Here is a 57,671-nt window from a genome sequence, read left to right on the forward strand (position 1 = left end):
TGATGGCGGCCTCGGAGGCACGGTCCACCTCGGTGACGAAGTCGTTGCGGTCCTTGCGGGTGATCTGCACAGTCTCGATGTCGACACTGGCGCGCGTGATCAGCCGGCCCGCCTGCCGCGCAGCGCGCACGGCAACGTTGAGCATCGGATGCATGGGGTATTCTGTGAAAGAAAGAACGATCCCTGTATTCTACAACAAATGACCGAGCGTTCAGCACACCTTTCCGGTTCCTCGAGGGGCTCTTCGGGCAGTGTTTCGGGCGATTCTGCGGGCAGTTCCCCGGCGAGCTTCCCGGGCAGCGCTTCCGTGGCACCAGCCGCCGGGCACCGGCGCCTTGGGGGGCATCCGCAGCAGTGGCTCGATGCCTGCCGTTTCGTGCTGGTCTCGCCCAGCCTGAATGCCAACATCGGGGCGGCCGTACGCGCGATGACCACGATGGGGCTGTCCGATCTGGTGGTGGCCGCGCCACGGGATCCAGACTTTCATGCCGATCCGGCGGTGCATGCGCTGGCGGCGGGCGCCCAGGCCCGGGTGGCCCGGGTGGGGCGTCGTGACAGTCTGGAGGCGGCACTGGCCGATTGCCAGCTGGCCGTGGCCGTCAGTGCCGAGGGGCGGGAATTCGGCCCGCCTCCCGAATTTCCGGGGCCGCTGTGCGCGCAGGTACTGGATGAACTGGCGGCGGGCCGGCTGGCGCGCGTGGCCTTCGTGTTCGGCACCGAACGCACGGGGCTGAGCGTGGACGAGATGCGGCGCTGCCAGCGCTGGCTGACCATTCCGGCCGATGCGGCCTACAGTTCGCTGAATCTGGCGCAGGCCGTGCAGATCGTGGCCTTTTCGCTGCGGCAGGCGGTGCTGGCGCGGGAGCAGGCCGGCGCGGGAGAAAGGGCGGGTGAAGCAGGCGGCGAGCCGCTGGCCAGTCTGGGCGCCGTGGAAGGGCTGCTGCAGCATCTGGAGCGCAGCCTGACGGCGCTGGGCACGCTCGATCCGGCCCGGCCGCGCCGGCTGATGCCGCGGCTGCGGCAGCTGCTCGGTCGGGCACAGCCGACGGCACCCGAGGTGGACCTGCTGCGGGGCATCTGCCGCGATATCGACCGTGTCACAGCCCGCAGGGGTGACTGATACAAGCCTGGTGGCGAGGGCAGGGACGGCGTGCCGCAGGGACGAATGCGTCCATGACACGCTTCAATGCTGCATCGGGGGTCTGGTGCTGCACCAGCCCTCAGCCGGCTTCCTGGCTGCTCGTGGTGGCCGGCAGCGCCATCCCCTCGGCAAACGACATGACCGTGCCGCGCCCCTGGGGGGGCGCCTGTTCCGACCAGTCGCTCAGCACCCAACGGGTGCGTTCGGTGCCCTGGTGCAGCCAGCGGTGCAGCGCGGGGCGGTGGGTGTGGCCGTGTACCAGCAGTGCACAGTCGTGGGCATCCATCATGTCATCCACGGCCTGCGGGTTCACATCCACCAGCAGGGTGCCCTGCTGGGCCTCGTGGCTCTGGGTGCGCAGCGACTGGGCCAGTGCGATGCGCTCCGGCACCGTGCGGGCCAGCAGCTGCGCCTGCCAGGCGGGCTGGCGGCACTGCCGGCGCCACTGCTGGTAGGGCACGTCGTCGGTGCAGAGCAGGTCGCCATGCGACAGCAGCACCCGCTGGCCGCCGATTTCCACCACGGTGGGATCGGGCAGCAGGGTGGCGCCGCAGCGCTGGCTGTAGCGCGGGTGGTCCGGCTGGCCCGGCAGCGGGGCATCCAGCAGGAAGTCCCGGTTGCCGTGCATCAGGAAGGTGGTACCTCCGGCCTGGCCGAAGGCATGCAGCACCTCGGCCAGCTTCTGCGCCGAGGGACCCACGGCATCGTCGCCGATCCAGTATTCGAACAGGTCACCCAGCAGGAACAGCGTGGTTTCCGGTGCGGGCAGGCGCTGCAGGTGCGCCGACAGATCGGCCAGAAAACGGGTCGTCAGGGCCGGGTGGCGGTCATCCAGGTGCATGTCCGAGGCGAACAGCACCTGGCTGGGATCGGCCAGGCGCAGCACGGATCAGATCCGCTCGACCGATTCGATGATCACCGGCTCGACCGGCACATCGCCGTGCATGCCGGCACGGCCCGTCTTGACGCCGGCGATCTTGTCCACCGTGTCCAGACCTTCGATGACCTTGCCGAACACGGCATAACCGTTACCGTCCGGTTGCGGATAGTTCAGGCCGTTGTTGTTCACCGTGTTGATGAAGAACTGGGCCGTGGCCGAGTTGGGCACGCTGGTACGGGCCATGGCGATGGTGCCGCGGTCGTTCTTCAGGCCGTTGCGCGATTCCAGTTCGATGGGCTCGCGGGTTTTCTTCTGTGACATGTTCTTCTCGAAGCCGCCGCCCTGGATCATGAAGCCAGGGATCACGCGGTGGAAGATGGTGTCGCTGTAGAAGCCGTCATCCACGTACTTCAGGAAGTTGGCCACCGTCTTCGGGGCCTTCTCGGGGTACAGCTCGATCACCACATCGCCCAGCGAGGTCTTCATGCGGACCTTCGGGGCGGCGCCGGCGGCGCTGCCATCGGCGGGCGCAGACATCAGCAGGGCGCCCGTGAGCAGCGCAGCCAGCGGGGACAGCAGGGAGTGGGGACGGGAAAACAGGGACATCGAACAGCTCCTCAAAAAAGACGGATATTCAGAAAGGGGCGCGCATGACAGGAGGGGATGCGCATGACGAATGGTCGCGCGTGACTGTGCGGGCAGTGCCTTGAAACCATCGGGGATTCTGCAGTCCTGCCCTGCGCGCTCAGAAGAGTTTCGTACGAACGGGCAGCTTCATGACACGGCAGCTTCATGACACGCGCTCAGTGTGAGTCGCCACTGGTGGCCGTGGCCGGTTCCACCAGGGCATCCAGTGCCTTCAGGCGCACGGCACGGGCCGGGCTGGGGGCCAGCTTCTCGGCCTGGCGCCAGCGCTGGGCAGCCAGCTGCAGGTACAGATCACCGAGGTTCTGGTAGGCCACCACATAGTCGGGCACGGCGCGGATGGCTTCCTCCAGGGCATCGCGGGCGCCCTCCAGACGGCCCTGCGCGGCACGCACCACGGCCAGGTTGTTGTAGGGTTCGGGCAGCTCGGGGTATTCCTCGATCAGGCTGCTGAACTCGCGTTCGGCATCCGGCAGCCGCTTCAGCTGAAAGAGCGCCAGGCCCTTCAGGAAGCGCAGCCGGGCATCGCCGGGCGCCTGCTGCAGCGCCTGCTCGGCCATGGCCAGTGCACGTGCCGGATCCTTGCGGTTCAGTGCCGCCTGGGCCTGCCGGCGACGCTGCTCGAGGATGGTGCGTGCGTCCGGTGTCTGGCCGCCCTGGTTCAGCGGCGGGGGCTCGTCGGCCGCATCGCCAGCGTCGGTGCCGGCGGCAGAGAACGCGGCACGGGATGCGGACGTGCCGGCCGAGGCACGGGAGGCCTGTGCGCCGGAAGCCTCTCCCTGCAGCGACCGGGCGCCATCGGCGGCGTCATCGACCGTGGTGTGGGCGGCGCTGATGGCGCTGTCCACCTGCTGGGTGGTCGGGCCGGCTGCAGTGGCCATGCCAGCCACCAGCAGGGCTGGCAGCAGGAGCAGCCGGGGCAGGGCAGAGAACGGCAGGGAAGGTGAACGCATGAGAAAACCCAAAAATGGCAAGACCACCGGAACCGGCGCATCCGGCACGGTGCCGGCAGCGCATGCCCGCGCACTGCCGGGTGAACGGCCGCCGCGTTAAACTCTGCATTCTAGTATCTTCCGCCCGTCCGTTTCATCCGATTGTCCCTGCCGCCACCATGCCCGCGACACTGAAGCTCTACAACACCCTCACCCGACGCAAAGAAGCCTTCGAACCCCTGCACGCGGGCAAGGTGGGGCTGTATGTGTGTGGCATGACGGTGTATGACTACTGCCACATCGGTCATGCCCGCATGCTGGTGGCCTTCGATGTGGTGCAGCGCTGGCTGCGCGCACGTGGCTATGAGGTCACCTATGTGCGCAACATCACCGACATCGACGACAAGATCATCCGTCGTGCGGTGGAGAACGGCGAGACCATCGGCAGCCTGACTTCCCGCTTCATCGCCGCCATGCAGGAAGACGAGGCCGCACTCGGCATCCAGCGCCCGGACCTCGAACCGCGCGCCACCGACTACGTGTCGCAGATGCTCGACCTCGTCGGCCTGCTGGAGAAGCACGGCTATGCCTACCGCGCCGACAATGGCGACACCCTCTTTCGTGTGCGCCGCTTTGCCGGCTACGGACGCCTGGGCGGCAAGAGCCTCGACGACCTGCGGGCCGGCGAGCGCGTGGCCGTGGCCGCCGGCAAGGAGGATCCGTTCGATTTCGTGCTCTGGAAGGCGGCCAAGCCGGACGAACCGCCCGAAGCCTGCTGGCAGAGCGACTATGGCCGCGGTCGTCCCGGCTGGCACCTCGAATGCTCGGCCATGTCCACCCGCCTGCTGGGGCACCAGTTCGACATCCACGGTGGCGGTGCCGACCTGCAGTTCCCGCACCACGAAAACGAAATCGCCCAGAGCGACGCAGCGTACTTCCCCGAGGGCGGCAGGAGCTTCGTCCGCTACTGGCTGCACAACGGTTTCGTGCAGGTCGATGGCGAGAAGATGTCCAAGTCGCTGGGCAATTTCTTCACCATCCGTGACGTGCTGCAGAAGTTCGACGGCGAGGTCATCCGCTATTTCATCGTTCGCTCCCACTACCGCAGCCAGGTCAACTATTCCGATGCCGGCCTCGACGACGCGCGCGAATCGCTGCTGCGTCTCTACAACGCCCTGTCGCCGGACTGGAACGGGGCAGACCCGGCGGGCGCCGGTGCCGAAGCAGAGAAGGGGCAGCGGGCAGGTGGCACGGCGGCTGGCCAGCAGGCCGATGGCATGCAGACCGGCGAACGGCAGCCGGGGGCGTTGCGCACAGCGGGCGCTGTGGCCCCGGTCGACTGGTCGGAGCCCCGGGCTGCGCGCTTTGCCGAAGCGATGGACGACGACTTCAACACGCCGGTGGCCGTGTCCATCCTGTTCGAGCTGGCCACGGAACTGAACCGCACCCGCGACCCCGCCACCGAGCGCCAGCTGCGCGGCCTGGCGGCCGTGCTGGGCCTGCTGGGGCAGGATCCGGCCACCGTCCGCCGCAACGGCCTGCACGGCGCCGCGCCGCAGGAGGGGCAGCTCGACGATGCCGCCATCCAGCAGCTGGTCGATGCCCGGCTGGCCGCCCGCAAGGCCCGCCAGTTTGCCGAGGCCGATGCCATCCGCCAGCAGCTGGCCGAGGCCGGCATCGTGCTGGAGGATGGCCCCGGCGGCACCCAGTGGCGACGTGGCTGACCCCTGTTTTTTGTCCTGACATACCGCGTTTCCGTGTACGATAGCCCCCGCCAGCCAGTACGGGCCCGAAGCCGTGCCCCGACAGCCCTTCGGTGCTGCCGGGCTGCCAGGGGGGCTCTGCAAAAGTCCTGCGGCACTTTGGCTCCCCCTGCCCGGGCGATCCTGGGCCCAGGGCGCCGCAGGACTTTTGCAGAGGCTCTCCGGGCCGGGACACGAAGACGAAACGTTTCACGGCGCGATTTCACCGCAGCGCCCACCGACAAGCCGCCATGAAGACCACCTATCTGGATTTTGAACAACCGGTCGCCGAACTCGAGAGCAAGATCGAGCAGCTGCGCTTCGTGCAGGGCGACTCGGCCGTGGACATTGCCGAAGAAATCGACCGGCTGCGCACCAAGTGCGACAGCAAGCTGAAGGATCTCTACGAAAAGCTCTCCCCGTGGCAGACGGCCCTGGTGGCGCGCCATCCGCAGCGCCCCTACACGCTGGACTACATCCAGGCGCTGATGACCGACTTCCACGAGCTGCATGGCGACCGTGCCTTTGCCGACGACCCGGCCATCGTCGGTGGCCTGGCCCGCTTCGATGGCCAGAGCGTCATGGTCATCGGCCACCAGAAGGGGCGTGACGCCAAGGAGCGCACCTACCGCAACTTCGGCATGCCGCGCCCCGAGGGCTACCGCAAGGCCCTGCGCCTCATGAAGCTGGCCGAGAAGTTCGGCCTGCCCATCATCACCCTCATCGATACCCCGGGTGCCTATCCCGGGGTGGGCGCCGAGGAACGCGGCCAGTCCGAGGCCATTGGCCGCAATCTGCTCGAAATGGCCGCCATCGAGGTGCCCATCATCAGCATCGTCATCGGCGAGGGCGGCTCGGGCGGGGCGCTGGCGCTGGGCGTGTCCGATGTGCTGATGATGCTGCAGTACAGCGTCTATTCCGTCATCTCGCCCGAGGGCTGTGCGGCCATTCTCTGGAAAAGTGCCGACAAGGCCTCCGAGGCGGCCGAGATCATGGGCATCACGGCACCGCGCCTGAAGGCCCTGGGCCTGATCGACCAGATCATTGAAGAGCCCGTGGGCGGTGCCCACCGTGATCTGGTCAGCATGGTCTCCCGCATGCACCCGGCCATCACCGAGGCGCTGCGCCAGTTCTCCAGCATGCGTCCGGCCGAGCTGGTGCGTCAGCGCCAGAAGCGCATTGCCGACTACGGCAAGTTCCGCGAGGTGACGGCCTGAGCGGTTCACCGCCAGAAACGGGCCCTGCCCGTGACGGGGCGTCCGGTGCGGGCGCCCCGGCGCTCTCACAGTCTGCGGCCGCACATGACGCAGCGCCTTCATCCGGGCCGGCGTCTTCAGCTGAAACAGCGCCTTCGCCCGAAACGGTGCCTTCACCTGAAACGGCGTCTTCACCCGAAACGGCGTTTTCGCCCGAAAAGGCGCTGCTGGATGCCCTGACCCGTGCGGGGCTTGGCTCGGGCCAGCGTGTGCTGCTGGCCTGCTCCGGCGGCCGGGATTCCCAGGTGCTGATGCACGTGGCGGCGGTACTCCGGCCGGCCGTGCGGCCCGTGGTGGCGCACGTGCACCATGGTCTGCAGCCCCATGCCGACGACTGGCTGCAGTTCTGTGCCGATGAAGCTCGCGTACTGGGGTTGCGCTTCCTGGCCCGGCGGCTCGATCCGGCCACCCGTCCGCCTCTGCAGCGCCCCGGCAGCCTCAGCGGGCTGGAAGCCTGGGCACGCGAAGGGCGCTACCGGGCACTGGCCGACATGGCTGCGGCCGTGGGCGCCCGCGTGGTCATCACCGCCCATCATGCCAACGACCAGCTCGAGACCGTCGAGATGCGCCGGCGCCGCGGCAGCGGGGTGCTGGGGCTGGCCGGCATGCGCGAGCAGGCACCGCTGCCCCACGCCCCGGCCGGGTACCGGCTGCTGCGGCCCTTTCTGTCCCTGTCGCGGGCGCAGCTGGCGCACTGGGCCGAGACGCATGGACTGCAATGGGTGGAGGACCCGTCCAACCAGGATCTGCGCTTCACCCGCAACCGCATTCGCGATGCGCTGGACCGCCAGCTGCAGGATGAACCGCAAGCCCTGCCCGGCGGGCTGGCCGCCGTCGGCCTGTTCCAGCAGGCGGCGGACCGGCTGCTGGCGCAGGCGGCCGCGGATGTGGCCGCAGCCACGGTCCATGTCACGCCCCGGGCCGGGCGCCGCACCGGACTGCCGGCCGGCGTGCCCCAGGGACTGCTGGTGGCCGCAGCGCCGGTGCAGGCCACGCCGCCGGACAGTAGTCTCGACCTGACGATGCTGCTGGATGCGCCGTTGACGGTGGATTTAGCCTCTGCAGAGGCAGGGGCTGAGGCTGGGGCTGGGGCTGGGGCCGAATCAGGGACCAGTACAGGGGCAGGGGACGCGTTGCCGCTGGCCCGGCCATCGCTGGTGGACGGGTCCGTGCCGGGCGAGGGCCTGCCCCCGGCCATGGTCCTGATGCCTCCGCCGGCGGCTCCCCTGCTGCTGTCGCGGGCGGCGCTGATGCGCCTGGACAGTGCCCGCCGTGCCGAGGCGCTGCGCTACTGGCTGGCGGCGCTGGGCTGTCGCATGCCCAGCCGTCACAAGCTGGCAGAAATCGAGCGCCAGCTGCTGCTGGCCGCCTCCAGCCAGGCCATCGTCCATCACGACGGCATCGGGCTGCTGCGCTACCGGGACCATATCGGCCGCCTCCCCGAAGTGGCGCCCATCATGCCCACCCGTTTCCAGTGGCAGGGCGAGCGTTTCATCGACCTGCCGTCCGGCCGGCTGTACATCGATCCGGTCCCGCCGGGCGGGGAGGAGCGCTGGCGGGAAGTGCCGGAGGCGCTGGAGGCTGCCGGGCAGGAGGCTGCCATGCAGGAATCAGCCGTGCAGGGGTCAGCCGTGCAGGGGTCAGCCGTGCAGGGGTCAGCCGTGCAGGGGTCAGCCGTGCAGGGGTCAGCCGTGCAGGGGGCAGCCATGCAGGGGGCAGCCATGCAGGGGGCAGCCATGCAGGGATCTGCGAGGCAGGGGTCTGCGGGGCAGGGGTCTGCGGGGCAGGGATCCGCGAGGCGGGACCGGGCCGGGCATGCCGGCATTCTGGTGTCGGACGGAGGGCGTGTGGGCGTGCTGGGCAGCTGGCTGCGCCGCACGCCGCTGCTCATCGACCAGGGCCGCGGCGGTGACCGCCTGCGTGTGCATCCGCAGGGCCCCAGTCGCAGCTGGAAACACCTGATGCAGGCGCGTGGCATTCCCACCTGCCTGCGCCCCTGTCTGCCGGTGCTGCGGCTGCAGGAGGTGCCGCGGGGGGATGGGCAGCAGGGCAGGCTGCTGTTTGCCGCTCCCTTCGGGCTGCTGGCGCCGCTGGCGCAGCGGATGTCCGCGATGGCTCCATTTCCCGCTGGAAACACGCTGTCACATGATCGTTCTGCGGGCGTGGCGTCGGGCCATTGCGGGGATGTGCACCCGCCCGACCGTTACGGGGGCGGGCAACCACCTGGCCTTTACGGGGATACCCAGCCGTCTGAGTGTTCCGGGGATACCCAGTCGCCTGAGTGTTTCGGGGATACCCAGCCGCCCGATCATTCCGGGGACGCACGGCCGCCCGATCGTTCCGGGCACGCCCGGTCGACTGATCGCGCCGGGGACAGCATTCATCCGCCCGGTGAATCGGAACCATCACCTGCGATGCATCCGGACGCAGAAAGTGTTGGGAATGCCGGCGAGGACGCCGTATTTACCCTGAGCTGGCAGGCCGATGACGCTTTGCTGTCGTGGCTCTGACTTATAATCCGTGCTCTTTTTTACAAACCCGGGACATGCTGAACATCGGCGGCGGCGTACAGGCCTCTGAACGCTTGCAGCCGGGCATCGGTATCCCCCAGCTGGATCCACATCAATGGCGCTCATCGTACACAAATATGGCGGTACCTCGATGGGGTCGGTCGAACGCATTCAGAACGTGGCCCGGCGGGTTGCCAAGTGGCATCGCGCCGGACACCGGATGGTCGTCGTCCCCTCGGCCATGGCAGGTGAAACCAACCGGCTCATCGACCTGGCCAAAGCCATTCAGGCCGAGCCGGACCGCCGCGAACTCGACATGCTCGCCTCCACCGGCGAACAGGCTTCCGTGGCCCTGCTGGCCATGGCGCTGAAGGTCGAGGGCGTGGACGCCATCAGCTTCACCGGCTGGCAGGTGCCCATCGTCACCGACAGCGCCTTCACCAAGGCCCGCATCGAATCCATCGACGACCATCGTGTCCGCGAGCACCTCGACCAGAACCGCGTGGTCATCATCACCGGTTTTCAGGGCATCGACCACGCAGGCAACATCACTACCCTGGGCCGTGGCGGCTCCGACACTTCGGCCGTGGCCGTGGCGGCTGCCATCAAGGCGGATGAGTGCCTGATCTACACCGATGTCGACGGGGTCTACACCACCGACCCGCGCATCGTCTCCGATGCCCGCCGTCTCGACCGCATCACCTTCGAGGAGATGCTCGAAATGGCCAGCCTGGGCAGCAAGGTCTTGCAGACCCGCTCGGTCGAGTTCGCCGGCAAGTACAAGGTCAAGACCCGCGTGCTCTCCAGCCTCACCCCGCCCGACATCGCGCTCGACAAGGAAATGAACTCGGGCACGCTGATCACCTTTGAAGAAGAAATGGATGGAACCCACATGGAGCAAGCCGTCATCTCCGGCATCGCCTTCCAGCGCGATGAAGCCAAGATCACCCTGACCAAGGTCCCGGACGTGCCCGGCGTGGCCTCCCGCATCCTCGGTCCCGTGGCCCAGGCCAACATCGACGTGGACATGATCGTCCAGAACCAGGCGGTCAACGGCACCACCGACTTCTCCTTCACCGTCAACCAGAACGACTTCAAGCGCGCCCTGAAGGTGCTGGAAGAACAGGTCGTGCCCACGCTGGGGGGCGGGGAAGTGACGGGCGATCCGCTGATCGCCAAGGTCTCCATCGTCGGCCTGGGCATGAAGAGCCACGCCGGTATCGCCTCGCGCATGTTCGAATGCCTGGCAAAGGAGGGCATCAACATCCGCATGATCTCCACCAGCGAGATCAAGACCTCCGTGGTCATCGAGGACAAGTACCTCGAACTGGCCGTGCGTGCCCTGCACAAGGCCTTCGGCCTGGAAGGCGCGCCGGTGGAAGAGGGCGGGGCCTGATCCGGTCAGGACGCAGTTCCTGCCTGCGGGGGCTGTCGTCGCAGTGGATGTTGCAGGCCCGCAGTGGCGTTTCATGCTGGGCTGTTCCCGTTCCGATCCTGTTCCATGGGGCGGTACATCTCTGGGCTGGCCGGCCGATGTCGGCCACGCTTTCAGGCATCCAGCCACAAAAAAGTTGGCAGCTGCTTGAAATTTTTCCTTTTTTCTGACATCATCACTCCTTTCTGACAGGCATCGCATTACTGGTGCCTTTCAGCGAAAGTACAGACTGGCGTTTTCTGGCGCTGCCCCTGCGGCAGCGCATACAACAGAAGGCATCGGCGCTGTTCTTTCACCGGAGACGTGACCGAGAGGCCGAAGGTGCTCCCCTGCTAAGGGAGTGTTTGCTCAAAAAGCGAACCGTGGGTTCGAATCCCACCGTCTCCGCCAGATACCGCCCGGAAGGTTTTGCGGCTTTCCGGGCTTTTTTGTGTCTGATGGTTTTACGGTACACACGGCTGGCTTATCATGGGATCAGCGGGGCGCCATGTCGGTGCCCATCCAGAACGTCGCAGCGTCCCTGGCGCTGCTGCACGACCTCAACTCACAAGGAGCATCCCATGCGAGTCGCCGTCATTGGTTCCACTGGTTATGTTGGCAGTGCCGTCGTGAAGGAGCTGGCCGATCGTGGCCACGATGTCACCGCCTTCGCCCGCAACACCGACAAGGTGCTCAGGCACCCCAACGTCGAAGCCCAGCATGCCGACGTGCACAGCACCGCCTTCCCCGAGCAGCTCAAGGGCTTCGGGGCCGTGGTCAGTGCCTTCAACCCGGGCTGGGGCAACCCCAACATCGGCGTCGAATTCACCCAGGGCTACGACAGCATTCTCGAAGCGGCCAAAAAGGCCAACGTGGCCTACCTGCTGATCGTCGGCGGCGCCGGCAGCCTGTATGTTGCGCCTCACAAGCAGCTGATCGACGCGCCGGACTTTCCGAAGGAAATCTACGACGGTGCCAACGCCGCCCGTCACCTGCTCGACCGTCTGCACAGCCGGGGTGACCTGAACTGGGCCTTCATCTCGCCCCCGGTCCGCCTGGGGGCCGATGCCGGCTACAGCGAGGAGCGTACCGGCAAGTACAAACTGGGCAAGGATGACGTGCCGATGAACGATGACGTGCCCGCTGGCATCAGCGTGGCCGACCTGGCCGTTGCCATTGCCGACGACATCGAGAAGAAGGCGCACCTGAACCAGCGCTTTACCGCCTACTCGGTCTGATACCGTCAGGGGCGCGCAGGAAGATTTGCACACATTAACCTTTCTGCGTCATCATGTGGGCATGGTTTCGGCCGCCGGCCGATCATCCGTTTCCGGCCATTTTCCAGCGAAACATCCCATGCCCACCGACATCGAGATCGCCCAGCGGGCCAACCTGCAACGCATTGGCGCCATTGCCGCAAAGGCCGGCATCCCCGACGATGCCGTCGAGCCCTACGGTCATTACAAGGCCAAGATCTCGCTGGACTGGCTGGCGCAGCAGCACGCCCGGCCGGGTGCGAAGCTGGTGCTGGTCACGGCCATCAGCCCCACGCCGGCGGGCGAAGGCAAGACCACGGCCACCGTCGGTCTGGGTGATGCGCTGAACCGCCTGGGCAGGAAGACGATGATCTGCCTGCGCGAGCCCTCGATGGGGCCGGTTTTCGGCATCAAGGGCGGGGCAGCCGGTGGCGGCCATGCGCAGGTGGTGCCGATGGAAGACATCAACCTGCACTTTACCGGCGACTTTGCGGCCATCGCCCAGGCGCACAACCTGCTGGCGGCGGCCATCGACAACCATATCCATCACGGCAACGCGCTGGGTATCGACCCCACCCGCATCCGCTGGAAGCGGGTGATGGACATGAACGACCGTGCCCTGCGCAGCACCGTGGTGGGGCTGGGCGGGCCCATCAACGGACAGCCGCGCGAGGATGGCTTCGACATCGTGGTGGCCAGCGAGGTGATGGCCATCTTCTGCCTGGCCACGTCGCTGGCGGATCTGCGCATGCGGCTGGGCAACATCGTTTTCGGTGTGGACCGGCAGGGCATGCCGCTGCGTGCCCGCCAGCTCAATGTGCATGGTGCCATGACGGTGCTGCTGCGCGACGCCATCAAGCCCAACCTCGTGCAGACGCTCGAAAACAATCCGGCGCTGGTGCATGGCGGCCCCTTTGCCAACATCGCCCACGGCTGCAGCTCCGTCATTGCCACCCAGGCCGGGCTGAAACTGGCCGATTATGTCGTCACCGAGGCCGGATTCGGGGCCGATCTGGGCGCCGAGAAGTTCCTCGACATCAAGTGCCGCAAGGCGGACCTGTGGCCGGATGCCTGTGTCATCGTGGCCACCGTGCGCGCGCTCAAGTACAACGGTGGGGTGCCCGTGAAGGAACTGGCCACCGAAAACCTCGACGCGCTCAAGAAGGGCCTCGTCAATCTGGAGCGCCACGTCGACAACATCACCGGTGCCTTCGGGCTGCCAGCCGTGGTGGCCATCAACCGTTTCGACGCCGATACCGACGCCGAACTGGCGCTGATTCGCGACGCCATGCGTGCCCGTGGCGTGGACGTGGTGCTGGCCGAGCACTGGGCAAAGGGCGGGGCGGGGGCCGAGGCCCTGGCGCAGGAAGTCATCCGGCTGGCGGAGCAGGGGGGTGCTGTGCCCGGCCATGGCAGGACGCCCCATTTCCTGTACCCCGACGACATGCCCCTGTGGGACAAGCTGCGCACGGTGGCCACCCGCATCTATGGGGCGGCCGACATCGTGGCGCCCGCCAAGGTGCGCAAACAGATCGATGAGTGGCAGGCACAGGGCTATGGCAGTTACCCCATCTGCGTGGCCAAGACGGCGGTCAGCTTTTCGGCCGACCCCACGCTGCTTGGTGCACCCAGCGGTCACACCGTCAATGTGCGCGATGTGCGCCTCTCGGCCGGTGCGGGCTTCATCGTGATGATCTGCGGCGACATCATGACCATGCCCGGCCTGCCGAAGGCACCGTCGGCCGAGCGTATCGACATCGGCCCGGATGGCAGGGTAGTGGGGTTGTTCTGATTCACGTCCCCGCCAGCGCCTTCACCGGGTCCAGCCGGGCCGCCTGCCGGGCCGGCATGAAGCCGAACATCACCCCGGTGCCCACGGCACAGCCAAAGGCCACCGCCGTCCCCACCCCGGAAAAGATCAGCGGCACGCCCACTGCCTTCAGCCCCAGCCCGAGCAGCACGCCGATGACCACCCCGGCCGTGCCACCCAGGCCCGTCAGCAGCACGGCTTCCACCAGAAACTGCCGCATGATGTCGGCCTGACGGGCGCCGGTGGCCATGCGGATGCCGATCTCGCCCGTGCGCTCGCGCACCGTCATCAGCATCACGTTCATCACGCCGATGCCACCCACCACCAGCGAGATGGCTGCGATCAGCCCCAGCATCAGCGTCAGCGTCCGGTCTGCATCGGCCTGCTGCTGCACCATCTGTGCCTGGTTCAGCAGGGCAAAGTCCTTGCGGCCGTGACGGGCCGTCAGCACCCGGGTTACGGCGGCCTCCGTTTCCCGCGCGTGGTGCATGTCGGCAATTTCCACGTTGATGCGGGTCAGCTCGGCCCTGCCCACCAGCCGCACGATGGCCGAGCCCAGTGGCACCACCACCTGGCTGTTGACATCATCTTCCGGAAACGGCGCTGGTTTGGGGGACAGCACACCGATCACCCGGTAGGGTACCTGGCCGACCAGAATGTCCTCGCCCACGGCCTTGCCATGGGCGCCGAACAGCGCCTTGCGCACCGTCTGTCCCAGCACGGCCACCTTGCGCAGATCGTGCTCGTCCACCGTGTCCAGCGCCACGCCCTCGCTCACCTTCCAGTTCAGTGCCTGCGCAAAATCGCGCGTGGTGGCACTGATCCGGGTCTGGAACGAACGGTTGCCATGCCGCACCACCGTGCCCGGCTGGTCGATGAAGGGTGAGGCCTGCATCACATTGGGTATGCGTCGCACGGCCTTCACATCGTCCAGCGAGAGCGGCCGCCCCTGGTGTCCTTCCGGCAGCCAGTCGCGGAACACGTAGATGGTGCGCAGCCCGTACACCTGCATCTCGGCCAGCACCTTCTCCTGCGAACCGCGCCCCACGGCCAGCATCACGATCACCGAGGCCACGCCGATGATGATGCCCAGCAGCGTCAGGGCCGTGCGCAGCCGGTTGATCCGCATCACCTGCAGCGCCGACCGGAAGATCTCGGCCAGATCGGCCCACAGGGGCAGGCGGTCGCGTGTGATGTCTGGCGCGGGTGTCGTTGTGCTGGTGAGGAAATCATGCCCGTCTGCCGGGCGACCGGCAACCCGTTCCTCCCCCACGATCCGCCCGTCGGCCATCGAGATCACCCGCTGTGCCCGGGCTGCCACCGCTGCATCGTGCGTGATCAGCACCACCGTGTGTCCGGCCGCGTGCAGCGCATCCAGCTCGTCCATCACCTGTGCGCCGCTGGCCGAGTCCAGCGCCCCGGTTGGCTCATCCGCCAGAATCACCCGGCCGCCGTTGACCAGTGCCCGGGCAATCGATACCCGCTGCTGCTGGCCGCCCGACAGCTGCCGGGGCAGATGCTGCAGCCGGTCTCCCAGCCCCAGCCGCGAGAGCAGGGTGGCTGCCCGCGTATGCCGTGCCCGCTCGGCCACACCGGCGTAGCGTGCCGGCATGGCCACGTTGTCCAGCGCCGTGGCCGTGCCGATCAGGTGATATCCCTGAAAGACGAAGCCGAACACCTCCCGCCGCAGCCGGGCCAGCGCATCGCTGTCCATTCGTGCCACGGGCTGTCCGTCGAAGCGGTAATCCCCGGCCGAGGGCCGGTCCAGGCAGCCGATGAGGTTCATCAGCGTGGTCTTGCCCGAGCCGGATGCTCCCATGATGGCCACATATTCGCCAGCCCGGATGTCCAGGTCGATGCCGTGCAGGACCTCCGTCTCCGGCACGCCATGCCGCCCGCCGAAGCGCTTGCGTATCCCGCGCAGCATGATGAGGGCAGGCGTGTCCGGGGAACGGGGCGCATCTGGTGCGTCAAATGTGCCCGATGCGTCCGGTGCGCCCGGTATGTCCGGTGCGCCCGGTGTGTCCGGCATGTCGGGCGTGTCAGGCGTATCCGGACCGGGCGCCGGCCGGTCCGTCATGGTCTGCGCGGGAAGGCGTGCATCCATGACACGTCCTACTGTGGCTGCGCGATGAAGGCGGTGCCTTCCGCACCTGCAGGGCCGTCCGTGGCCGTCCCGTCCCCCGGGGCCACGTTCAGCACCACCTCATCACCCTCGGTCAGTCCCTCCAGCACCTCGCCCTGCACCAGATCGGTCACGCCGATCCGTACCGGGTGTGTCGCCACCTGGCCATCGGGTTGCCGTACACGCGCCTCGTACTGTCCGGACCCTGTCCCGGGCAGCCGGGTCAGGGCGGCCATCGGCACCGTCAGGACGCCGGATGCCGACTGTGCCACGAACGACACCTGGGCCGTCATCTGGGGGCGCAGCAGGCGGTCGGTGTTCTCCACATCGAAGAGGGCCGTGTAGGTCACCACGCCCGATCCGCTGCTCCCGCCGCCGTCCTGACCCCCTTCACCCGAGGCGCTGCCGGCCGGCATGTCCGGTGCCGGCAGCACCTGTCGTACCGTGCCGTGCCAGCGCCGGGGTTCGGCCTCCTCATGTCCCTGCCTTGCCGTCAGCAGCGTGAACCACACCGGCATGCCGGCGTGCACCCCCTGCACATCGGCTTCCGAGACGCGCGTGCGCACCGTCATCGTGCCCAGGTCGGCAATCCGCATCACCCGTGGTGTCTGGTAGGTGGCGTTGAGCGTCTGCCCCTCACGGGCATCCAGTCCGGTTACCGTCCCGTCCATCGGTGCATAGATGCGGGTGTAGGACAGGCGCGTTTCCTCGGCCCGCAGCGTGGCCCGGGTTTCCCGCATGCGCGCCTGCAGGCTGGCGATCCGCGCCTGCGCCAGTTCCACCTGGGCCTCGGCGTTTTCCAGATCTTCCTGTGTGACGGCCTCCTGCTTCAGCAGATGCCGCCGGCGCTGCAGCTGCCGGCGTGCCTGTCGCTCCAGCACCTGCTGCTCGTGCAGCTGGGCCTGCAGGGAAGCCAGCGAGGCCCGGGCGCCGTCCACCACCGCCTGCTGCACGTCGGGATCGATTTCCAGCAGCAGCTGACCGCGTTTGACGGTGTCGCCGATCTGTACGTGAATGTGCTTGACCTGGCCCGATACCTGCGCCCCCACATCCACCGAGCGCCGTGGCTCCAGTGTGCCCGTGGCCGTCACCAGCAGCTCGATGTCGCCGTGTGTCACCTGCGCCACCGGCGGTGGTTCATCGGCCGGCTGCAGCCACCACCAGCCACCGCCTGCGAGCAGGGCGACCAGCAGCAGCACGGCAACCCCGCATCCCCAGCGCCGCCGGGGTGGCGGGGCATTCACCGACATCGTTGCCTGCTCGGCCGCCTCGTCAGAAGAGGGCCTGCCGGCAGAGGCAGCGGTACCGGATGAGGTTCCGGCCATCGTATCGGCTGTTGCAGCGACTGTTGAAGCTGCTGTCGTGGCGGCTGTTGCGCCGGATGAAGGGATGCCTGTGCCGGGTGTGGGTGTTCCGGTGGCCGGGGCAGGCATGCCGGTCTTGGATAGGGCGGTCATGGTGGCGGAGAAACGGCGGGATCATCGCTCCATGTAACGCCCTGTATCGGTTTTGTGTTGACCCAAAAATCACATCCCGCTCATACCGGATGCCGGAACCGCTCGATCTCTTCCAGGGTGATTTCCGGCGTGGGGCCGATGCGTGCCGCCACCATGGCGCCCAGTGCGCAGGCAAAATCCAGGCACTCGTCCGGCGTGGCACCGTTGAGCAGCTTGTAGATCAGGCCAGCCAGGAAGCTGTCGCCCGAGCCCACCGTGTCGGCCACATCCACCCGAAAGCCCGTGTGGAAGAACATCTGGTCGTCGATGAACAGCAGCGCGCCGTGCCCACCCAGCGTCACGCACAGTCTGTCGGTGTTCGTGAGCCTGGCCAGGAAACGGACGTTCTGGTCGATCGAGCGATGCTTCGAACCGTAGGCCACGGCCAGCTCGTACAGCTCGTCGTCGTTGAGCTTGACCAGATCGGCCACCTTCATCAGTTCCAGCACCCGCTCGGGCGTGTAGTGCGGCGGCCGCAGGTTCACGTCGAACACCTTGAAGGTGGCCTTGTCCAGCATGGCCATCAGGGAGGTGCGCGAGAACGGATCCCGTGCACACAGGCTGCCGAAGATGAAGGCGTCCGACTCTGCCACCCGCTGCAGCGCGTCCTCGGCCACCTCGATCCGGTCCCAGGCGCAGGGGTGCACGATGTCGTAGGTGGCCACGCCGCAGTTGTTGATGCTCACTTCCACCAGGCTGGTGGCCTGGTCCGGACACACCTGCAGGAAGCGTGTCGAGACCTTCTTGTCCTCGATCTGCTGCTGCAGCTCCTCGCCGTTGTCGTCCCTGCCGCGGCTGCTGATGATGGCCGTGTCCACGCCCAGCGAACGCAGCCGCACCAGAATGTTCAGTGGTGCACCGCCCAGTTTCTTGCCGCTGGGCAGGTTGTCCCACAGCACTTCGCCAAAGCTCGTGACTTTCATGACGGTCCTTTTTTGTGTGATTGAGGAGGTGGCAGCCGGGGGCCCGCGCAACGACCCCGCCGGGCGCCAGCATGAGCCAGCATGACCGTGCCGGTGGCAGCCTGAAACCATCAGGGATCCTGCCGTCCTGTCCAGCGCCCCATGGGGTTTTGCGGGGACGAATGTGTCCATGACACGCGCCGATCCACCCGCGCCGGTCATGTCCCGACCATCCTTCCATGAATCTACCCCACTTTGGCGTTGCGCCTGCCGAAAAACCCGTCTCTGTTCAAGCACGTTTTTTGCATATGCATATCCGGAATACGTGCCAGTGTGCTGCCAGAATCCACCCGTCGTCGTTTCCATCTTAAGGATTGATTGCGGAGCCGCCCGGATCGTGCGGCCGCCATGGGACAGCCGTCCGTCGTACGGACAGGCCGAAGGGGGGCAGCAGCAGGCGGTCTCCGGAATGGCCTGCTCACGACAGGGCAGTACGCCAGTCTGGACAGGGCCGTACACCAGCTCTCCGGAACGCCATCACCTGCTTCATCACATTTGCCAGAAAGGAATTTCACCATGACCGAAACCGTCAAAACCTATCTCCGCCCCATCGACCGTGAAGGCCTGCTCGGCTTTGCCGAGAAGGGCCGTGCCGAACCCGAGCGCCGTGGCACCAACAAGGTCCACACCGTCATGGAAGGCCAGTACCGCTCGCTGAGCTACGTGGGTGATCACGAGGCCGTCGTCGTCGACGAGCCGCTGCACCTGTTCGGCCAGAACACCGCGCCGGCCCCCGGCGAGATCGTTCTCTCCGCCCTGGGCGGCTGCCTGGGTGTTGGCATTACCGCGGTGGCCACGCTGCGCCAGGTCAAGCTGAGCAAGCTGGAACTCTTCCTCGAAGGCGACATCGGCAACACGGCCGCCTGGGGTGCCGGCGGCGCCGAGCGCAAGCCCGAGCAGATGGGCTTTCAGGAAGTGCGCGTGAAAGTGGTCATCGAAGGGGATGCCACCCGCGAAGAACTGGATGACATCGTCCAGCATGCCAACTTCTACTCGCCGGTAGCCAACACCATCCGCAACCCGGTCAAGTTCAGCATCGGCCTGGCCTGATTCAGCATCGGCGGTGGGCGGGATGTGCGCCCGCCTGCCATGCATCACCGGGCGTTTGCCGGAACGGGTCTGCGTACCTCGCCGCCGCCCATCCAACGACTCCATCCCCATCACCGATCCAGCACCTCTGCCGTGAACCATGCCGGGCACGGTGGTGGGCTGCCTCCGGGAGAATCACACCATCATGTCTTCCTCCGCTATGGATAAACCCGCCAGCGCCGACGTCCTGTCCCTGGCCGACGATATCGACCGCCCCGACCGGGAGACGCTGCTGGCTGCCGTGCGCGAGATCGCGCGGGGGCCGGTGACTGCCCAGGCCGAAAGCGTCGACCGCGGCTTCTACCCCGAGGAGGTGCTGCGCCAGCTGGGCGAAGTGGGCGCCTTCCGTGCCCACCTGGCCGGCCTGCCGGGCGGTCCGGACTACGTCACCGCCATCGAGGCGCTGGCCGAGGTCTCGAAAGCCTGTGCCTCCACCGGTTTCGTGTACTGGTGCCAGCTGGCAGCCACGCTGTTTGCCGAGCGCACGCCCAACGCCGAAGCCTTCCACGATACGCTGCTCGAACTGGCCACCGGCGAGGCGCTGGGCGGCACCGGCATCTCCAACGCCATGAAGAGCATTGCCGGCCTGGAAGAGAACAGTCTGAAGGCCCGTCCCGATGGCGATGGCTTCATCGTCGATGGCCTGCTGCCGTGGGTGAGCAACCTGGGGCCGGATCACTACTTCGGCGCCATGGCCGTGGTCGACACCCCCGAAGGGCCGAAGGAAGTGATGTTCCTGGCCAACGGGGAGGATGCCGGCGTGTCGTTCTCGCGCTGCCCGACTTTCTCTGGTCTGGAAGGCACGGCCACACTGAGCGTCAGCTTCAGGGGCTACCGGGTGCCGGCCCGCAACGTGCTGGCGTATCCCGCCCGACCGTTCGTGGGCCATATCTGCTCGGCCTTCGTACTGCTGCAGTGTGGCGTGGGCTGGGGCATCATTCAGGGGGCCATCGATTCGATCCGCGAAGTGGCAGGCCAGCAGAATGGCGTGAACGACTTCCTGGATGACCAGCCGGATGCCCTGCAGGCCGAGCTGGATGCCATCGTTGCCCGTGTGGCCAGCCTGGCCGGTGAACTGTTCCAGGGGCGCAAGGATCTGTTCATCGATGTGCTGACCGTCCGTGCCGAAGCCGCCGTACTGGCGCTGCGTGCCACCCAGGCTGCGCTGCTGCACCAGGGCGCCCGTGGCTACCTGATGAACTCGCCGGTGCAGCGCCGGGTGCGCGAGGCCCAGTTCGTGGCCATCGTCACGCCGGCCATCAAGCACATCCGCAAGGAGATCGAACGCCAGAAAGCACTGCTGGCGGCAGCCTGACGAGGTCTTCGGTTACGCTGGTTTCCGGAAAGGTTTGCATCGGACCCTTTCCACGACCGTGACCAGAGGTTTTCGGTCCATAGTCGTACGAAACCTTCGACGTACACATGGTCTCCGGGGGCGGGCATATCGGTAATCCCCGGAGGCCGTCGTTTTCTGGCGGCTCTGGCGGGCTCTGGCAGGCGCTTCAGCCGGTTGGCTGCAGTGTCCGGCACACGCTGCGCACCCCGTCGATCACGCGCAGCACCTGCTGGTCCGACAGGGTCGGATCCATCGGCAGACTCAGCAGGGTGGCGGCGTATTCCTCGGCCAGCGGGAATGACCGCTGGCTGACCGGCTGGTCCGCATAGGCCTGCTGGCGGTGTACCGCCGTCGGATAGTGGATCAGCGTCTGGATGCCCCGCTCGGCCAGTCCGGCCGCCAGCCGGTCGCGCTGCGGATGACGCACCACGAACAGATGCCAGGCCGAACGGATGCGGGCATCGTCGGCCAGCGGCAGTACCAGACCGGGCAGACCCTGCAGCCCCAGCCGGTAGCTGGTGGCAATGTCGCGGCGGCGATGGTTGTCCTGATCCAGCGTCTTCAGCTTTTCGTACAGGAACGCCGCCTGCAGTTCGTCCATCCGCGAATTGAAGCCAGCCAGCTCGTTGACGTACTTCTTCTCCGACCCATAGTTGCGCAGCATGCGTACCCGGTGCGCCAGCGCATCGTCATCGGTCGTGACCGCACCGGCGTCGCCCAGTGCCCCCAGATTCTTGCCCGGATAGAAGCTGAAGCCGGCCGCATTCCCCAGATGCCCGGCCTTCACGCCATCCAGCGTGCTCCCGTGCGCCTGCGCCGCATCTTCCAGCACCGGCAGCCCGTGACGCTGCGCGATGACACGAATCTCCGGCAGGTGATCGGCCGGCCGGCCGTACAGGTGCACGACGATGATCGCCTTCGTGCGCGGCGTGATGGCCGCTTCCACCTGCGCCGGATCCATGTCCCAGCAGCCCGGCAGCGGCTCGACCGGTACCGGCGTGGCCCCCGTGTGGCTGATCGCCAGCCAGGTGGCAATATAGGTGTGGCTGGGCACGATCACCTCGTCACCCGGCCCGACCCCCCAGGCATGCAGCACCAGGTGCAGCGCCTCCAGCCCGTTGCCCACCGACACACAGTGCCTCACCCCGCAGTACGCTGCAAAGGCGCGCTCGAAGGCGGCGGTCTCCTCGCCCAGCAGCACCCAGCCGCTGTCGAGCACCCGCTCGAAGGCTTCGCGGAACGCCAGCCGGTGACGGTCGTTGATGCCTTTCAGGTTCAGGAAGGGGATGGGGGCGGTGTTCATCGTCTGGCTCGGGAATCAGGTGATGTTCAGGACCAGTTCGTCATCGAACGTGCCTGTGTCTTTCTGGTGGGTGGCCGGAGTATTCAGCAGCATCACACCTGCTTCCCGGTGGGCGTCCGTGGCCTGTTCGATGCCTGTCGCGCCTGCGGCATGCACGGCCGCGGTTGCATGCACCGGCATCACATGATTCACCGTGCTGCCGGCATCGACGGCCGGGGGCGTGTGATGGTGCTGCGCCCGGAAGCGCGTATGAACCTGCAGCATGAAATCACTGTAGTTGCGCAGGTAATCGCCCTCGTCATACACCTCGGAGGCCAGCACCATGCACACACTGCCGGAAGAGAAATTGTCCAGTTCACGCCAGGTCATCGGCGGAATGTAGAGTCCCTCGTAGGAGCGGTTCAGGTGGTAGCGCTTGCGGTCGAAACCGTCGTCCAGCACGATGTCGAAGCTGCCGGACATGGCAATCACGAACTGGTGAAGGTTCAGGTGCGCATGCCCGCCGCGTTCCGAGCCACCGGGCACGTCGTACAGGTAATAGACACGCCGGATATCGAACGGAATCTGGCGGCCGCCTTCCACGAAGGTCAGGTTGCCGCGCGGATCATGAATTTTCGGCAGCTGGAGAGTGACGCAGTCGACCAGCATGATGAAATCCCCTGAAGAACGGTCGGTCACCGGGCGGCAGGCGATGCGACAACGCCCACCATCCCCTGCGACGGGTTGCAGAAACGTCTGTTTTTTCCAGCGCCTTTTCCAGTGTTGGCGCTGGGGGCCATCGGGAACGCATGCGTTCCCGCACCGAACCCCGCCTGCTTCATGTGCGCTTCAGTGCGCAAGCGTCTCCGCCAGCGGTTGCAGCGTTCTGGCTTCGCGTTCTGTACCCCGGGCGGCATCCAGCCGGTGCGCCACCTGCAGCCCCTGCACGATCTGGTCGGACAGGCCAAAGGCGAACGGGCCGGCCGCAGCCCCCATCGGTTCGATGCCGGGCAGCGCGTCCACCATCTGGGCGCGCGCTTCCAGGAAGGTCTCCACCGCAGCCCGGGTGGGCAGCGGCAGGGCACCCTCGAAACGTTTCAGCTCGAACGCTTCCGGACGCGTGCCCGGGGCGACGATGCCCATCGTCGCCAGGTCCTTCAGCATGGCGTGCATCGCCGCGTTTTCGTCGAGCAGGCTCAGACCATGGTGGCCCATGAAGCGGTTTGGGTTGGCTTCCACCACCAGCTGCATGCAGCCGTCCTCGGTGGGTGTACCGCAGGCGGTGCTGTTGGTCACCCGGTAGATGCCCGTATCGTCGTCTACCGCGTGCAGCACGCTGATCACGTTCCAGATCTGGCTTTCGGCAATCCGGAAGAAGCCCAGCATCAGCGGCAGGCGGTCGCGGTTCTCCGGCGGCGCTTCCAGACCGGCCGCGGCCATGCCCCGGTTGGGAGTCATCGCCCAGCCCAGCCGTTTGGCCACGATTTCGCCCCTGCCGGCCACATCGACCACGAAGTGCGTGGCCGTACGGCGCACACGCTGGATGGGGGCTTCGATCAGCTCGATCATCGAGTGGTTTCTTGCCAGCAGGGCCAGATGCTGGACCAGGCCGGCAATCGTGCCCTGCACCGGATAATTGAAAACGGTCGGCGGCAGATTGCCGCTTTTGCCGTGGGTGGTGAGCGAGGCCAGCAATGTCTGCGGCCAGTACATCGGCAGCCAGGGCAGACGATGATAGAGCGCCATCAGATGGCTGGCATCGCGGTTCATCACCTGCCGGGCAAAGGGGGCGAACAGCGTCTGGTGCAGCGTGGGGCCGTGGATGCGGCGCGAAACCGTATCGGCATTGAAGGCAATGTCGCCGGGCGGCAGACGGTTCCAGCCTTCGGCGGCGGACCCATCGAGCGGCCAGGCCGCCTTGTTGGCCGGATGCCAGGGCGTGACATCGGCATGCACCTGACGGTCGATCACCGCCAGCTCGCGGTGAATGGCGGCCGAGTTGGACAGATGGTGCAGGGCGCCGATGCCGTTGCCGAGCATCATGTCGGGCAGCAGCTTGCCATCCACCCACATGCGCGGCGTGCTCACCGCGTGGGTGGTCTGCAGGCTCTGGACGTAGCGGCGGATGATGCCGGTGAAGCGGCCCACGTCGTTGCGCTTCATCGGGTCATAGCTGTCCAGGCGCGGCGTGTGCGAGGGCTCGGCAAACGAGCTGAATTCGTACAGGACCATGCCGCCATCGACGCGTTTGCCCAGGGCGTCGATGCCGGCAAAATAGCCACCCAGCGGGCCGCCGGTGTTGATGATGGTGGTGGGTAGTCCCTTGTGGGCACGTTCGGTGGCCGCAATCAGGACGGACAGGGCGTTGCCGGCCAGAACCAGCGGACGGGAGGAAATGGGGTTTTTCATGGTGTGCAGATCGTTCGGTGAGCGTTGAAACGTTTTCCCGGCGTTTCAGGCAAATCAGGTGTTTGGTGGTGCAGGATCACCCGAAACCGGGCCGGTCGGCGGGTTTCAGGTTCAGGTAGATTTCCGAGCCAAGCCCGGGCAGGTGTTTTTCCAGACCCATCAGGCCATCGAGCATGCGGTCATCCATCACGCCCACATCCATCAGCGTCTGCATCTGGCGGTGCGTGAAGGGTTTGATGAAATACGAGCCCTGGCCTACGATGTCGTAGCCTGCGGCGTGGCAGAGGTCCGCAAGGCTCTGCAAATCGAAGGTGGTGTGCTGCTGCAGGGTGCGTTGCCGCTCCGACAGCGCGTACAGGTCGTCGATCAGCCCCATCTCCAGCGCCAGCAGGCGGTGCAGCGAACGGGCATTGGGTACGTTCACGTGCAGGCGTGTGGTGGGCGTGCACAGAGGACGCAGGGCGCGGAGCAGGGTGAGCGGCGCCGGAATTTCATGCAGCAGACCCGACACCAGAATGGCGTCGAACCGCATGTCCGACAGGGGCGCCTGTGTGGCCGCATGTTCGAGCAGCGCCTCGATGACCTGGATGCGTCCATCATCACCCGCCAGCTCACGCGCATGGGTGGCAAACCGGGCACCGGGTTCGACAATGGTCATCTGTTCGAATCCGGGATACACCGTGAAAATCGGCGCCATGCCGCACCCCACTTCCAGAATGCGTCGTGCCTGCCAGGTGCGCAGGGTGGTCAATACCACCCGCTTGCGCAGTTCTGCCTGGGTCGGCTCGAAGGATGCCGCCAGATACGACGTCTGGTAGCGTTCCATGTCGCGGTCTGCGGCGGAAGGGATGAGGGAGGGCGTTTCCATGCGGGCTGCCATGTGTTGCGGGCTGGCAGCCATGGTGCCGTGCAGGAGAGGCAGGCAGGAGGTCCGCCGTACCGGTGGCGGCCTTTTGCCGTTCGGACGGCAGCCGGGTGATGCCGGAATCAGACAGAAGGATGGCTGTGTCCGAGAAATGTGCCGTTTGGCGTATCGCGGGTCAGGAACGCGTCATGGGCTCATTCAACCCCGTGCGTGGCGAAACATGCCACGACACGCGTTCAGTGCGTGAGATCGAGCACCAGCGTCTGCAGAATGGTGGTTCGTGCGCCGAACATTTCCTTGTGGCGCACCAGTCCCTCGTTGAGCACGGCACCGCCTTCGGTGGTGCAGGTACCAAAACTGGACCAGCGCTGGCCGCGCTGGCGGGCGTCCCCGATGGCCTGCTCCAGAACGGCATGCTGGGCGCGGGATTCGAAACCTTCCGGCGCCGAGGCCAGATACTGGGTGTGCGTGACGCCGTCGTAATGGAACAGCACGATGCCGGCATGCAGGGTGCGCCGGCCCCGTGCATCGGCCGGCCCCCAGCCACCCAGCACTTCCAGTTGCGGGAAATTTGCCGCGAGCCGCCCGATTTCGGCCAGGCTGTGCACCGGCTCCACGCCATGACGACGCTGCAGGGTATTGGCCAGCAGGGGCCAGTAGTCGGCCCAGGTACACGGGGCCACCGTGATGCCGTGCCGTGCAGCGATGTTCAGCGCCCGGTTCTTCTGGCTGGAGGCGGGGGAGGGGCGTTCCAGATCCAGTGTGCTGGAGAACAGCACCTGACTCACCCGCGCCCCCAGCCGGTGCAGCGCATAGAGGTCATCCTCGCTGGGCAGACGATGATAGATGTGGGGCGTGGCCCGGTAGTGCAGGGCTGCAAAACCCTGTTCCTTCAGCCAGCCGGCCAGCTGCTGCATGAGGGCGGGCACATGCTCGCCACCCAGTTTGGGGTCCATCACGAGGCCGCCGAAGGTCAGGCCACCGTGGCTGATGCAGATGTCACCTTCTGTTGGTGCACCGTCACCGGATTCCCGGCCACCGGTCGGGTGTTTCCGGTGCGCCGGCAGGATGGCCACGATTTTGCCCTGCCTGTTGCCGCTGCGGATGATGACCGAGGCATCCTCGAAGCGGTCGGCATGGTAGTCCATGTACGCGCGCTCGAACAGGAACACGCCATTTCGGCTTTTTCGGACGAACTCGTCCCAGGCCGGTCGGTCGATGGAGGTATAGGGGTGGATGCTGAACATGCTGCACACGGGGAAGGACGCTGGCCCAGTCCCGGAGATGGACCGGGGGATGGTGCCGATCATGGCACGGCGGCCGTGCAACGGGCCGTGCGTGCGGGACGGCATGGTCCGTTACCGGACCAACGGTGGTGCAGCGTGCAGTCAGCGGCGTCGGGTGATGCTTCATGGCGACACGGTGTGCCCTGTCGCCGTCGTTTCTGCCCCCGAGGCATCCCATGTGTTCTGGCAGGGGCCGGCTCAGGCGCCCATGGATTCACCCTGGTTCAGCTCTTTCAGTTTTTTCACAAACACATGCTGCGAAAAGCATTGTTCGTAGAACTGCCGGGCGCGCTGGCTGGCCTCCTCCACTCGTGGTTTGAGCGTTCCGAGTCGTGCCAGCAGCTCAGGAATGTTCTGCCAGGCCAGATCCAGATCGGCGTAGGACGAATAATCGGCCAGCAGGGAATCTTCGTGAAAACCATTGAATGGCAGCACCGGGTAGCCACAGCCGTGTGCCTCCACGGCACCACGTCCGCCGGACATGGGGGCAGAACCGATGTAGGCATGTGCGTCCAGCGTCTTGAGTGTCTGCCAGAGCGAGGGCACCTGACCGTGCCATACCCAGCGTGCAGGGTCGATGCCCTGTTCGCGCAGGTGCGCCCTGATCAGCCCGATGGTATGTTCATCAAGTTTGCCAATGTGGTGGAAGCGGCCGTCGATTTTCTTCAGCACAGCCGCCACGATGTGCTTCAGGGCGAGGGGGCCGGTCTGGACGAACTTGCCCTCTCGTCCCGCCGTGACCACCGAGAATGGTTTTTCGTCCGAAACCGGAAGGGGCGCGCGCGCGCCCTGGTCCCTGACGTACAGCGGCAGCCAGCTGCTCTGGATATGCAGCGCGCAGCCGCAGCGCTGCTGCAGTGAGGCTGTCAGGTCCACGTGGTGGATGCCAGGCAGCGTGCAGCCCAGTGCTGGCGTGTGATCGGCATGGTGCACGAAATAGCGTCGGACATGAGGTGCGTCATACGCAAGCGAGCCCACAAAGGCCACGGGATCCTGCTGGTGCGTCATGTACCAGACCGATGCCGGCTGGTAGTGCTCGCAGCGTTCGGCCAGCTGATGGGCCTTTTGCCACAGCGTTCCCGGATCCAGCACGATGACCCTGGCCCGGGCTAAGCGCCTGCGCATCCATTGTTTCATTTCGGCTTCCACGTCACCGATGCGACCAAACAGGTTGGTCAGCACGAGAACCGGGTTGGGCAGGTGATTGACCAGATCCTCCAGCACCCGGCTGTGTCCCCCCGTGTTCTCGTAAACATCACTGGCGATGAGCAGCGTGCATGTCGAGGCTTTGGAGGCCGGCCGTGCAGGGCGCAGACGACCGGCGGCCTGACGTTCCTGCTTCAGGCGTTCGGCCAGCTTCAGGATCCGTGCATCGAGTGCCGGATAGTACAGCCCGTACTCGATCATCCCGGGCTGCAGAAAGTGATCCGTCACGCGCTGCACCATGGTCAGCAGGGCAAGGCCCGGCTGATCCTCTGCCAGCATCTGGTCGATGTCGAAGCACAGGTCCGGCATCATCTGGAACAGTGGTGCGGGCCTGCTGGCATCATGACGGCAATCATTTGCTTGCAAACCATCGGGTCTGGGGGCGGCCTGTTTTTCCCGTCCGGATGTTTCCTCTGTGGATGCCACCGTGTCGGGGGACACCACCATCACGTGGCGGGGAACATCCGGCACCCAGGGCAGGGGCATGCGGGGGCCAATGCAGCGGTCCTGGTCATCACAGGCCAGCATGGTGTCCCGCTGGGCCTGCCAGACACCCCTGGCAAAGCCCACGAGGTCGGCATATTCCGCAATGGGGTCCACCGTCCGGAAAATCTCCAGCTGCTGGCGGCTCACGTCGAAATAGAGGTCCGTGTCGAATTCCTGCGCAAACAGCGGTTCCAGTTGGCCATCCTCGAACCAGGTCACACAGGTATCGAAGACCGGGCCGGCGCTGGTATTGGGCAGCCGTTCCGACAGGACGGGTGTTCCCAGTGACAGACTCATGAAGGCACGCACCTGCTCGAAGCGGGCCGTGTCGTAGAAATGCAGATTCAGCAATCCCCTGGCCTGCAGTACCAGGCTGTTGCGCGCCGCTCCGTAAATGGGACGGGCCTGCAGGTGCACGGTTCGGCCCGTGGCCTGGATGCGCTCGAGCAGTTCCTGCCGGCGCTTGTTCACACTGCCAATGAACAGCAGATCCAGCGGCCGTTTCTCCAGGGGCAGGGCGTCGTACGGCCCGGGCTTCATCCAGCCGGCATGGCCGAAGGACACGAGGGGGACATCCTCGGGATGATCGGTGTAGGCGGGTGGGTTATGAGGGTTGTAGTCCACCACCACGGCTGCCCGGAGCAGCCGGAGATAATCCGGGTCGAGGCGGGCACCGCCCTGGCCTGTCTGTTCGAGGTTGACGATGATGCAGCTGTGCGTCTGCAGCAGCCGGGCGTCAAAGCCGAGATGGGCGCCGAACACGAAATTGACGGCGTCGTGGCGCAGCAGGTTGCGGGCCAGCGTGACCTTCTGGCCGAGGCGGGTGAACTGCCAGTAGAAATACTGGGCAGGGTCCAGCAGGGCGTCGCCATGGAGGTAGCCCGGCGGATTGATCAGGCAGAGGTGGATTGCCGGGAGCTGTTGCTGTGCCATGTACGCGCCTTTCCGCAGGTTGTCCTTGGGGGCCACTGTAGCCGGGAGGCTGGCGGCGTGAGGTGCGGAAAAGCGCCGGTATTGGGCCGGTTATCGGGATCAGCCCTTCACGATCTCCACCGGACCGTGGTCGTCGCAGTGGTCGCCATGCGGGTGATGCAGGCGGCCGTTGACGATGTAGTCGATGTGGTCGCCGTGGGGAACGGCTTCGTGGCCGCAGCCGGGGCCGTGAACGTGGCCCGGCTCGTGGCCTTCGCAGGGCTGGCCGGCCGTGCAGCGGTCCGGATTGGTTTCGGTCACGCCAATGACGTGCTCGTCGACGTGATCGCCATGCGGGTGGTGCAGGTGACCATCGTGCACATAGTCGATATGGCCTTCGTGGCGGATGGCGGTATGGCCGCAGCCGGGGCCGTGGGTGTGGTCGTGATGCTCGTGGTGAGGCAGGTTGCAGGTGCTCATGGCGGTACTCCTCATTGTTTGTCCGAATGCGAACTGCTCATTATATCCTCCCAGGATTTGTGGTGTGAGGTCCGGGTCCGTACTGAAAGCGTTCATAACACGCTCTGAATCGGTCTGCGGATTTGTTGTGCACGGGGTGTCGTTACTTTATATCTATATATGTGGATTGATGGTGCATGGAGTATCGTTACTTTATATCCATATATGGGGCTGCCGCGCACAGGTTATCTTGTATCCGGGTGCAGGTTTACCATGCATGAAATAACGTTACTTTATATCAGGATGTGGGTTTGCAGTGCATGGAAAGCCGTTACCTTATATCCGGATACCCGTGGCCGGACGCGGATGGCCGCTTCACATCAGGATACGGATGTGCGATGGCTTCGTATCTGGATACGGTCGCGTGATAGATGTAGTGTCGATACTGTATATCAGATTATCAATACGATATATCGTCATGCGTGCAAAGAAAAGGCAGCATCCCATAAAAGGCAACATCCCATACCATTACCGAAAAAGGGGAAAAGGTCATTGGGTGCATAATGGACCGCACGTGCTCGCCCTTGCTGTTTCGGGCCCGTCTGTACATGTCTGTATATTCAAGGAGACATTCCATGAGCAAGACCATGAAAGCCGCTGTCGTCCACGAATTCGGCAAGCCGCTGAAAATCGAGGAAGTTCCGGTTCCCACACCGAACGATGACCAGATCCTGGTGAAGATCGAGGCCTCCGGTGTCTGCCATACCGACCTGCACGCAGCCGATGGTGACTGGCCGGTCAAGCCCAATCCGCCCTTCATTCCGGGCCACGAAGGGGCCGGTGTGGTGGTGCAGGCCGGTCGCAATGTAAAACATGTGAAGGAAGGCGACCGTGTCGGCCTGCCCTGGCTCTACAGTGCCTGCGGCTACTGCGTGCATTGTCTGGGTGGCTGGGAAACCCTGTGCGAGAAGCAGGAGAACTCCGGCTATTCGGTCAATGGCAGCTTTGCCGAGTATGTGGTGGCCGATCCCAACTATGTGGGCCATCTGCCGGCCAACGTCAGCTCGGTGGACATCGCGCCCGTGCTTTGCGCCGGCGTTACCGTCTACAAGGGCCTGAAGATGACCAACGCCAAGCCGGGCGACTGGGTGGTGATCTCCGGCGTCGGCGGCCTGGGGCACATGGCGGTGCAGTACGCGAAGGCGATGGGCTTCAACGTGGCGGCCGTGGATGTGGCCAACGACAAGCTGGCACTGGCCAAACGGCTGGGCGCCACCGTGGTGGTCAATGCCATGGAAACCGATCCGGCGGCCTGTCTGCAGAAGGAGATCGGCGGGGCTCATGGCGTGCTGGTCACGGCCGTGTCGCGCAAGGCCTTCGAGCAGGCGCTGGGCATGGTGCGCCGGGGCGGCACCATCTCGCTCAATGGCCTGCCGCCGGGTGACTTCCCGCTGCCGATCTTCTCGATGGTGCTCAACGGCATCACGGTGCGTGGTTCCATCGTCGGGACCCGTCTGGATCTGCAGGAGTCGCTCGAATATGCGGCTGCCGGCAAGGTCAAGGCCACCATCAAGACGGAGAAGATCGAAGCCATCAACGACATCTTTGCCCGCATGCACAAGGGGCAGATCGAAGGTCGTATCGTGCTGGACATGGCGCTGTGATGCGCCGTGCCGTTCGAGGTGCCGCCTTGTGAGGCAGGGCGCGCGCCCGGAGCATGATGCGTCGTGCTCCGGGCCGCCGTCCTTTCACACTGCCGTCCGATAGAATGGCGTGCAGCACAAATCCATCACCATTGCCATGAAAAGGGACATGCCCAGAAACTACCTGCCGGATGACGAGCGCCAGCAGGTGCTGCGTGACGGCGGCATGAATGCCGTGTACATGGCCGAGTCGGCCGAGGCGCGCCGGGTGGGCGATGAAGACGCTGCCTGGGCCTGGCTGGCCATGGCCGAGCTGCCGGCCGAAACGCTGCTGGCCCTGAAGGAGGCGCTGGGGGCGCAGTTTCTGCGCGAGATGGGTTTCAACACGGCACCGGCCGATGAAGCGTACGGCGCCGGGTGGCTGAACCGCTAGGGACCCTCTGCAAAAGTCCTGCGGCGCTTTGATGTCCCCGTGAAACCCGTGCAGGACGGGGCGGCAGGTCTGCAGGCTCCCAGGGTGCCCTGCGGCTTCTCAGGTACCTTCCTTCGGCATCCAGCGTCCGGTGGCAGGAGGCTGATAGTGGCGCATGGCATCCAGCAGCTGGGCCGGGTCGTCATCCACGAGCAGCATGTCGCGGTTGGCCTGCTGCAGGAAGCCTTCGGTGGTGACATGGTTCATGAAGGCCAGCAGCTGCCCGTAGTAGTCGCGGGCGTTGAGGAGCGCCACGGGCTTGCGGTGCTGGCCCAGCATGGCCCAGGTCCAGATCTCGAAGAGTTCCTCCAGCGTGCCGATGCCGCCGGGCAGGGCGATGAAGCCATTGGCCAGGTCGGCCATCATGGCCTTGCGCTCGTGCATGGAGGCAACCGTGTGCAGGGTGGTCAGGCCGTGGTGAGCCAGTTCGCGGTCGGCCAGAAACTGCGGCAGCACGCCAGTGACCTCGCCGCCTCGCTCCAGCACGGCATCGGCCACGCGGCCCATCAGGCCCACGGAGGCGCCGCCGTAGACGAGACCGATGCCGGCCTCGGCCAGTGCATGGCCCAGCTGGGTGGCGGCCTGCAGGTAATCGGGATGGTTGCCGGCACTGGCGCCGCAGAAGACGCAGATTCTCATGGAGTTTCCCTTTTGATGATTCAGATGGGTGTTCATGGGATGGGCAGTCCCATCTGCGCGGCGATGTGCCGGATGCCGGAAACAAACACCTGCAGACTGTGTGATGTATTGCGCTCTGGGTCCAGATGCTCCGCCATCAGTCGTGCTGCCGTGATTTTCTGGAACCCGGGGGCGATCCTCTCTACCTCGGCAGATGGCTTGTGCCAGTCGTCGGGTGCCTTGCTTCTGTAACGTTTCTGGTTGGCTGACGTGTCGATGCGGGCGTCCGGGTAGACCGCAGCCAGTGCGGTGAGATCGCCCAGATACCAGCTCTCCAGCTCCTGGCAGACGAGTCTGACCAGTGTGTCCGGTCGGCCTGCCCTGGTGCATTGTTGCGTCAGTTTTGACTTGAGTTCATGGCAGTTGGTGTCGTCGTTGTCCCGGACGATCACGAAGCGATCCCCCGGTATGCGCCATGACGAGAGCTTTCTGGGAATACTGCGGTCGAGGTCCGTCTTCCCCTCGTGCGGGATGCACTGGAAGTGCACGCCATCGATCCACCCGGGAAAGATGCGCGGCAGCCAGTTGTCCAGCAATGCCCGCATGGATGGCTCTTCCAGCAGGAAAACGATCTTGCCGGTCATCGGTGTGCACTCTTGTTGAGCCCTTCGAACAGCCCCTGCTTCCAGAGGTATCCGGGCAAGTCACCGGCTTCGACCAGAGAACGCAGCGTTGCGGATTCACTGGCGCGGCTGATGGTGGTGAAACCGCCTTCCTTGCGCAGACAGAAGATCTCTTCCAGCTTCAGCGCGTTCAGAAAGTCCGGGGAATGGGTGGAGATGAAGACCTGTCCGCCCCGGCGCGCATAGTCACGGAACTCCTCTGCCAGCTCCGGCAGCAGCTCCGGGTAGAGCTGGTTCTCCGGTTCTTCGACGGCCAGCATCGGGAAGGGGCTGGGGTCGTTGAGCAGGACGAGGTAGGCAAACATCTTGATGGTGCCGTCGGACACGTGCCGGGCGATGAAGGGATCCCGGAAGCTGCCATCCTGGAAGCGCAGGACCAGCCGGCCGTCTTCGGTCTGCCGGGGCTCGACCACATGGATACCCGGTACCCGGCGACGCATGGCTTCCAGCACGCGGTCGAAACAGGGACGGTGATTCTCGAACAGGTAGTTGGCGACGAGTGGCAGATTGTCGCCCCGGGTGGACAGATGCTCGGCAAAACCATCCTCCTGGCTGGGACGTGCCTCGGAGACATGAAAGTCGGAAATGTGCCAGTTCTCGATCATCAGCCGGAAGGCGCTGGCGGCCTTGAAGCGTTCGAACTGGCCAAGCCCCTTGATGGCAAGAATGTCGGGCGCATCCAGTTCCTGTTCTTCGCGCGTCAGCTCCTCGTCCTGTTTGGAGAAGTCCTCTTCGTTGTTGACGGCATAGCCCTGTCCGTGGGTGAAGTCCAGAAAATGGAAAGGGGCGCCGTGGGCGCCGCGCTTGTATCTGAGAACCTCACGTTCGACCTGCGGGCGGTTCCGGGCATCCAGTCCTATCCTGAGCAGATAGGTGACCAGCCGTTCCCGGCCGGTGATCTCCATGCGGAACTGGAGTGTGATCTCGATGGGATCGCCGGTGTGACCCCGGCTGGCCACCTCGCGATACCCGCCCCGGCGGGCCAGGGCCTTTGTTACGTTCATCGACAGCGCATCCTTCAGGAAGGAGAACACGTCGAACAGGGTGGACTTGCCGGTGCCGTTGGCTCCCACCAGAACGCACAGGCGCGGGATGTCCTCCATCCGGACATCCCGGAACAGACGGTAGTTCTTGATGGCAATGGATTCGATCTGCATGGTTGCCTCACTCCAGATTCTGCACCTGCTCCCGCACCTGTTCGATGTGCAGCTTCAGCGCCAGGGCCGTGTCGGTGATGGACAGGGCAATGCTCTTGGACGCGATGGTGTTGGCCTCGCGGTTCAGTTCCTGTGACAGAAAGTCCAGCCGCTTGCCCACCGGCCCGCCGGCGGCCAGGGCCTGGTCCATGGCTTCGAGGTGGGTGTCGAGCCGGTCCAGTTCTTCGGTGATGTCGTCCTTCAGACTCAGCAGGCTGATCTCCTGGCGCACGCGGGCCAGGGTTTCCTCGGGCGGGATGTTCAGCGACAGCCGGTCCACGGCCCTGTTCAGGCGCTCGAACAGCCGGGTCTCGGCGGCAGCATGGAGGGTGGGCAGGTGCGGGCGCAGCCGGCTGGCCAGTTCGGCCATCCGGGCGGCCTGCTCGCGCAGCAGGGCGGCCAGCTGGGCGCCCTCACGGGCACGGCTGGCCTGAAAGTCCGCCAGACAATCGTCAACCAGCGGTGCGGCATGCTGCCACAGGGTTTCGTCATCGGGCGGCTGCGGACCGGCCGAAGCGCCCGTGGGGCTGGCCTCGGGGTTCTGCAGCCAGCGCAGGTATTCCGAGACGGCCGGCGGCCGGGCACCCGGTACGACTTCCTGCACCTGCCGGACCAGCCCGACCAGCTGGGCCAGCCGTGCGGTATCGATCCGGGCGTCGCCCTCGCTGCCCAGCGGATGCAGACTCATCCGGCATTCCACCTTGCCGCGCCTGACCCGTGCCGTGATGGCAGCGCGCAGCCGGGGCTCCAGGGGGCGGCAGTCATCGCCCAGCCGGAAGTGCAGGTCGGTGAAGCGGCTGTTGACGGCACGGATCTCCAGGTCCAGCCGGCCCAGTGGCGTTTCGGCACTGCGGTGGGCATAGCCGGTCATGCTGTGCACGGCAGGCTGTGGGGTGCTGGCCGGGGTGGTTGCCGGTTTGCTGGCTGCATCGCTGGCCGGTCTTTGGGCCGTGGTGCCGTTCTTGGCTCTGTTCGTGGTGCTGCCAGTGTCGTTCGTGGTGCCGGTTCGGGTGGTGAGGGACGGGGTGGCCGGAAGCCTGGGTGAAGCGCCGGATGGGGCTGTCGGGGCAGGTGTGTCGGCAGGGGCTTCAGTTTGGGCGGTATGGGTCATGGGAGCGTTCAGGGAAGCGGGAAGAAGTGCCAAAATGCGCGGGCCCGTGCGGGGACACCGTCATTCGGTGGCTTGTGTTGTCCGTCTGGCGAGTCGTAACACGGAAATACAGAGTTTTGCATTTAACGCTTCTACAATAGCGACTATGGCAAATGAGCAGAACGCACCATTGCCGGAGGGCTTCGAGGCAGGTGGCTACCGGATTGTAAGAAAAATCGCCAGTGGCGGTTTTTCAATGGTTTATCTCGCCCAGGATTCGCATGGGCAGCCGGTGGCCATCAAGGAATACCTGCCCAGCTCTCTGGTTCGTCGCGCGCCCGGGCAATTGGTGCCCGAGGTGGTGGGGGGGAATCTGCCCACGTATCGCAACGGTCTGAAGTGCTTCTTCGAGGAGGGGCGGGCCCTGTCGCGGGTCATTCACCCCAATGTAGTGCGTGTGGTCAACTTCTTCCGGGCCAACGAGACCGTCTACATGGTGATGGCCTACGAGAGCGGTCGCAGCCTGCAGGAGCTGGTCATCCACAACCGCAACCGGCCCGGCAAGCGGGTGCTGCCCGAGCGCCATATCCGCAAGATCTTCGCCCAGGTGATGAACGGCCTGCGCGAGGTGCACGCCAACCGCCTGCTGCACCTGGACCTGAAGCCGGCCAACATCTATCTCAAGAAGGGCGGCATGCCGATGCTGCTCGACTTCGGGGCGGCCCGGCAGACGCTCACGCAGGACGCGCCGAAGCTCTTTCCCATGTACACACCGGGCTTTGCCGCGCCGGAGCTTTACAAGAAGAACCAGCAGCTGGGGCCGTGGACGGACATCTACGGGCTGGGCGCCAGCATGTATGCGTGCATGGTGGGGGCGCCGCCACAGGCAGCCGACCAGCGTATCAAGCAGGACAAGGTCGACACGGTGCTGGCCGGACTGACCGACATCTATACGCAGCAGCTGCTCGATCTGGTGCATTGGTGCATGAAGCTCAACCCGCTGGAGCGGCCGCAGAGCGTGTTCGCGCTGCAGCGGGCGCTGCGCGAGCCGTTCATGCGCGAAGGCGTCGAGACCCGCAGTTTCCTGCCGCTGCGCTGGCTGGAAGACATGATCTCGCCGCTCAGGCGCAGGCGCGACGGGCGGCACACCGAGCCGAAGCGTCATCATGCGCCGGCTCATGTACCGGCGCACGCGCGTGTCCAGGCGCCTGCGCTGGCACAGGGCGAGGGCAACGGTGTGGCCAGCCAGCCAGACGCCACGCTGCTGGCCGAGCGCAAGGGGGACTGAGCGTGGTACGGACCTGTCCGTCCCCGCGCGCGAGCGCTTCCTTTTCTGCTGTTTCATTCCGGTACAGGACGAGGGGGCGGTACGGACCCATGCCTGCCGGTGTCCACGGGCTGCGAAGCAGGGTGCAGCATCGGGAATGCCGGGTTTCCGTGCGCAGCTGGGCACGATTTTCAGAGACTCATTCGATTCATGCGTTTCTCCATTTTCCAGGACACTGATGTCGGTGGCCGTTCGATCAACCAGGATCGGATGGGTTACTGCTTTTCGCGCGAGTCGCTGCTGATGGTGCTGGCCGACGGCATGGGCGGCCATCTGCGGGGCGAGATTGCCGCGCAGATCGCCATGCAGACGGTGGCCTCGATGTTCCAGCAGCAGGCGGTGCCCCGGCTGCGCGATCCGGTGGCGTTTCTGGAGCAGTCGTTCCACGCCAGCCACCGCGAGCTGCACCGCTACCGCGAGATGCACGGCATGGGTGAATGCCCGCGCACGACCATCGTGGCCTGCGTGGTGCAGGATGGCCACGCCTGGTGGGGGCACGCAGGGGACTCGCGCCTCTACCTGATGCGCGACACCGACGTGCTGTTCCGCACGCTCGACCATTCCAAGGTGCAGAGCCTGATCAGCCTGGGGCTGATCACCGAGGCAGAGAGCGAGGTGCACCCCGAGCGCAACAAGGTGCTGAACTGCCTGGGTTCGCCATTCATTCCGCCGGTCGAGATTCACGCCGCCTTCCCGCTGAAGGCGGGCGATGTGGTCATGCTCTGCTCCGATGGTCTCTGGAGCGGGGTGAGCCGCGAGGAGCTGGTGCGCGAGTTCCGGATGGAACCGCTGGAGCTGGCCGTGCCGCGGCTGATCCAGTCGGCGCTCAATCACAATGGCGTGGGTGCAGACAACACCACCGTGCTGGCCATGAAGTGGGATACCGAGAACGACGAGACCGATGGCCTGCCTTCGCTGTCGTCGATGGGCCTGCCGGACGGAGCGGTGACCACGACCATCGCCATCGCCAACAACCTGGAGGCCGAGTCGGCCGATCTGACCGAGGACGAGATCGACAAGACCATCGCCGAGATCCAGGAGGCCATCCAGCGCTCGAACAAGGAGTGTCCGTAACGCCGGAACGGGCTGGCGGAATTACACAAATTTGGGCCAGCGCGGGGACATCTGGACCAGCGCGGAAACGAACGGATCCATGACACGTTCTAGAATCGGGGGCTGCGGCCCCCTTTTCCTTTTGGGGGCCGGCCATCTGCGCCTGGCCTGGCATCCTGGTCCTGTGATCCTGTGATATGCCCTGCCGAGCGCACTGCTGAACCTGCCGTGCCGCGCCGGTACCGTGCATGCGGATGGGGCCTGCCTGTTCCGTCTGCGTTCGGTGCGTCCCGGCCCATGACATCGTAGTAGCCGTTTCTCCCCCGCCATGTCCGATTCTTCTTCTCCCCAGCCGGCGCATGCCGGTGCGCCTGCGTCCTTCCTGCGTCACGATGGCCGTCGTGCCGATGCGCTGCGACCGGTGCGCTTTACGCGCCACTTCACCCGCCATGCCGAGGGCTCGGTGCTGGTCAGCTTTGGTGATACCCGGGTGCTGTGCACGGCCAGCGTGCTGGAGAGCGTGCCACCGTTCCTGCGCGGCAAGGGCTCGGGCTGGGTGACGGCCGAATATGGCATGCTGCCGCGTGCCACCCATACGCGCAGTGACCGCGAGGCAGCGAAGGGCAAACAGTCGGGCCGTACCCAGGAAATCCAGCGGCTGATCGGGCGCAGCCTGCGGGCGGTGACCGACCTGACCCTGCTGGGCGAGCGCACCATTCATCTGGACTGCGACGTGCTGCAGGCTGACGGGGGTACCCGCACGGCCGCCATCACCGGCGCCTGGGTGGCGCTGCGCGATGCCGTCGATGGCCTGCTGGCGGCCGGCCGGCTGACGGCCGACCCATTGCGTGAGGCGGTGGCGGCGGTGTCGGTAGGGGTGATTGCCCCGGAAGGGACGCCGGTATCGGTGCTGGACCTCGACTATCAGGAGGATGCCGGCTGCGAGACCGACATGAACGTGGTGATGACGGCCTCGGGCGGCATGGTCGAAATCCAGGGGACGGCCGAGGGCACGCCGTTCTCGCGCCGGCAGGCCGGTGAGCTGCTCGATCTGGCTGCGCAGGGCATTGCCGATCTGATTGCCCTGCAGCGCGCGGCGCTGGCGGCAGATGTGCAGGAACGGGAGGGTTGACATGATGGACATGCATTCCGGGCCGCGCTGGCTGGTGGCCTCGGGCAACCCGGGCAAGCTGCGCGAGCTGCAGGCCATGCTGGCGCCTCGTGGCGTGCAGCTGGTGAGTCAGAAGGCGCTGGGCATTGCCGATGCCGAGGAGCCCTGGCCCACCTTCGTGGAGAACGCGCTGACCAAGGCGCGGCACGGGGCACGGGCCAGCGGCCTGCCCACACTGGCCGATGACTCCGGCCTCTGTGTGCCGGCCCTGGGTGGGGCACCCGGGGTGAGATCGGCGCGTTTCGCGCTGGACGTGATCACCGATCCGGCCCGCCGTGCCGCCCTGCAGACCGAGGGACGGGAGGCGCTGGATGCAGAGAACATCGTGCAGCTGCTGGCGCAGTGCCAGGCGTTGGCGGGACACGGAGAATCCGGCACCGGGGTGCGGGCATATTTCTACAGCGTGCTGGTCTGGCTGGCCTCGGCCGACGATCCGCGGCCACTGATCGCCGAGGGCATCTGGTGGGGCACGCTGCTGCCGGCGCCGCAGGGGGAGGGCGGTTTTGGCTACGACCCCATCTTCCGGCCGGATGGGTTCGACTGCTCGTCCGCCGAACTGACGCCGACGCAGAAAAACGCCATCAGCCACCGCCACCGGGCGATGGTGCGGCTGCAGGCACTGCTCGACGAAGTCGCAGCTGGTGGGCTGGCGGCCGCCGGAACGGCCTGTTCTGTGCACAGGGGCTGACGTGACGGCTTCGGTACTTCCCATTCGCCTGCATTCCGGGCGGCGCGTGCAGTTCGACAACCTGCCGCCGCTGTCGGTGTATGTGCACATCCCGTGGTGCATCAGGAAGTGCCCGTACTGCGACTTCAACTCGCACAACGCGCCGGCCGACGGGGTGGATGAAAACGCCTATCTGGACGCGCTGGAGGCCGATCTGGATGCCAGCCTGCCGCTCATCTGGGGGCGGCGGGTGGTGACTGTATTCATTGGCGGTGGCACGCCCAGCCTGTTTTCCGGGGCGGCCATCGACCGGCTGCTGGCCAGCCTGCGGGCGCGGCTGCCGCTGCTGGCCGATGTGGAAGTGACGATGGAGGCCAATCCGGGCACTTTCGAGCGTTCCCGCTTTGCCGATTACCGGGCTGCCGGGGTGACGCGGCTGTCGCTGGGCATCCAGTCGTTCTCGGACGCCAAGCTGAAGGCGCTGGGCCGGGTGCACGACAGCGCGCAGGCGCGGGCGGCGGCCGAAGCCGCGGCCGGGCTGTTCGATACTTTCAACCTCGACCTGATGTATGCGTTGCCGCAGCAGACACTGCCCGAGCTGCGCGAGGATCTGGCCACGGCGCTGTCCTTTGCGCCGCCGCACCTGTCCTGCTATCACCTGACGCTGGAACCGAACACACTGTTTGCGCGCTTTCCGCCGAAGGTGCCCGACGATGATCTGGCCGCAGCCATGCTCGATACCGTGGGCGAGATGCTGGGCGGCACCTACGAGAACTACGAAGTCTCGGCCTGGGCACGTCCGGGGCACCGGGCGCAGCACAACCTGAACTACTGGATGTTCGGCGACTATCTGGGGCTGGGCGCCGGCGCGCATGGCAAGCTGTCGTTTCCCGACCGGATCATCCGGCAGGCGAAGTTCCGGCACCCGCGCCGCTACATGGAGGCCGCGCTGGCTGGTCATGCCTGCGAGATCGACGAGGCCGTCAAGCCAGCCGATCTGCCCTTCGAGTTCATGCTGAACGCGCTGCGCCTCACCGAAGGGGTGGATGCCGACCTGTTTGCCGACCGCACCGGCCTGTCGTCGGCGGTGATCCGCGTGAAGCTGCGGCAGGCGATCGATCGTGGCCTGCTGGTGGATGATCCGCTGGTGCTGCGGCCCACGCCGCTGGGGCGCAACTTCCTCAACGATCTGCTGGAGATCTTCCTGCCGGACGAGCCGGACAGGGAGGCTGGCACGGGTGAGGAAGGCTCACGGCGGGATCCGGCCAGCCGGGAGGCACGTGCGGAAACCGGTGCCGGCGGGCCGCACGTACGGAACCAGGAGGCACGGGAGGTACCGGTTCGCGTGGAGCGTCTGGCGGGTGATGCAGCGGCGCCGGCGGCCGGAAGACAAGCGGAACATGGCATTACACTGCCGAATGGTGTTGTGCCGCTGAAGCGAATGGAACCATGATCGGGCGCAGGCCCGCTATCATGGGAGTTTGTGCGGTGCGTCCATGCGGCGCATCCGTGAGGTGATTCCGTGAGGATCCGGCCTGGTGCGGTAGATGCCCGGTGCCTGCAGCTGGGCTGCGGGGCCGCCGGGGGCAGCGGGTTCCGGGCGGGATTTTCGACAGGGTCGGCCAGACCCGTGAACAGGAGAGTCTGAACATGGCAACTGCCAGGGAAGTGATGAAGAAAATCGCCGACAACGAAGTCAAGTTCGTTGATCTGCGCTTTACCGACATACGCGGCAAGGAACAGCACATCACGGTGCCGATCTCGCATTTCGACGAAGACCGGTTCACCGACGGGCAGGCATTCGACGGCTCCTCGATGGCCGGCTGGCGCGGCGTGCAGGCTTCCGACATGCTGCTGATCCCCGATCCGGAAACGGCCGTGATGGATCCGTTCCGCGAGGAGCCGACGCTGATCCTGAGCTGTGACGTGGTCGAACCGGGCGAGGGCCAGGGCTACGAGCGCGATCCGCGCTCCATCGCCCGCCGGGCCGAGGCCTACCTGCAGGCATCCGGCGTGGGGGATGTGGCCTTCTTCGGGCCGGAGCCGGAATTCTTCATCTTCGATTCGGTGACCTGGAAGCAGGACATGTCCGGCAGCATGGTCAACATCGACTCGGAAGAGGCACACTGGTCGTCCGACCGCAAGATCGACGGCTTCAACAGCGGCCACCGGCCGGGCATCAAGGGCGGCTACCTGCCGGTGCCACCGGTCGATTCGTTCCAGGACATGCGCTCCGAGATGGTGCTGCTGATGGAACAGATGGGGGTGCCCGTCGAGGTGCATCACCACGAGGTGGCCGGTGCAGGCCAGTGCGAGATCGGCACGAAGTTCGCGCCGCTGGTGCAGCGGGCCGACTGGCTGCAGCGCATGAAGTACGTGATCCACAACGTGGCACACGCCTACGGCAAGACGGCCACCTTCATGCCCAAGCCGCTGGTGGGTGACAATGGCTCGGGCATGCATGTGCACATGTCGATCTGGAAGGATGGCACCAACCTGTTCAACGGTGACAAGTACGCCGGCCTGTCCGACTTCGCCCTGCACTACATCGGCGGCATCATCAAGCATGCCCGTGCGCTGAACGCCCTGACCAACCCCAGCACCAACTCGTACAAGCGGCTGGTGCCGCACTACGAGGCGCCGGTCAAGCTGGCCTATTCGGCCCGCAACCGCTCGGCCTCCATCCGCATCCCGTTCGTGTCCAGCCCGAAGGCCCGCCGCATCGAGGCGCGTTTCCCGGATCCGGTGGCCAACCCGTACCTGGCTTTTGCCGCGCTGCTGATGGCCGGTCTGGATGGTGTGCAGAATCGCATCCACCCCGGTGATCCGGCCGAGAAGAACCTCTACGACCTGCCGCCCGAGGAAGACGCCAAGATTCCGACCGTCTGCCATTCGCTGGACCAGGCGCTGGAGCACCTCGACCGCGACCGCGAGTTCCTGACCCGCGGCGGTGTGTTCAGCAACGACATGATCGATGCCTTCATCCAGCTCAAGATGGAGGAAGTGACCCGGCTGCGCATGGTGCCGCATCCGGTCGAGTTCGACATGTACTACTCCTGCTGAGACAGAAGGCCGTTCGGGGGCGTACGGTCCCCGCGGCCACACCCAAAGGGGTTTCCCTCCGGACTGGCCCCAAATATGTACGCTTCCAGCCTTGCCTGTGCTGTGCCTTGCCGGCACACGGGTTTGGGGCCATGCGCGGGAAGCCAGCATGCATTCCGCCGTCTCGCCCTGCACAGCACGACGGCAGATTCTCTTGCCTGGATGGCGCGCGCCGCTTTGCCATTCGTCGCCCGGTCTGGCCATCCGGCGCGTGTTTTCGACCGGGGGCTGCAGTGAGGTGACTGGCGGTCGGTTGGGGCGCCTCGGTGTTGTGCCGGCGCATTCCAGCGCCACGCAGGCGACTGCTTTGCCGGTAGACTGGCGGGGTCCGATGTTCCCGTGAACGGTTCCATGACCATGAAACGCCACGAAAGCGTATCTGAAGTCCCCATGCCTGCTGCCACCCCGGTCCGCTGTCCTGCCACATCGCGTGGGTGGGGCGTATCGCTGTTTGCCCACGGCCTGCGGGGCGGGCTGCTGTCGGTCGGTACGGCCCTGGTGTGCACCCTGTGGGGGTCGCCCGTACAGGCCCAGTCGGCCACGGCCGTATATCGCTGCGACGGCCCCAACGGCACGCCGCTCTACCAGAACGCCCCCGGCAAGGGCTGCCGCCTGCTGGACCTGCCGCCCATCAACAGCGTGCCGGCCGCCAAAATGCCCGCCGCCAGCAGTACCGGCAGCAACGGCCAGTCGGCCCGGGTCAGCAGCAGCCAGCAGCGCAGCCGCGATTCCGACCGTCGCCGCATCCTCGAAAAGGAACTGGCGCGTGAGCAGTCGCGCCTGGACGCCCTGCGTACCGAATACAACGACGGTGAGCCCGAGCGGCAGGGCGATGAGCGCAACTACCAGAAGTACCTCGACCGGGTCGAGCGCCTGAAGAACGACGTGGCCCAGGCCATGCAGAACGTCAGTTCCATCCGCCGCGAGATCGACTCGCTGCCCTGATCGCGGGGCTGATGCCCACGTCGCATCGGTGCCTTTCCTGCATGATCTTCTGCACAGGCATCGCGGGCGGCTTGCGGTAACATCGTCGTTTTGACCGCACAATGAGGGTGCATGGTGCCGGAGACTGTCGCGCAGGAACCGCTGATCAGGCTGGAAAATCTCAACAAGTCCTTTGTCCTGGCCGACGGCGGTCGCTTCGATGCCGTGCGTGATGTGTCGCTCACGGTCAACCGGGGCGATGCACTCGGCCTGATCGGCCGCAGCGGTGCCGGCAAGTCCACGCTGCTGCGGCTGATGAACCTGCTCGAGCGCCCAGACAGCGGGCGGGTGTTCGTGTCTGGCCAGGAGCTGACGGCGCTGGGCAAGGCGCAGCTGCGCGACGCCCGCCAGAAGATCGGCATGATCTTCCAGCAGTTCAACCTGCTGCAGAACGCCACGGTGTTCGAGAACATCGCCTTTCCGCTGCGCATCCATGGCCGTCACCGGCGTGCCGAAATCACCGAACGGGTGCGTGCCTGTGCCGCCATCGTGGGCCTGTCCGACCGGCTCGACCACTATCCGGCCCAGCTCTCGGGCGGACAGAAGCAGCGCGTGGCCATTGCCCGGGCGCTGGCGCCCGAACCCAGCGTGCTGCTGTGCGACGAGCCCACCTCGGCGCTAGACACCGAAACCACCCGTTCGGTGCTGGCCACCCTGAAGGACATCAACCAGAAGCTGGGCGTGACCATCGTCATCGTCACGCACGAGCTGTCGGTCGTGCATGCCCTGTGCCGGCAGGCAGCCGTGGTGGAGCAGGGCGTGCTGGTCGAAAGGCTCGATCTGGAAGGCACGGCACCGCTGGCGCCCGTCTCGGCCCTGGGGCGCGAACTGGCACGGCAGGTGGCCAGTGCCCAGGGGGGCCAGGGCGTGGTGGTGCCGGGTGAGGGCACGCATGGCATCTGATAATAAAGAGAAAGGAAACGCAAATGCTGGATAGCCTGCTGGCCATGCTGCCGCCGACCCTGGTGGATGTGCTGCCCGAACTCTGGGACGCCATTGGCGAGACACTGGTGATGATGGGGGTGGGCCTGTCGGCGGCCGTGCTGCTGGGCGGGCCGCTGGGCATCTGGCTGTTCCTGCTCAGTCCCGGCCAGTCGATGCAGAACCCCGTGCTGTTTGCCATCGTCAGCTGGCTGGTCAACATGGTGCGTTCGTTCCCGTTCGTCATCCTTCTGGTGGCGCTGGTGCCGTTCACGCGCTGGCTGGTGGGCACGTCCATCGGGCCCATGGCGGCCTCGGTGCCGCTGGCCTGTGCCGCCATTCCGTATTTTGCCCGGCTGGTCGAGCAGAGCCTGCGCGAGGTGCCGCGCGGCGTCATCGAGGCGGCGCATGCCATGGGCGCCAGCGAGCGGCAGATCATCTGGCGGGTGCTGCTGGTGGAGGCACGGTCGGGCATCGTACAGTCGCTGGTGGTGCTGTCGATCAGCTTCCTGTCGTACACGGCCATTGCCGGCGTGGTGGGCGGTGGCGGCGTGGGCGATCTGGCCATCCGCTATGGCTACCAGCGCTTCCAGAACGACGTGATGCTGATGACCGTGGCCGTTCTGGTGGTGATGGTGCAGCTGATCCAGTTCGTCGGCAACCGCGTGGCGCGCAGGCTCGACAAGCGATGAGCACGCCGGGAACGGCGATGCGACCGACCTTGAGGGGGCCATGTTCAGTTGTCTCCACACGGCGAGCCTTGTCAGCACGTGGCTGGGCCAGCGTGGGGACCATGACGCACGCTGGACACGTTCCGGGATGAGGCCCGTTTTTGCGCTCATGAGGTGCAAAGGCGGGCTTTGTTCTTTCTTGTGATGGATGCGTGCGGAGGGAGCATGTGCCAGGTGGGGGCGTGTGTCAGGTGGGGCTGATGTGTCCGGGACTGGGTGTGTCCGGAGCTGGTGTGTCCGGGGCTGGTGTGTCTTAAACGCCACGCTTTCTGTCGTCCCGGCTGACGGAAAGCGTCTTTTTCCGGATGAGTGGTAGACACAGACTGTCTGGTGCCAAATAATCCCGCGTCTTATTTGGGGTGCGACCCTCGGGGTACGACCCCGACCCCCGGCGCGTCCGCTTCTGGCTGCCGAAGGTTGCCCGGCAGGTGAACGCCCGCCGTGAGCGCGTTTCGCTCCTTCCTCTTCCTCCTATCGTCCCTCTCTGGAGTCCTTCCATGTCGTCAGGTTTTCTGTCGGCCGTTGCTGCTGCGCAGCCGGGCCGTCGGGCGCAGCTGCGCCATCCCGTGATCCGCACCATGGCTTCCGTGGCGCTGCTGCTGGCCGCCGGCGGTGGTGTGTCGCACGTGCTGGCTACCGAAGCCGCCGCTGGTGGTGTGTCGCCGGTATCGGCAGCCGAAGCGGCTGCCCGTGATGCCGGTGTGGTCGATACCGCGGCCGATGCAGCCGACGTCAGCACGCTGGCCACCGTGACGGTGGTGGGTGACTGGCTGGGTGATGCCGACGAAAAGAACGTGCAGGATCATCCCGGTGCCCGTGATGTGGTGCGTCGCGAGCAGCTGCAGCAGCAGGGGCTGACCACGGTCCGTCAGGCGCTCAATCGCATCCCCGGTGTCAATGCGCCCGAGAACAATGGCACCGGCAGCCACGACATGGCGCTGAACTTCGGCATTCGAGGCCTGAACCCGCGCCTGGCCACCCGCTCCACGTTGCTGATGGACGGCATTCCCGTGCCGTACGCGCCCTATGGCCAGCCGCAGCTGTCGCTGGGGCCGGTTTCGATGGGCAACATGGATGCCGTGGACGTGGTGCGCGGCGGTGGCGCCGTGCGCTATGGTCCGCAGAACGTGGGCGGCATCGTCAACTTCGTGACCCGCGCCATTCCGGAAGACTTCGGGGTGGATGCCGGCCTGCAGATGGATTATTCGCCCTCGTCCACCCAGCATGCGCCGAAGAAAACCGGCAACTTCCGCGTGGGGGGCACGATGGACAATGGTCTGGGCGGTGCCATCCTGTACTCGGGTGTGCGCGGCTCCGACTATCGCCAGCACAGCCGGACGCGCATCGATGACGTGATCGTCAAGGGCGCCTACCAGCTCAACGCGGTGCACGGCTTCCACGCCATCGCCCAGTACTACGACGGCGAAGCCGACATGCCGGGTGGCCTGACGGTGGATGCCTTCCGGGCCGATCCCTACCAGTCTACCCGACCGGTGGACCGCTTCTGGGGCCGTCGCACGCTGGTGGGGGCTGGCTACGATTACAGCGAGGGCGCCCGCAAGGCCAGCGTCAACACCTTCTTCACCAAAACGCTGCGCAGCGGCTATCTGGACCAGGGCAACTTCGTGTCGCTGTCGCCGCGCTACTACTGGGTGCGGGGTATCGAGGCGCGCGGCTCGCAGGGCTTCGACACGGGCCGGGTGCACCACGAGGTGGGCATCGGCTACCGTTACATCAGCGAGGCCAGTCACGAGCTGCGCTACCGCGAAACGATTGCCAGTGGTCTGCTGCCCACGGTGTCGAGCCGCAACGACCGCGACACCCGTGGCAAGACCGAGGCCCACGCCATCTACATCGACGACCGCATCGACTATGGCCTGTGGACGATCACCCCGGGCGTGCGCTACGAGCGCATCGACCAGCAGCAGGTCAACCTGATCAGCAACCGGCCCTACACGGGTGACTACAGCACGGCCCTGCCGGCGCTGAACGTGCTGTACCGGCTGGATGAGGGCTGGAACCTGTACGCCAACACCGAAGGCTCGTTCGGCAGCGTGCAGTATAGCCAGATGCCCAACCGCGTGCGCGTCAACGAGATCAAGCCCGAGAAGGCCCGTACCTGGGAACTGGGCACGCGCTACGCCCAGGGCATGGTGCGCGGCGAGATCGGTGCCTTCCTGATCAACTTCAACAACCAGTACGAAAGCAGCCAGACCACCGACAGTGTGATTGCCCGGGGCAAGACCCGCCACGCCGGTATCGAGTCGGCCTTCGGCTACAGGCTGGACGAGCTGCTGCCGGTGCTCAAGGGTGCCGAGGTGTACGGCAACTATGCCTATGTGGATGCCACCATTCGCGAGGCAGGTCCGAACAAAGGCAATCAGGTGCCGTTCTCGTCGAAACACAAGGGATTGGTGGGCATCAGCTACACGCAGGACCGCTGGCAGACCGGTTTCGAGGGCGAGTTCCAGTCGTCGCAGTATGCCGACAATGCCAATACGCTGGCCGAGAGTGCCGATGGCAGCACGGGCAAAATCCCGGGCTATGGGGTGTGGAACCTGCGTGGTTCGTATGACTTTGGGCCGGAGCTGGCGGGGCTGAAGCTGGGCGCGGGCATCAAGAACCTGTTCAACCGCGAGTTCTATACGCGCTCGTACGACGACAACAACAAGGGCAAGTACCTGGGGCTGCCGCGTACGGTGTATGTGCAGGCGACGGTGAAGTTCTGACCGGGATTCCGGTTCATGGAAGACGGCTTCGAGTGGGGCGGCACGGGATGCGGGGGGCTCCTGCAGCTCATACGCTCACTGAAGCTTTGTTGCCCACGACCTGCGTCGTGGTCAACAAACCTCCAGCGCTAAAACACTTTCCGACAACCGGGCTTCGCCCGCCTGTCAGAAAGTCGTTCACGCGTACCGCGAAATCGCCGCAGGAGCCCCCCGCATCCCGCACCGCTTCATGTCGTTGCGGCTGTACGGCTTCGACAGGCAGCGTCCGGCCGGGCTTGCCGCCTGGTCCTGCTGAGACTCAGGCCAGCTTCACGGCCGTGCCGCTGACGGCAACCATCAGCATGCCGTTGGTCTCGCCCAGCACTTCGTAGTCGAAGTCGATGCCGACCACACCGCCGGCGCCCAGTTCCTTCGCGGCGTCGATCATTTCGTCCAGCGCTGCCTGGCGGGCCTTGGCCAGCGCCTTCTCATAGCCACCGGCACGGCCGCCCACCACGTCGCGGACCGAGGCGAACATGTCGCGGAACAGGTTGGCCCCGATGATGGCCTCACCGGTTACCACCCCCAGAAATTCGGCGATCCGGCGCGGATCGTTCACATCCGGCTTGACCGTGCACAGAAGAAACTTCGGATCACTCTTGCTCGAAAACCAGCCCATGCCCTGAACTCCTGAAAAAGGTTCAAAACGTCGAGCATAACAGAGCCTGCAGTTTCCCGAAGTGTGCGCACCGGTATCCGTTTCAGATCCTTTGGTTGCCCACGGTGTCAGCACATGTCATTGACGCATTCGTTCTCGTGCATGACTGTGCTGGCTGCGCCTCGACCAGCCATCGAGGATCAGCCCCGACCCCGCAGTCCTGCTGTTGCCTTGTCCCGTACGCCCAAAGGGGGAACGCGAGGAGGAATGAGCCCGCAGCATGCTCCAGCCCCTGATCTCTGGGGATTACCGTCGGTTGTCGCGGACGAGCACTCCGTCCTCTCCGAATTCCCCCGAAGCCGCGGTATGACAGGTATGCGATGCGGCCCGGGGAGCGGGTGCCTCCTGCGGCGATTTCGCGGTACGCGTGAACGACTTTCTGACGGTCGGGCGAAGCCCGATTGTCGGAAAGTGTTATAGCGCTGAAGGTTTGTTGACCACGACGCAGGTCGTGGGCAACAAAGCTTCAGTGAGCGTATGAGCCGCAGGAGGTACCCGCTCCCCGGGCCGCCCCTCTCGAAGTCGTCTTCCATGAATCGGGAACATCCCGTTCGAAGGGGGTTTTCATGGGAGAAGCGCCGCACAAGCACCGCCCCCCACGCTCGTACAGGACAGACATCACGATGGAATCGTCCTCCGTAAACGGGCGCCCCCCTCGAAGCCGTCCTTCATGAACCGGAAACGCCCCTCAGCCCGCCTTCTTCTTCACCGAAGCCTGGACCGGAATCTTCGCCGAAATCCGCACCTGCACCCGCCCTTCATCGGCGGATGCAGTCGGTGAAGCGCCCTGCGCCGCAGGGCCACCCGTTCCCGGAGCCTTCACTCCAGAACCCTTCTCACCGGCGCCCTGAGCCTGCGGCGTCTTCGGCTCGATCTTCGGCCGGATGATCGGATGCTTGCTGGCCACCGCATCGATGCGCGGCCGGATCAGCATCGGCACGAAACGCCACAGATAGGTCCCGAACGCCAGCATCCAGGCCAGGCCCGCCGTATGCAGCAGCGGCGTCGTGAACGGTGGTTCGGCTGCCAGCGCGGCCAGCCGCAGCAGCGCGGCCGCCACCACCAGGCAGTAGCTGAGCACCATGCTCCGGTCGGTCTGCAGCGGCCGGCCCAGGTGGCCCAGCGCCGTGCGGGTCACCATGCCGATGATCAGCACCGAAAACCCCGCAGTGCCGATCAGGTGCACCGCCCAGACACTGCGCTCGGTCCAGCCGGCCATCTGGATGGCCGCCACCACCAGCCCCAGCCCCAGCCCGCAGAAGCCTGCGTACAGCACCCACAGGATGGGCTTGTGGCGCACCGCCAGCGGCTTCCACGTGTACAGCTGCCACAGCGCCAGCCCACCCGAGACGGCCAGCAGGATCGTGGTGGGCACGCGCCACTGCAGCAGCAGGCTGGCGATGGCCCCCACCCCTGCCCACAGCTGCCACTGGCCTGTCTGGACCTGCATGGGGATTTCCAGCCCGGCCACCGCCCGCATGGCAAAGAAGGGGATGACCCGGCGGGCCACCAGCAGGGCCACCACCGCCATGGCCAGCATGCCGGTCTGGTAGAAGCGGGTGATGCGTTCGTAGTCGCCGTCCTCGACGGCCAGCAGGAAGAGCAGGTTGGACAGCCCCATCAACAGGAGCAGCGGTGGAATGCCGTAGTTGCGCTTGCTCTGCGCGCGGTAGATGGCATTGGCCATGGCCAGTGCGCCCCAGCCGAAGAACAGGCTCTCGGCCACCACACCCAGCCAGAAGGCCCCGTCGGCCGGCACCAGATAGGCGATGCGCGCGATGATCCACAGGCTGGTGCAGGCCGCCAGTGCCCGGCCGCGGAGCGGGTTGATGCCCGTCCAGGTGGCACCGGCCGTGAACAGGAAGCCCACCGCGATGGTGATGATGAAGCCCCAGAGCATCTCGTGCATGTGCCAGAACATGCCGCCGAGGGTGCCCTGCAGCACGCGTGGGAAGTACACCCACAGCAGGATGCTGAACAGGGCCCAGAAGCAGCCCAGGGGATAGAGGGGGCGAAAGCCCAGTTCCAGAAAGGCACGCCATTGCGGCCGCGCACTGGTGGGAGCAGGTTCTTCGATGGAGAGCAGCATGGGGAGGAAACGGTATGCGTTATGAGGAGGCACGAACGGCAGCATGGCACCGCAGGCTGGGCGGTGCGGTGTTCGTGCTGCCCGCAGGGAACTGCGAACGCACGACGGTACGGGAAAGACGACCGGCAGGGCCGGCGCGGTGCGCCAGAGCACGTCCACATGGTAGAACCAGAGGGAAATGCCCGACTTGATCAATGTTGATTTGACGCGTGCCGTGGGCCTGTTCGCGTCCCACACGTTGGCTCCGAACCCGCGCGGACAGGCGAGGGGACCACGACGAACCGCCGCTGCCGGATACCCGGCTCACACGCAGACGGACGAGGGGGGAAGGTTGTGGCGCAGCTGCGGGAAGCCCCTCATGGCGCCTTGTGCCCGGAATCTGCTACGCTGACATGCTGCAGCCACCAGAAGACGCCGCAGCCACCACGTGCCGCAGCCAGTAGCCACCACGCGCTGCGGCCACCGGGTACAGGGGCCACCATGGTTCTCCGTTTCTGCCGCTGTCGGGTGCAATGGCAGGTGGCGGGCTGCCATGGCGCGGCGCCCTGAGCGGGATGTGCCGTGGCCGCCCGCGGCTGCAGTCATAAAATGAAGGGCAGCGCAGTCTTGCGCCCCTCTCCCGGACAGGAGGGCGGTGCACGGCGCGCCCCGAAACACGAGGGAGTCAAGGTGTCGCAGGACTTTCGCCGAGGCTCCCGGGGAGAGACAAGGTGCAGGTCATCGTCATGGGTGCTGGCGTGGTCGGAGTGACCACGGCATGGTATTTGCAGCAGGCAGGTCATGAAGTAACGGTGCTGGAACGCAACGCCCAGGCCGCCTGTGAGACCAGTTTCGGCAATGGGGGCCAGATCTCGGTCAGTCATGCCGAGCCGTGGGCCAATCCGTCGGCGCCGCTCAAGCTCCTGAAGTGGCTGGGCCGCGAGGATGCGCCGCTGCTGTTCCGGCTGCGGGCCGATCCGCAGCAGTGGCGCTGGGGGCTGCAGTTCCTGCGCGAGTGCACGGCAGCGCGTACCCGTCACAACATGCTGCAGCTGGTCAATCTGGGGACCTACAGCCGGGCCAGCCTGCAGGCGCTGCGCGAGGAGACCGGCATCCAGTACGACCAGCTCACGAAGGGCATCATGCACTTCTACACCAACCAGCAGGATTTCGACGAGGCCCTGGAGCCGGCGCGGATCATGCGCGAGATGGGCTGCGAGCGCGAGGTGATCACGCCCGACCGGGTGGTCGAGATCGAACCGGCGCTGGCCAGCGCGAAGCACCTGCTGGCCGGGGCCACGTTCACGCCGGCCGATGAATCGGGCGATGTGAACCTGTTCACCACCCGGCTGGCGGCGCTGGCTGCCGGGGAGGGCGTGCAGTTTCGCTTCGGGGTGCGGGTGCAGAAACTGCTGGCCACCGGTGCCGGCATGCAGGGGGTGGAGATTGCCGATGAACGCGGCAGTTACGAGGTGCTGAAGGCCGACGCCTATGTGCTGGCGCTGGGCAGCTTCAGTGCGGCGCTGGCCCGGGATGTGGGGGTGCGGCTGGACATCTATCCGGCCAAGGGCTATTCGGCCACGCTGCCGGTGCTGGATGCGGCGAAGGCGCCGCAGGTCAGTCTCACCGACGACGAATACAAGCTGGTGTATTCGCGCTTTGGTGACCGGCTGCGGGTGGCGGGCACGGCCGAACTCAATGGCTACGGCATGGCGCTCAACCCGGTGCGCTGCGAGGCGCTGGTGCGGCGTACCCTGGAACTCTTTCCGGGGGTAAGCGATCCGGCACAGGCGCTGTTCTGGACCGGCCTGCGGCCGGCCACGCCGGGCAATGTGCCCTATATCGGACCCAGCCGCGTGCAGGGACTGTTTCTCAACACTGGCCATGGCACGCTGGGCTGGACGCATGGCTGCGGCTCCGGCCGGGCACTGGCCGACCTGATGTCGGGCCGGCGGCCGGATGTGGATTTCCAGTTCCAGGGGATGGCCTGACGGTGGCCTTGCGATCCCCGTATCTGCGGGCGTACGTTCATGGGCGCGACCGGTCCGGTGTGCCGGGATCTCCGGGTCGGCGGTGAAAACGCCTGCAACCGTAGCCGGCGTGACGCAGGGAGGTGCAGGCTTTCCTGTCCGTTCTGGAGCGTCTGCACCTGATCGCCCGGCGCCCCGTTGTTCAGTGCCCGGCCGGGGGCGCCGGATTCCGGGCAGCCGCCCGGCTGCGCATGCGGCGGGCGGCGATGCTGCCCACCAGCAGCACCAGCACGGCACCGGCGGCTTCGGCGATCCACTTGATGTGTGGCTGCCATGGGGCTACGTGCTCGGTCACTGCCGGATCGGTGACCATCATGCCGCCGGCAATCCAGCCCAGCAGCATGCCGCCCAGCGTGATGATGATGGGGAAGCGGTCCATCAGCCGGATGATCAGCTGGCTGCCCCAGATGATGATGGGCACACTGACCAGCAGGCCGAACACCACCAGCGGGATTTCATGCTCGCCACCGGCCGCCTGGGCCGCGCCGGCAATGGCGATGACATTGTCGATGCTCATCACCAGGTCGGCGATGATGACGGTGCGCACCGCCACCCAGAGCCGGTCGGAGCTGGCGATGTTGCCGTGGGCATCTTCCTCTTCGGGCAGCAGCAGCTTGATGCCGATCCAGAAGAGCAGCACGGCGCCCACCAGTTTCAGGTAAGGGACCGACAGCAGTGACAGTGCAAAGACGATCAGCAGGATGCGCAGGCCAATGGCACCGACGGTACCCCAGACGATGCCCTGGCGCCGCTTGGCGGGATCCAGCTTGCGCACGGCCAGTGCGATGACGACGGCGTTGTCGCCGCCCAGCAGAATGTCGATGAGCACGATCTGCCCGACGGCCAGCCAGAAGGCGGGGGAGGTGAAGTCCATTCAGATGTTCCGGAGGAGTGAGGGGGCAAGTGTACATCCCCGGTGAGCCTCTGAAAAAGCCCTGCGGCATTTCGGCTTCCATGCCCGGGCGATCCACGAACCCGCGCGCTGCCGGTTGCCCTGGCTGGCGAGGTGGCCAGCCCCCTGACAAAGTCATGACGGAAATTCTCGATGACTACGCCAGATCACTTGTTGCACCTGACTCCTGAGATCGCCCCCTGCCTGTGCGGCGCCCTGCCGGCACACGGCTGGCACACGGCCGGGACACGGCGGTCAATGCCGGGCCTGCCGTACCTGCACGCGCCGCTCCAGCCAGGTCTTGAGCACCAGCGTCAGCACGGCCATCAGCGCCAGAATGGCGGCGGCCGTGAAGGCGGCGGCCGTCTTGTAGTCGTTGTTGAGCTGCTCGACCAGCAGCGGCAGCGTCATGGTCTGGTTCAGCGTGGCGCCCGAGACCACCGACACGGCGCCGAATTCGCCCACGGCGCGGGCGTTGGTGATCATGATGCCGTAGAGCAGCGCCCAGCGGATCTTCGGCAGGCTCACCTTGCGAAAGATCTGCCAGCCACTGGCGCCCAGCAGCAGGGCCGCCTGTTCCTCCTCGTTGCCCTGGGTCTGCATCAGCGGGATCAGCAGCCGCGCCACATAGGGCGAGGTGACGAAGATGGTGACCATGATGATGCCCGGCCAGGCGAACATCAGCTGGATGTCGTGGCCGGAAAGCCACTCGCCCACCACCGATTCCGCCCCGTACAGCAGCAGATAGCACAGGCCCGCCACCACCGGTGAGGTGGCATAGGGAATGTCGATCAGGGCCAGCATCAGTCGCCGGCCGCGAAAGCGGTAGTGGGTGACGCACCAGGCAAACAGGATGCCGAACGCCAGATTGACCGGAATGGTCACCACGGTGGCCAGTACCGTCAGGCCGAAGGCGTGGTGCAGGTAATCGGCCGACAGGTTCTCCACCAGCAGCGTCCAGCCACCGGCGGCCACCCGGGCGAAGATCATCGCCAGCGGCAGCACCAGCAGCAGGCCGGCCGCCACGATGCCCAGGGCCAGCAGCAGCCACTGGATGGCCGTGGCAGGCTGGCGGCGTGAGGTGGATGTGGCGGGCATGCTGGTGCCGCTCGGGGGCGTCCTGCCTGATGGTGTACGGGAAGCCTGCATGGCTCAGCTCCCCCGCTGCCAGCGCAGCAGCCGGCCCTGCAGCAGCTGCAGCCCGAAGAGCAGCACCAGCGAGGTGATCAGCACCACCGAGGCGATGGCTGCCGCTGCGGCGTAGTCGAATTCCTGCAGGCGCACGAAGATCATCAGCGAGGTGATCTCCGTTTTGAAGGGGATGTTGCCGGCGATCATCACCACGGCGCCGAACTCACCCAGGCTGCGGATGAAGGCCTGGCTGGCACCGGCCAGCAGTGCCGGCGTGAGGGCAGGCAGGATCACCCGCCAGAAGATCTGCGCCGGCCGGGCACCCAGCGTTCGGGCGGCTTCCTCCACGTCCTGGCCGAGGTCTTCGATGACCGGCTGCACGGTGCGTACGATGAACGGGATGCTGGTGAAGATCATGGCGATCACCAGCCCGGGAAAGGCATACGAAATCTTGATGCCCCAGGGCGCAAACAGCTGGCCGATCCAGCCGCCGGGGGCGAGCAGGGTGGCCAGCGTCAGCCCGGCCACGGCAGTGGGTAGCGCAAAGGGCAGGTCGATCAGTGCATCCAGCAGCCGCCGGCCGGGAAACTCGTAGCGCGACAGTACCCAGGCCAGCAGCAGGCCGATCAGCGTCACCGCGGCGGTGGACAGGGCCGCGCCGGCCAGCGTGACCCGGTAGCTGGCCACCACCCGGGGATCGGAGATGGCGGCCCAGTACTGGGCCCAGCCCAGATCGGCCGCGTGCCAGAGCAGCACCAGCAGCGGGATCAGGATCACTGCATGCAGATAGATCAGGCTGACGGTGAAGCTCGGCCAGAAGCCGGGCAGCAGCGGCCGGGTCAGGAAGAAGCGCATCGCGGGTCGGCGGGCCGGGGCTTACTGGCGGCCTTCGGCCAGCAGCTGGTCCAGCAGGGCGCCGCTGGCGAAGTGGGTTTTCTGGATGCCCTCCCAGCCACCGGGGAAGGTGGCCGGGTCCACCAGTTTCACGGGGGCAAACTGTTTTTCGGTGGCGGCCTTCACTTCGGGATCGTGCACGCGCAGGTTGTGGCGGGCCAGCAGCTGCTGGATGTCCTTGCTGTACTGGAACTGCAGGTAGGCTTTGGCCACGTCGCGGGTACCCCGGGCATCGGCCACCTTGTCGACGATGGCCACCGGGAAGGCCGCCATCACGCTGGTGGGGGGCACCACCAGTTCGAAGCCCTGGGCCCTGAACTCGTCACCGGCCACGAGGTTCATGATCTCGGACTCGAAGGTCAGCAGCACATCGCCCTGGCCATTCTGGGCAAAGGCCACCGTGGCCCCGCGCCCGCCGGTGGGGAAGTTCTCCACGTTGCCGAGGAACGACGCCATGAACTTCTTCTGCGCAGCCTCGTCACCGCCGAACTTTTCCTGCGCGTAGTTCCAGGCCCCCAGGTAGGAGTAGCGCGCGTTGCCCGAGGTCTTGGGGTTGGGGAAGACCAGCTTCACGTCCGGCCGTGCCAGATCGCTCCAGTCGCGGATGTGCTTCGGGTTGCCCTTGCGGACCATGAAGGCGATGGTGCTGTAGTAGGGCGAGGCGTTGTTCGGGAACTGGCTGGCCCAGTCCTTGGCCACCAGCCGGCGCTTGACCAGAATGTCGATGTCCGGCACCTGATTGAAGGTGACGGTATCGGCCTTCTTGCCCTGGATGATGTCCTGTGCCTGACGCGAGGTACCGCCGTAGGACTGGTCGATCTTCAGCGTCTGGCCCTTTTCCTTCTGCCAGTGGGCGACGAACAGCGGATTGATTTCGGAGAACAGCTCGCGGCCCACGTCATAGGTGGCGTTGAGCAGTGTCTGTTCGGCCGCCCGGGCACTTGCGGGGGCGGTCAGCAGCACTGCGGCTGCGGCGGGCAGCAGGCCCAGCAGGGCACGGCGGGAGAAGCGGGAACGGGATGTTTGCATGGAATCGGACAGGCATGAATGCGGATGCTGCGCATCATGCCACGCCAATCCCGCAAAGTGCGCCATCAGGCTGGGGTATCAGATGAAATCCGCATGACTTCATGCGTTTCATGCATACGCAGCGTATCCGATGGCGGATGTCTTCAGGTACGCCAGGGGCAGGTGTTCTGGCAGGTTCAGGACCCGGCGGCAGGGCTGTACGGCCTTTACAGGCTCAGAATCCTGCAGCCGGCCGGGCATTCACCGTCTGTCCCAGCGTCACCGGGCTGGCCGCCGACCAGGCGATCAGGCATTCCACCACGCCCAGTATCACAAGCAGTGGCATCGTGTGTGTCCAGCTGCCGACCCATTCGTACAGCACCCCCACACCCAGCGGCCCGAGCACGGCCACCGAATAGCCGACGGTCTGCGCCATGCCGGACACGGCAGCCGCCTCGGCCGAATGGTCCGTTCGCGCCGCAAACAGCACCAGGCACAGCGAGAAGATACTGGCCGTGCCCACGCCGATCAGCGAGATCCACAGCCACATGCTGCCGGAGCTACCCAGCCAGATGCCCAGGACGCCGGTGAGGACCATCAGGGCCACCGTCAGGGCCAGCAGCTGGCGCGCCCGCCCACGAGCCGGTACGAATGACACGGCCAGCACACCCAGCAGCGAGACGATCTGCAGCAGCGCCCCCAGCGATCCTGCCCCCGCGGCCGAGATGCCTTTCTCGGCCAGCATCGAGGGCATGAAGGCAGCCAGGGCGTAGAAGATGAGGGACTGGATGCCCATGAACAGGCTGATCGTCCAGGCGGCCGGGATGCGCCAGACGTTCATCCCTGCTGCCATGCCGCTCTGTGGCTGGCCGGCATCGGGATGCGGATACCGGCTGACCCGCCACCAGCCCAGCATGGCCAGTCCGGCCGGCAGCACCCAGACGGCCAGTGGCAGTGGCCAGCCCTGCCAGTCGGCCAGCGGCACGGCAATGGCCGAGGCGATGCCGGACGAGATCAGCATGGCGGTGGTCATGCAGCCCACCACCAGGCCGATGCGGTCGGGCA

Annotated in this window: 46 protein-coding genes, 1 tRNA gene and 1 pseudogene (2 of these 48 running past the window's edge); 23 read left to right on the forward strand and 25 right to left on the reverse strand. The window is 65.9% G+C overall.

Going from position 1 to position 57,671, the window contains the following annotated elements:
* Positions 1-154, reverse strand: the start of a protein-coding gene (locus EHV23_RS06690; RefSeq protein WP_125095244.1) for an inositol monophosphatase family protein. Its footprint begins 800 nt before the window's first position; 154 of the gene's 954 nt are visible here — the first part of the coding sequence; the start codon lies at positions 152-154; the stop codon falls past the left edge of the window.
* 153 nt (positions 155-307) lie between these two features.
* On the opposite strand from EHV23_RS06690, the gene EHV23_RS06695 reads away from it, so the two are divergent.
* Positions 308-1,120: an RNA methyltransferase gene (locus EHV23_RS06695; RefSeq protein WP_238990310.1), complete on the forward strand. Its 813-nt coding sequence runs from the start codon at positions 308-310 to the stop codon at positions 1,118-1,120.
* Between the two features lie 100 nt (positions 1,121-1,220).
* Here EHV23_RS06695 and EHV23_RS06700 read toward each other — a convergent pair whose 3' ends face one another.
* The 3 genes from EHV23_RS06700 to EHV23_RS06710 form a co-directional block, all read right to left on the reverse strand.
* Positions 1,221-2,027 carry a UDP-2,3-diacylglucosamine diphosphatase gene (locus EHV23_RS06700; protein ID WP_125095246.1) on the reverse strand — a complete coding sequence of 269 codons (807 nt, stop codon included), beginning with the start codon at positions 2,025-2,027 and terminating at the stop codon, positions 1,221-1,223.
* 3 nt (positions 2,028-2,030) lie between these two features.
* Positions 2,031-2,627: a peptidylprolyl isomerase gene (locus EHV23_RS06705; protein ID WP_125095247.1), complete on the reverse strand. Its 597-nt coding sequence runs from the start codon at positions 2,625-2,627 to the stop codon at positions 2,031-2,033.
* 197 nt (positions 2,628-2,824) lie between these two features.
* Positions 2,825-3,619, reverse strand: a complete 795-nt coding sequence (locus EHV23_RS06710; RefSeq protein WP_125095248.1) for a tetratricopeptide repeat protein — start codon at positions 3,617-3,619, stop codon at positions 2,825-2,827.
* 158 nt (positions 3,620-3,777) lie between these two features.
* Here EHV23_RS06710 and cysS point away from each other — a divergent pair, with 158 nt between their 5' ends.
* The 7 genes from cysS to EHV23_RS06745 all read left to right on the forward strand — a co-directional run bounded on the left by cysS (position 3,778) and on the right by EHV23_RS06745 (position 13,568).
* The gene (cysS, locus tag EHV23_RS06715; protein ID WP_125095249.1) at positions 3,778-5,322 is read left to right on the forward strand and encodes a cysteine--tRNA ligase; all 1,545 of its coding nucleotides are present in this window, start codon (positions 3,778-3,780) and stop codon (positions 5,320-5,322) included.
* Between the two features lie 269 nt (positions 5,323-5,591).
* Positions 5,592-6,557, forward strand: a complete 966-nt coding sequence (locus tag EHV23_RS06720; protein ID WP_125095250.1) for an acetyl-CoA carboxylase carboxyltransferase subunit alpha — start codon at positions 5,592-5,594, stop codon at positions 6,555-6,557.
* A gap of 146 nt (positions 6,558-6,703) precedes the next feature.
* Complete coding sequence (tilS, locus tag EHV23_RS06725) at positions 6,704-9,106, forward strand: tRNA lysidine(34) synthetase TilS (protein ID WP_125095251.1); 2,403 nt, start codon at positions 6,704-6,706, stop codon at positions 9,104-9,106.
* 115 nt (positions 9,107-9,221) lie between these two features.
* Entirely contained in the window at positions 9,222-10,502 is a 1,281-nt protein-coding gene (locus tag EHV23_RS06730; protein ID WP_125095252.1) for an aspartate kinase, read from the forward strand.
* Between the two features lie 336 nt (positions 10,503-10,838).
* Positions 10,839-10,931: transfer RNA gene (locus EHV23_RS06735), tRNA-Ser, on the forward strand.
* A gap of 170 nt (positions 10,932-11,101) precedes the next feature.
* A complete protein-coding gene (locus EHV23_RS06740) occupies positions 11,102-11,758 on the forward strand; it encodes an NAD(P)-dependent oxidoreductase (protein WP_125095253.1) in 657 nt (218 codons plus the stop codon).
* 118 nt (positions 11,759-11,876) lie between these two features.
* Positions 11,877-13,568, forward strand: a complete 1,692-nt coding sequence (locus tag EHV23_RS06745; protein WP_125095254.1) for a formate--tetrahydrofolate ligase — start codon at positions 11,877-11,879, stop codon at positions 13,566-13,568.
* 1 nt (position 13,569) lies between these two features.
* Here the strand turns inward: EHV23_RS06745 and EHV23_RS06750 are convergent, their stop codons facing one another.
* The 3 genes from EHV23_RS06750 to EHV23_RS06760 all read right to left on the reverse strand — a co-directional run bounded on the left by EHV23_RS06750 (position 13,570) and on the right by EHV23_RS06760 (position 18,130).
* Complete coding sequence (locus EHV23_RS06750; RefSeq protein WP_338034496.1) at positions 13,570-15,693, reverse strand: ABC transporter permease; 2,124 nt, start codon at positions 15,691-15,693, stop codon at positions 13,570-13,572.
* An 8-nt stretch (positions 15,694-15,701) separates the two neighbouring features.
* Positions 15,702-17,168, reverse strand: coding sequence for an efflux RND transporter periplasmic adaptor subunit (locus EHV23_RS06755; protein WP_238990311.1), 1,467 nt, complete (start codon positions 17,166-17,168; stop codon positions 15,702-15,704).
* A gap of 80 nt (positions 17,169-17,248) precedes the next feature.
* Positions 17,249-18,130, reverse strand: a complete 882-nt coding sequence (locus EHV23_RS06760; RefSeq protein ID WP_125095255.1) for a carbohydrate kinase family protein — start codon at positions 18,128-18,130, stop codon at positions 17,249-17,251.
* Between the two features lie 555 nt (positions 18,131-18,685).
* Between EHV23_RS06760 and EHV23_RS06765 the strand changes: the two genes are divergently transcribed.
* Together EHV23_RS06765 and EHV23_RS06770 are read left to right on the forward strand one after the other, a co-directional pair.
* Positions 18,686-19,219 carry an OsmC family protein gene (locus EHV23_RS06765; RefSeq protein WP_125095256.1) on the forward strand — a complete coding sequence of 178 codons (534 nt, stop codon included), beginning with the start codon at positions 18,686-18,688 and terminating at the stop codon, positions 19,217-19,219.
* 184 nt (positions 19,220-19,403) lie between these two features.
* A complete protein-coding gene (locus EHV23_RS06770; RefSeq protein ID WP_125095257.1) occupies positions 19,404-20,573 on the forward strand; it encodes an acyl-CoA dehydrogenase family protein in 1,170 nt (389 codons plus the stop codon).
* 187 nt (positions 20,574-20,760) lie between these two features.
* Here EHV23_RS06770 and EHV23_RS06775 read toward each other — a convergent pair whose 3' ends face one another.
* From EHV23_RS06775 to EHV23_RS06805, 7 genes are all read right to left on the reverse strand, one after another.
* Positions 20,761-21,897 (reverse strand): DegT/DnrJ/EryC1/StrS family aminotransferase, encoded by a 1,137-nt coding sequence (locus tag EHV23_RS06775; protein WP_125095258.1) that lies wholly within the window; start codon positions 21,895-21,897, stop codon positions 20,761-20,763.
* Positions 21,898-21,912: 15 nt separating this feature from the next.
* On the reverse strand, positions 21,913-22,545 hold the full coding sequence (locus tag EHV23_RS16485; protein WP_125095259.1) for a sugar 3,4-ketoisomerase: 633 nt from the start codon (positions 22,543-22,545) through the stop codon (positions 21,913-21,915).
* 180 nt (positions 22,546-22,725) lie between these two features.
* Complete coding sequence (locus tag EHV23_RS06785; protein WP_125095260.1) at positions 22,726-24,285, reverse strand: hypothetical protein; 1,560 nt, start codon at positions 24,283-24,285, stop codon at positions 22,726-22,728.
* Between the two features lie 76 nt (positions 24,286-24,361).
* Entirely contained in the window at positions 24,362-25,153 is a 792-nt protein-coding gene (locus tag EHV23_RS06790) for a class I SAM-dependent methyltransferase (protein ID WP_158615869.1), read from the reverse strand.
* Between the two features lie 233 nt (positions 25,154-25,386).
* A complete protein-coding gene (locus tag EHV23_RS06795) occupies positions 25,387-26,397 on the reverse strand; it encodes a GNAT family N-acetyltransferase (RefSeq protein ID WP_125095262.1) in 1,011 nt (336 codons plus the stop codon).
* Positions 26,398-26,634: 237 nt separating this feature from the next.
* Entirely contained in the window at positions 26,635-29,061 is a 2,427-nt protein-coding gene (locus tag EHV23_RS06800) for a hypothetical protein (RefSeq protein ID WP_125095263.1), read from the reverse strand.
* Positions 29,062-29,160: 99 nt separating this feature from the next.
* Positions 29,161-29,520 carry a hypothetical protein gene (locus EHV23_RS06805; RefSeq protein ID WP_125095264.1) on the reverse strand — a complete coding sequence of 120 codons (360 nt, stop codon included), beginning with the start codon at positions 29,518-29,520 and terminating at the stop codon, positions 29,161-29,163.
* A 614-nt stretch (positions 29,521-30,134) separates the two neighbouring features.
* Between EHV23_RS06805 and adhP the strand changes: the two genes are divergently transcribed.
* Positions 30,135-31,163, forward strand: coding sequence for an alcohol dehydrogenase AdhP (adhP, locus tag EHV23_RS06810; RefSeq protein ID WP_125095265.1), 1,029 nt, complete (start codon positions 30,135-30,137; stop codon positions 31,161-31,163).
* Between the two features lie 148 nt (positions 31,164-31,311).
* Positions 31,312-31,575 (forward strand): hypothetical protein, encoded by a 264-nt coding sequence (locus EHV23_RS06815; protein ID WP_238990312.1) that lies wholly within the window; start codon positions 31,312-31,314, stop codon positions 31,573-31,575.
* Positions 31,576-31,674: 99 nt separating this feature from the next.
* Here EHV23_RS06815 and EHV23_RS06820 read toward each other — a convergent pair whose 3' ends face one another.
* The 4 genes from EHV23_RS06820 to EHV23_RS06835 are packed head-to-tail and all read right to left on the reverse strand — an operon-like array spanning position 31,675 to position 35,222.
* Positions 31,675-32,253, reverse strand: a complete 579-nt coding sequence (locus EHV23_RS06820; protein ID WP_125095266.1) for an LOG family protein — start codon at positions 32,251-32,253, stop codon at positions 31,675-31,677.
* A gap of 32 nt (positions 32,254-32,285) precedes the next feature.
* A complete protein-coding gene (locus EHV23_RS06825; RefSeq protein WP_125095267.1) occupies positions 32,286-32,876 on the reverse strand; it encodes a DUF4276 family protein in 591 nt (196 codons plus the stop codon).
* Positions 32,873-34,072: an AAA family ATPase gene (locus EHV23_RS06830; protein WP_125095268.1), complete on the reverse strand. Its 1,200-nt coding sequence runs from the start codon at positions 34,070-34,072 to the stop codon at positions 32,873-32,875. Before EHV23_RS06830 ends, EHV23_RS06825 begins: the two co-directional genes overlap by 4 nt.
* A 7-nt stretch (positions 34,073-34,079) precedes the next feature.
* Positions 34,080-35,222 carry a YicC/YloC family endoribonuclease gene (locus EHV23_RS06835; protein ID WP_125095269.1) on the reverse strand — a complete coding sequence of 381 codons (1,143 nt, stop codon included), beginning with the start codon at positions 35,220-35,222 and terminating at the stop codon, positions 34,080-34,082.
* Between the two features lie 145 nt (positions 35,223-35,367).
* Between EHV23_RS06835 and EHV23_RS06840 the strand changes: the two genes are divergently transcribed.
* From EHV23_RS06840 to fecA, 10 genes and pseudogenes are all read left to right on the forward strand, one after another.
* Positions 35,368-36,489 (forward strand): serine/threonine protein kinase, encoded by a 1,122-nt coding sequence (locus EHV23_RS06840; RefSeq protein ID WP_238990313.1) that lies wholly within the window; start codon positions 35,368-35,370, stop codon positions 36,487-36,489.
* A gap of 189 nt (positions 36,490-36,678) precedes the next feature.
* On the forward strand, positions 36,679-37,602 hold the full coding sequence (locus EHV23_RS06845) for a PP2C family protein-serine/threonine phosphatase (RefSeq protein WP_125095270.1): 924 nt from the start codon (positions 36,679-36,681) through the stop codon (positions 37,600-37,602).
* 307 nt (positions 37,603-37,909) lie between these two features.
* A complete protein-coding gene (gene rph, locus EHV23_RS06850) occupies positions 37,910-38,713 on the forward strand; it encodes a ribonuclease PH (RefSeq protein WP_125095271.1) in 804 nt (267 codons plus the stop codon).
* A 1-nt stretch (position 38,714) separates the two neighbouring features.
* A complete protein-coding gene (locus tag EHV23_RS06855) occupies positions 38,715-39,440 on the forward strand; it encodes a non-canonical purine NTP pyrophosphatase (RefSeq protein WP_203228895.1) in 726 nt (241 codons plus the stop codon).
* Between the two features lies 1 nt (position 39,441).
* Positions 39,442-40,632 (forward strand): annotated as a pseudogene (gene hemW, locus EHV23_RS06860) (radical SAM family heme chaperone HemW); the annotation flags it as partial.
* Between the two features lie 437 nt (positions 40,633-41,069).
* On the forward strand, positions 41,070-42,482 hold the full coding sequence (gene glnA, locus EHV23_RS06865) for a type I glutamate--ammonia ligase (RefSeq protein WP_125095273.1): 1,413 nt from the start codon (positions 41,070-41,072) through the stop codon (positions 42,480-42,482).
* 396 nt (positions 42,483-42,878) lie between these two features.
* Positions 42,879-43,466 (forward strand): DUF4124 domain-containing protein, encoded by a 588-nt coding sequence (locus EHV23_RS06870; RefSeq protein WP_238990314.1) that lies wholly within the window; start codon positions 42,879-42,881, stop codon positions 43,464-43,466.
* Positions 43,467-43,577: 111 nt separating this feature from the next.
* Positions 43,578-44,408: a methionine ABC transporter ATP-binding protein gene (locus tag EHV23_RS06875; protein WP_125095274.1), complete on the forward strand. Its 831-nt coding sequence runs from the start codon at positions 43,578-43,580 to the stop codon at positions 44,406-44,408.
* A 23-nt stretch (positions 44,409-44,431) separates the two neighbouring features.
* On the forward strand, positions 44,432-45,118 hold the full coding sequence (locus EHV23_RS06880; protein ID WP_203228896.1) for a methionine ABC transporter permease: 687 nt from the start codon (positions 44,432-44,434) through the stop codon (positions 45,116-45,118).
* Between the two features lie 536 nt (positions 45,119-45,654).
* Positions 45,655-47,886, forward strand: coding sequence for a TonB-dependent Fe(3+) dicitrate receptor FecA (fecA, locus tag EHV23_RS06885; RefSeq protein WP_275265084.1), 2,232 nt, complete (start codon positions 45,655-45,657; stop codon positions 47,884-47,886).
* Between the two features lie 298 nt (positions 47,887-48,184).
* Here fecA and EHV23_RS06890 read toward each other — a convergent pair whose 3' ends face one another.
* Positions 48,185-48,544 carry a heavy metal-binding domain-containing protein gene (locus EHV23_RS06890; protein ID WP_125095275.1) on the reverse strand — a complete coding sequence of 120 codons (360 nt, stop codon included), beginning with the start codon at positions 48,542-48,544 and terminating at the stop codon, positions 48,185-48,187.
* A 727-nt stretch (positions 48,545-49,271) separates the two neighbouring features.
* Positions 49,272-50,672 (reverse strand): NnrS family protein, encoded by a 1,401-nt coding sequence (locus EHV23_RS06895; protein ID WP_125095276.1) that lies wholly within the window; start codon positions 50,670-50,672, stop codon positions 49,272-49,274.
* A 710-nt stretch (positions 50,673-51,382) separates the two neighbouring features.
* Between EHV23_RS06895 and EHV23_RS06900 the strand changes: the two genes are divergently transcribed.
* A complete protein-coding gene (locus EHV23_RS06900; RefSeq protein ID WP_125095277.1) occupies positions 51,383-52,642 on the forward strand; it encodes a D-amino acid dehydrogenase in 1,260 nt (419 codons plus the stop codon).
* Between the two features lie 181 nt (positions 52,643-52,823).
* Here the strand turns inward: EHV23_RS06900 and EHV23_RS06905 are convergent, their stop codons facing one another.
* The 5 genes from EHV23_RS06905 to EHV23_RS06925 form a co-directional block, all read right to left on the reverse strand.
* Entirely contained in the window at positions 52,824-53,555 is a 732-nt protein-coding gene (locus EHV23_RS06905) for a TerC family protein (RefSeq protein ID WP_125095278.1), read from the reverse strand.
* Between the two features lie 273 nt (positions 53,556-53,828).
* Positions 53,829-54,671 carry a sulfate ABC transporter permease gene (locus EHV23_RS06910; RefSeq protein WP_125095279.1) on the reverse strand — a complete coding sequence of 281 codons (843 nt, stop codon included), beginning with the start codon at positions 54,669-54,671 and terminating at the stop codon, positions 53,829-53,831.
* Positions 54,672-54,725: 54 nt separating this feature from the next.
* The gene (gene cysT, locus EHV23_RS06915; protein ID WP_125095280.1) at positions 54,726-55,559 is read right to left on the reverse strand and encodes a sulfate ABC transporter permease subunit CysT; all 834 of its coding nucleotides are present in this window, start codon (positions 55,557-55,559) and stop codon (positions 54,726-54,728) included.
* Positions 55,560-55,580: 21 nt separating this feature from the next.
* Entirely contained in the window at positions 55,581-56,627 is a 1,047-nt protein-coding gene (gene cysP / locus EHV23_RS06920) for a thiosulfate ABC transporter substrate-binding protein CysP (protein ID WP_125095281.1), read from the reverse strand.
* A gap of 214 nt (positions 56,628-56,841) precedes the next feature.
* Positions 56,842-57,671: the 3' portion of an MFS transporter gene (locus tag EHV23_RS06925; protein WP_125095282.1), read on the reverse strand. The gene runs 454 nt beyond the window's last position; 830 of the gene's 1,284 nt are visible here — the last part of the coding sequence; its start codon lies off the right edge, out of view; its stop codon occupies positions 56,842-56,844.

The organism is Lautropia dentalis (assembly GCF_003892345.1).
Lineage (GTDB): Bacteria > Pseudomonadota > Gammaproteobacteria > Burkholderiales > Burkholderiaceae_E > Lautropia > Lautropia dentalis.

What these genes read in the sequence shown, in the direction of transcription:
- EHV23_RS06705 (WP_125095247.1), bottom strand. Translation starts at nt 2,627, where the DNA reads ATGTCCCTGTTTTCCCGTCCCCACTCCCTGCTGTCCCCGCTGGCTGCG.
- EHV23_RS06710 (WP_125095248.1), bottom strand. Translation starts at nt 3,619, where the DNA reads ATGCGTTCACCTTCCCTGCCGTTCTCTGCCCTGCCCCGGCTGCTCCTG.
- cysS (WP_125095249.1), top strand. Translation starts at nt 3,778, where the DNA reads ATGCCCGCGACACTGAAGCTCTACAACACCCTCACCCGACGCAAAGAA.
- EHV23_RS06720 (WP_125095250.1), top strand. Translation starts at nt 5,592, where the DNA reads ATGAAGACCACCTATCTGGATTTTGAACAACCGGTCGCCGAACTCGAG.
- EHV23_RS06730 (WP_125095252.1), top strand. Translation starts at nt 9,222, where the DNA reads ATGGCGCTCATCGTACACAAATATGGCGGTACCTCGATGGGGTCGGTC.
- EHV23_RS06740 (WP_125095253.1), top strand. Translation starts at nt 11,102, where the DNA reads ATGCGAGTCGCCGTCATTGGTTCCACTGGTTATGTTGGCAGTGCCGTC.
- EHV23_RS06745 (WP_125095254.1), top strand. Translation starts at nt 11,877, where the DNA reads ATGCCCACCGACATCGAGATCGCCCAGCGGGCCAACCTGCAACGCATT.
- EHV23_RS06750 (WP_338034496.1), bottom strand. Translation starts at nt 15,693, where the DNA reads ATGGATGCACGCCTTCCCGCGCAGACCATGACGGACCGGCCGGCGCCC.
- EHV23_RS06755 (WP_238990311.1), bottom strand. Translation starts at nt 17,168, where the DNA reads ATGACCGCCCTATCCAAGACCGGCATGCCTGCCCCGGCCACCGGAACA.
- EHV23_RS06760 (WP_125095255.1), bottom strand. Translation starts at nt 18,130, where the DNA reads ATGAAAGTCACGAGCTTTGGCGAAGTGCTGTGGGACAACCTGCCCAGC.
- EHV23_RS06765 (WP_125095256.1), top strand. Translation starts at nt 18,686, where the DNA reads ATGACCGAAACCGTCAAAACCTATCTCCGCCCCATCGACCGTGAAGGC.
- EHV23_RS06770 (WP_125095257.1), top strand. Translation starts at nt 19,404, where the DNA reads ATGTCTTCCTCCGCTATGGATAAACCCGCCAGCGCCGACGTCCTGTCC.
- EHV23_RS06775 (WP_125095258.1), bottom strand. Translation starts at nt 21,897, where the DNA reads ATGAACACCGCCCCCATCCCCTTCCTGAACCTGAAAGGCATCAACGAC.
- EHV23_RS16485 (WP_125095259.1), bottom strand. Translation starts at nt 22,545, where the DNA reads ATGCTGGTCGACTGCGTCACTCTCCAGCTGCCGAAAATTCATGATCCG.
- EHV23_RS06785 (WP_125095260.1), bottom strand. Translation starts at nt 24,285, where the DNA reads ATGAAAAACCCCATTTCCTCCCGTCCGCTGGTTCTGGCCGGCAACGCC.
- EHV23_RS06790 (WP_158615869.1), bottom strand. Translation starts at nt 25,153, where the DNA reads ATGGAAACGCCCTCCCTCATCCCTTCCGCCGCAGACCGCGACATGGAA.
- EHV23_RS06795 (WP_125095262.1), bottom strand. Translation starts at nt 26,397, where the DNA reads ATGTTCAGCATCCACCCCTATACCTCCATCGACCGACCGGCCTGGGAC.
- EHV23_RS06800 (WP_125095263.1), bottom strand. Translation starts at nt 29,061, where the DNA reads ATGGCACAGCAACAGCTCCCGGCAATCCACCTCTGCCTGATCAATCCG.
- EHV23_RS06805 (WP_125095264.1), bottom strand. Translation starts at nt 29,520, where the DNA reads ATGAGCACCTGCAACCTGCCTCACCACGAGCATCACGACCACACCCAC.
- adhP (WP_125095265.1), top strand. Translation starts at nt 30,135, where the DNA reads ATGAGCAAGACCATGAAAGCCGCTGTCGTCCACGAATTCGGCAAGCCG.
- EHV23_RS06815 (WP_238990312.1), top strand. Translation starts at nt 31,312, where the DNA reads ATGCCCAGAAACTACCTGCCGGATGACGAGCGCCAGCAGGTGCTGCGT.
- EHV23_RS06820 (WP_125095266.1), bottom strand. Translation starts at nt 32,253, where the DNA reads ATGAGAATCTGCGTCTTCTGCGGCGCCAGTGCCGGCAACCATCCCGAT.
- EHV23_RS06825 (WP_125095267.1), bottom strand. Translation starts at nt 32,876, where the DNA reads ATGACCGGCAAGATCGTTTTCCTGCTGGAAGAGCCATCCATGCGGGCA.
- EHV23_RS06830 (WP_125095268.1), bottom strand. Translation starts at nt 34,072, where the DNA reads ATGCAGATCGAATCCATTGCCATCAAGAACTACCGTCTGTTCCGGGAT.
- EHV23_RS06835 (WP_125095269.1), bottom strand. Translation starts at nt 35,222, where the DNA reads ATGACCCATACCGCCCAAACTGAAGCCCCTGCCGACACACCTGCCCCG.
- EHV23_RS06840 (WP_238990313.1), top strand. Translation starts at nt 35,368, where the DNA reads ATGGCAAATGAGCAGAACGCACCATTGCCGGAGGGCTTCGAGGCAGGT.
- EHV23_RS06845 (WP_125095270.1), top strand. Translation starts at nt 36,679, where the DNA reads ATGCGTTTCTCCATTTTCCAGGACACTGATGTCGGTGGCCGTTCGATC.
- rph (WP_125095271.1), top strand. Translation starts at nt 37,910, where the DNA reads ATGTCCGATTCTTCTTCTCCCCAGCCGGCGCATGCCGGTGCGCCTGCG.
- EHV23_RS06855 (WP_203228895.1), top strand. Translation starts at nt 38,715, where the DNA reads ATGATGGACATGCATTCCGGGCCGCGCTGGCTGGTGGCCTCGGGCAAC.
- glnA (WP_125095273.1), top strand. Translation starts at nt 41,070, where the DNA reads ATGGCAACTGCCAGGGAAGTGATGAAGAAAATCGCCGACAACGAAGTC.
- EHV23_RS06870 (WP_238990314.1), top strand. Translation starts at nt 42,879, where the DNA reads ATGAAACGCCACGAAAGCGTATCTGAAGTCCCCATGCCTGCTGCCACC.
- EHV23_RS06875 (WP_125095274.1), top strand. Translation starts at nt 43,578, where the DNA reads ATGGTGCCGGAGACTGTCGCGCAGGAACCGCTGATCAGGCTGGAAAAT.
- EHV23_RS06880 (WP_203228896.1), top strand. Translation starts at nt 44,432, where the DNA reads ATGCTGGATAGCCTGCTGGCCATGCTGCCGCCGACCCTGGTGGATGTG.
- fecA (WP_275265084.1), top strand. Translation starts at nt 45,655, where the DNA reads ATGTCGTCAGGTTTTCTGTCGGCCGTTGCTGCTGCGCAGCCGGGCCGT.
- EHV23_RS06890 (WP_125095275.1), bottom strand. Translation starts at nt 48,544, where the DNA reads ATGGGCTGGTTTTCGAGCAAGAGTGATCCGAAGTTTCTTCTGTGCACG.
- EHV23_RS06895 (WP_125095276.1), bottom strand. Translation starts at nt 50,672, where the DNA reads ATGCTGCTCTCCATCGAAGAACCTGCTCCCACCAGTGCGCGGCCGCAA.
- EHV23_RS06905 (WP_125095278.1), bottom strand. Translation starts at nt 53,555, where the DNA reads ATGGACTTCACCTCCCCCGCCTTCTGGCTGGCCGTCGGGCAGATCGTG.
- EHV23_RS06910 (WP_125095279.1), bottom strand. Translation starts at nt 54,671, where the DNA reads ATGCCCGCCACATCCACCTCACGCCGCCAGCCTGCCACGGCCATCCAG.
- cysT (WP_125095280.1), bottom strand. Translation starts at nt 55,559, where the DNA reads ATGCGCTTCTTCCTGACCCGGCCGCTGCTGCCCGGCTTCTGGCCGAGC.
- cysP (WP_125095281.1), bottom strand. Translation starts at nt 56,627, where the DNA reads ATGCAAACATCCCGTTCCCGCTTCTCCCGCCGTGCCCTGCTGGGCCTG.